The organism is Acinetobacter sp. SW-226 (assembly GCF_055632855.1).
The window spans coordinates 3,394,066-3,451,736 of the sequence record NZ_CM145752.1; the positions used below are offsets into that span (position 1 = coordinate 3,394,066).

The following is a 57,671-nucleotide window of genomic DNA, read 5'->3' on the forward strand; positions in this document are numbered from 1 at the left end:
TAAGGGTTTGGTCATGCCTTGTAATGCTGATTTTTCATAGCTCAAGTACACAGCCATCACATGAATATCAGTAATATCACGCGTGATATGACTGAGCGTAGCGCTGTAATTGATGGCTTTTACGTCCGCATTGAGGATTTTATCAAAAACTGCCCGGGTATCTTGAAGAGTCTGTGAAACACGGGTTTTCACCACAGGACCAATATGCATAGGGAACAGTACCGCATTCACCACGGCACTACATAACACTCCAACCGTAATTTCGATAAAGCGCCCAATCGCCATATCAAACATTGACGTAGTTTCAATGTTATAAATAATGTTGTAGCAAATAATGACTGTGGTATAACCAGCCAACATAAAAATATAGCTACGTGGCGTTCGATCCAATAAAGAAAAATATAAGCAAAATCCGACCCACGTCGCCAAAAACAAGGTGAATAGTTCAGGGGTATTAATCAGATTTGGGGTAACCGCAAGTGAAACAATAGCGCCCAACAGCGTTCCCAAAACACGATATACGCTCTTTGAAGCGGCCATTCCAGTATAAGGATTGGCAATCACGAAGACTGTGCCTATAGCCCAAATGGGATAAGCCAGATCTAAGGAAAATGCCACATACAGTGAGAGCATGCCTGCCAAAAAAGTTTTACTCGCAAAAATCCAATCCAATTTATTTGGACGAAATGCAATTAACTGTTTGGTCAGGAACATAAATCATCTCTAAATGCGCTGAATGACAACATCTACAGGATTCTTCAACGCAGTATTGCTCAAGCAAACAGCAACACTTCATCCTCACCAGAAGCGAAAACGAATCAAAAATAATTCCAATAAATGAAGTCTTTTACAGACATGGGCAAAGACAGCACCATGTGACAGGAAAGAAAATGCTCAAAAAAATAATGAAACATTATTCATTAAAAGACATTTCTATAGACAATTTTTCCAAAATTAATTGTTTTTGTCAATAAAAATATCTCCATATGATAATACAATCTTTTTTATCCGTGTTTTATCGCTTGTTTTTCAGACCAATTCTGCATATTAAAAGTTTCTCAAGCCTTCTGCGTAAACAGAAAACCATGTCAAAGTTATGTGTTTTTTGTTATATAGTCACTATTGCTCAGATAGATGATTTTTGACTCAGTAGGTTGTTATGGCACTTTCAAGTTTTGGTAAAATTCTCACTGTCTTAGGCCTCTTTTCTGTGTCACGCCCGATTATCAATGTCGATACTATCAGTGCCGAACTGGGGCTTTCACAACCTACAAGTTATCGCTACTTAAAAGAGTTGGTGTCCGCAGGACTTTTACAGCGTTTAAGCGGAACCAGCGGTGACTATACTTTGGGTTCTCAAATTGCTGTGTTGGACTACATCTCTCGAACCACAGATCCGTTATTACAAATCAGCATTCCTTTTATGCAAGACATCGTTGAGCGAACGGAATTTTGCTGTATCCTCACCCAGCTCAACGCAGAGCACTGTATTGACCTATATGGTGAAGTTTTTAAAGATCTTGAGTTATTTTCCTATGGGCGGGGTTGCCCACGTCCCGTGTATTTGGGTTCATCGCCGAAAGTGGTGATCTCACAGCTTAGCAAAGCCAAAATTATTGAATATTATCAAAAATTTGCTACTCAACTGGCTGAGGTCAATTTTGCCGCGAGCCAAGACGAATTTTTACAGAAAATGAAAGCCATTAAGAAACAGGGCTATTATTTTTCCAATGGCGAGTTTGACCCCAATCTTGCCAGTCTTTCCGTACCTGTCAAATTTTCACCCAAAGATACGCCGTTGGCACTGACCTTATTGGCTTCGAAGAACCGATTTGAATTTGTCGATCTGAAAAAAATGGTCGAAATATTAAGACATAGCGCACTACAAATCGAACAGAAATGCAACCTGCTACATAATATTGAGACCTAAATTTTATTTAGCCTTGCTGTGCGGGATAGAAATAGCGAAAGGTTAAATTCAGTCGTGGCTCAGTGATTTTACTGGATTTCATCAACGCATGTTTCCAGTAGCGCTGAGTCTGTCCACGCATCACGATCAATTGCCCACTGTGTAGCATAAGCTCAACTTTTTCCTGTTTAAACTTGTGCTTAAAGCAAAACTTACGGGTTGCACCAAAACTGAGTGAGGCAATCACCACATTGTCTTGCTGCGGCGAACGTAGTGAAGGTTCATCATCACTATGCCAGCCCACAGCTTGGCTACCATTTTCATATAAATTGGCTAAACATGAGTTAAATGGATGTCCCACCAGTTGCTCAATATGCTGTTTTAAACGAAACAAAGCAGGATGCCATAACAGTGCTTGCTTGGCACTCCCCGAATAGTGATATTGATACTCAGCATCGCCATACCACACCACTTTTCGTTCCGTGACATAACGCTTGCCATGTAACACGACCTCGTCAGGTTGCCATGCCAAATGCGCTAAAAAATAATCCAAATATTTTGCACTTTGCTCCGCAGTTAAAATCAAGCCCAAATCCTGCACCTGCCCATCACATGGGAGCACGTTTGCTTGCGGTTCAGGACTAAACAGATCTAAGGTCATGACTGTTCCTCCTCTGCAAACAGTTTAACTGAATTTAGAACGACACAAATCAAAACAAAGTCACAGCTTGTCGCCTAGCCTCCTTATGCATACACTCATCTGAACTTTCACAATAAAAAGAAGCATGTATGAACCTTTGGCAGTTGTTTCAAAAGCTTCGCCCCTTTGTCCACCCCTATCGGATATTGGTGATTGCGACCTTGATCCTGACGCTGATTGGTTCCTTCACCGCGCAGGTCAATGCCCTGACTTTGCAATATGCCGTCGACAGTATCAACCGTCTGGTCGAACAAGGCCAAGGACTGACCGAAGGCCTACACATTTTGATCACCATTTCTGTGATTTTACTCAGCAAAGAAATCATCAGTGCCTTGGTGCAGTTTGGTCAAAAATTTTATGGGGAAAAACTGCGCATTCTGGTATCACAAGACTTGGCGCAAAGTATTATTGAAAAATTCCTGAACTATCGTTTGACCTTTTTTAATGCCGATCAGAACCAAGCAGGTAAGCTACAAACGCGAATTGACCGTGGCATTGGTTCGCTCACCCGTCTCATACAAATCTTTTTTATTGATATTTTACCGCTCTTTAGCAGTGCGATTGTGGCACTGGGACTGATGTACTATGCCAATATTTATGTCGGTTTAGTAGCAACCAGTATTATTCCGATTTACTTTTGGCTGACCTTTCAACAGGCAAAAAAACTAGGAGGATGGCGGCGTAAACTGCGTGATGGTCGTGAAAAAAAGAGCCAAGGCATTCTGAGTATTATACAGTCGATTAGTGTGATTAAATCCTTTAACCGAGAGTCTATTGAGTCCACCAAACAACTGAAACTGCAAAAAGCACTGACCGAAAACCAGATGCAAACACGGCAGCTCAGTTTTTTATTTGATGGCTTAAAGACCTTTATTGAACAAATAGGGATTGTGCTGATTATCATCCTCACGGCGTACTTTGTACTCGATGGACAGATGAGCATCGGCATGATCATGTTTCATATTTTATTGTTCAATAATGTCTCCGCACCCATTCGTTCATTGCACCGTATTTATGATGAAGTGAATGATGCGATGATTTACGCGGAAAGCTTTTTTAAAATTTTAGAAGCCGATGATGAAATCGAGCAAAGTGGTACGCTCAAACCCACAATTCAAGGTAAGTTCACATTAAAGCATGTCGATTTTTTCTATCCCAATGGTCATCATGCATTAAAGCAAATCGACATGGAAATTCGACCGAATAAAATCACAGCGTTGGTCGGTTTATCGGGCGCAGGCAAATCCACTTTAATTAGCTTATTGGATAAGTTTTATCAGCCTGATGCAGGAAAAATTGAGCTCGATAGGATTGATCTACAAGACATAGACACCACTTATTTACGTGATCACATTGGTCTCGTCTTACAAAAAAATCACATTTTCCAAGGCAGTATTTTAGACAATATTCGTTATGGAAAAATCAATGCCACAGATGATGAAGTCTACGCTGCCGCAGAAAAAGCGTCCATTCACAAGCAAATTCTTCAATTGCCCGAAGCCTATCAATCCGATGCCCTGATGCTCTCAGGCGGGCAACAACAACGCATTGCGCTGGCACGCATGTTCCTCAAAAACCCACCGATTATTTTTCTTGATGAGCCAACCGCCAGCCTCGATGCAATTACTAGCGAGCAGATTAAACATAGCCTCGATCAGATCAAACAAGGGCGAACGGTGATTATTATTTCACACAGTTTGTCGCAAATTATTGATGCCGATTATACCTATGTGATGAAAGAAGGCTGTATTGCAGAACATGGGGAACATGAAGCACTGTACCGTCAGGAAGGCGTTTATAAAGAAATTTTTGATGCGATGGCCAAGAGCCTAAATATTGAAAAAATTGCCAAAACTTTTGAAGATGATACTGAGGAAGAAACGCACAGTTGACTTCTCTTCAATATAAAAAAAGCTCCCTCAGGAGCTTTTTGACATCTAAAAATCAAGGCTGTTTTAAATATGGCCAAGCTGCCTTGAGGTAAATAAACATCGACCACAAAGTCAAAATCACTGCGGTATACAACAGTGCATAAGCTAACATTTCAAGCGGTTGCCAATTCAGCAAGAACACCGTAATTGCAATCATTTGAAAAGCGGTTTTATATTTTCCAACCGTTGATACAGCTACATTGGTACGTGCACCCAACTCGGCCATCCACTCGCGTAAGGCAGATACTGTTATTTCGCGAGAAATAATCACAATCGCTGCAAATGCCATCGAAATTTCAGGTTTCCACTGCACCAATACAATCAGTGCAGCTGCCACCATCAGCTTATCCGCCACAGGGTCTAAGAAACGTCCAAATGCAGAAGTCTGATTTAAAGTCCGCGCCAAATAACCATCAAACCAATCTGTCACCGCAGCAACAACAAAAATAGACGTCAATAAAATATGACGAGACATATTGCCTGCGTGTTCAGCAATACCCATTACAGGAGGCCAATAAGCCACCAATAAGAAGACCGGAATTAGGGCAATACGCGCCAAGGTCAAGATGTTTGGAATATTCAGGATTCGACCTGCTGTCATAGACACCGCCAATTTTTCCCCTTCATGCGCGATGAAACCATCGATCTATTTTCGCATGCGACTCATCGTAATTAGGCCTCACTTTATACGAATTGAGGTACAGTGTCACTAGGCAAACACGGTTACTGTTTGCCGTGAGATGGCGATTAAACGGTTTTCTGCATCCCATAAATAAGCAGACTCCGTCGAATAGCCGTCTGCTGCATATTGCGTTTCAACTTGAAATTTCATCCAATCATGTAACTGATTTTTCAGTGGATGCATATAGGTCAAATGCCAGGTCAACGAACTTGCAGGTGCCATCGTTTTAAACATGGGCAAGACGCCCGGTGGCCAAATGTCCATCGACACCATCAAGTCTGCCACAGTCATGTCACGATTTTCATGCAAATTGGGGTTAAAACGATACCAGCCTGAAAAGTCAGGTTTTGGACTGGCTGTACACGGATACTGCCCTGTCACCCACACCATATCCAACTGCTTAAAGCACTCGGGTGCAAGTGGATGATGCGGTGCGGTTGTCAGACCTTCAACCGATGGAAACGTTGGCGCTACAGGTTCTTGATGCACATGAATACTCGATTCACGCTGAGTCCCGAAGCTTGCCACTAAAATACTTTGAACCGCATCATCCTGCCATAAGCGTACTTCCAAAGTAGTCACTGACTTGCCTTGACGTAGAATCTCGCTGGTTAAACGAACTTTGGCCTGCTGTACTGGCCCAACAAAAGTTACGCTACAACTGAGTAAATGTTTCGTATCATCAGCAACAGTCAACAATGCTTTTTGCATCATTAAGCCTGCAACCAATCCCCCATAAATGGTGCGTCCTTGCAACCAACCTGTGGGTATATCTATCCATTCTTGTTCTGCTAAAGCTTGATAACTGTGTTGAAGTGACATAGAGCATCCTTGTTTTAAATTCCCTCCATATCTTTACAACACAATTCAACTGATGTGAATGATCAGTGACCCATGCGTCAATGAGCACTTTTGCCAACCCAGTGACTGCTGTTCTATTCATGTAAAACTTTATAAATAGTGCGCGCCATTACTTCGCCCAAACCAGGCACCAAAGTTAAATCTTTTTCCGAGGCTTTCAACACCCCTTGGATTCCACCAAAGTGAGTCAATAAATCACGGCGCCGTTTCGGCCCCAAACCCGGGATCACTTCCAAAATGGATGAACCACGCTTTTTATCACGTTTAGCCCGGTGTTTAGTAATCGCAAAGCGATGCGCCTCATCACGCACCTGTTGTATCAAATGCAATGCTTTATGGTCTTCAGGCAACTGAATTTTTGTTCCATCAGTAAAGTGTAGGGTTTCAAGGCCCGGTTTACGTCCCTCGCCTTTTGACACCCCGACCATAAAGGCCTCTAAACCCAACTCTTGCATGACGTCCATCGCCATATGCAACTGTCCTTTACCACCATCAATCAAGAGTAAATCAGGCAACATGGCTTTTTTATAACGACGAGTCAGCGCTTGGCGCATTGCGGCATAGTCATCACCCGCGGTAATGTCTTGAATTGAAAACTGACGATAATCGCGCTTACGAATGCCACCGCTGTCGAACACGACACACGAAGCCACGGTTTCTTCGCCCATGGTATGTGAGATGTCAAAACATTCGATCCGATCAATCGGACGCCCCACCACTTGTTCAAGTTGATGGAAACGCTCATTCAGCTCAAAGTGATTGGCCAATTGTCCTTTGATCGCATGCTGCACATTCATCTGTGCCAATTCTAACCATTCTGCACGTGTCTCACGCAAGCTATGCTTAATCTGTACTTTCTTATCAAACTGTTGTTGTAGCGCCTGTTCCAGTTCTTTTCGATCGGGCAGTTCGACATTGACAATCAATTCGCTAGGCACTTCATCTGCCACTTGGAAATAGAAGTTCGCCATGAAGTCAGCCAGCATTTGCCCCAAATCATCTCCAAGCATATCTGGAAAATAACTTTTACCTCCCAACATTTTGCCGTTGCGCACATGCATGATCTGCACGCAGGTCACCCCTGCCTGATAAGCAATCGCTAAAATATCCGCTTCACCTTTGAGTTTATAAATGGCTTGTTGTGACTGGACATCCCGCAATAGCGCCATACGGTCACGATAAAACACCGCTTTCTCAAACTCTAAGGCTTCGGCCGCTTGCTCCATTTTCGCAATCAGTTCTTGATTCAGCTCTTTGGTGTCTCCTTGTAAAAAACGAATCGAGTTATCGACATCATTTTTATACTCTTCAGGGCTAATGAGTCCCACACACGGCGCTGAACAACGTTTAATTTGATATTGCAAACAAGGACGCTTACGCTGCAAAAAATAGCTATTTTCACACTGGCGAACATTAAACAGTTTTTGCAAAACCAACAAAGTATCCCGTGCATTATATGCACTCGGATACGGTCCAAAGAACTTCCCCACTTGGTGTTTGCCTTTGCCCCGACCCGATGCAATCCGTGGATACGGTTTGTCGGCAGAGACAAAGATATAGACATAGGACTTATCGTCCCTGAGCATGATGTTATACGGTGGACGATGTAGCTTAATCAGGTTTTGTTCAAGCAGCAGTGCTTCAGTTTCAGAACGAACGACTAAGGTTTCGATGTCATAAATCCGCGCCACCAAAGCCTGCGTCTTCGGGTGCTCAATGGTTTTGACAAAATAACTGGAAACACGATTTTTTAAATTTTTCGCTTTGCCCACATACAGCAGTTCACCGTCTTTACCGAGCATGCGGTAAACGCCCGGTAATGTGGTCATATTGGCTAAAATTTTTTCGATATGTTCTCGTGCGTTTTCGTTCACAATACGTTCAAACCTCGGAGCACTGATGGGCTGATATGGATAGATTTCTGACTTTTTAAGCAGGGAAATTATAGTCAGGACCGTTTACGACTTAATAACATCCACGACTTCTGCTGAAGCGTCTGGGGTTTCAGCTACGTTATACTCTTTCTGTACAACTAAAACTTGCCCATATAAATCAAGATGTTCATCTCCCCAGGCTTTAAGTGCCAATAAGATGGGGCGTAAACTACGCCCCAAAGGGGTTAAGCTATATTCTACCTTGGGTGGCACCTGCGGATATACTTCCCGATGAAGCATGCCATCTTCCTCGAGTTCCCGTAGCTGATTGGTCAGCATCCGTTGGGTCACATTCGGTATTCGTTTTCGAATCTCACCAAACCGTAAAGTGTCTTCAGTCAACAAATGCCATAAAATAATACTTTTCCATTTCCCATCCAAAATCCCAATTGCTGCCTCGACCGAACATCCTGGACTACAGTTAAAGCGTGAATGCTTTGCTTTACCCATTTCAACAGTATCCTTTTTTACACTATATGCAGAATTTAACCGTATATAGCACTTTTAAAACTACGATAACATTTTCAGCATAAACCCAATTTGAGATGAAAACTATGAAAGCTGTTGGATATTTACATGCTGGTTCTGCCGAACAATTACAAGATATGGAAGTCGATATACCCAGTCCTCAAAATAGAGAAGTCTTAGTGGCAATAAAAGCCATTTCTGTAAACCCCGTCGACTGTAAAATCAGAACCCGAGTCTCACCTGAACATGGACAGCCCAAGATTTTAGGATGGGATGCTGCAAGGTGAAGTCGTCGCTGTCGGTCCAGACGTGGAAAACTTTAAAGTAGGCGATCAAGTGTGGTATGCAGGTGATTTGACTAAAGCAGGCAGCAATGCTGAATTTCATGTGGTCGATGAGCGTATTATCAGTCTAAAACCGCATAACTTATCTTTTGCTGAAGCTGCTGCCATTCCGCTGACCGCGATTACTGCATGGGAAATGCTATTTGATCGACTTCAAGTACAACAACATGATGCTGCAAATGAGTCAATTCTAATTATTGGTGCTGCTGGTGGTGTAGGATCTATCGCCATTCAATTACTCAAAGCTAAAACCCAATTACAAGTCATCGCTACAGCCTCCCGTCCCGAGAGTCAAGCATGGGTTAAACAATTGGGGGCAGATATCGTGTTAGATCATCGCCAATCTCTAGTTGAGCAAATCCAAGCTCAGAATTTACCTGCTCCACGTTATGTTTTCTCAACGACACATACTGACCACTACTTAAGCCAAATTGCAGAGTTAATTGCACCGCAAGGTCAGTTGGGGCTCATTGATGACCCTGAGCAGCTCGATATTCGCTTACTGAAACGTAAATCTGTTGCGATACATTGGGAGTTTATGTTCACACGCTCCATGTTCCAAACCTCTGACATACAAGCGCAAGGACACTTATTACAACAAATTGCAACCTTAGTCGAAAGTCAAAAAATCCATAGCACACTCAAGCATATAATGGGACGTATTAATGCGGAGAATATGCGCCAAGCACATGCTGCCATCGAGTCTGAACACACTCAGGGAAAAATTGTATTGGCTGATTTCTAAGATCAAAAGAGCCCTCGTACATCATCGCATCGAGGGCTCTTAAATTGCGCTTGACCTAGCATCAAGCGCTTTGTTGTAGCGCCTGTATAAATTTCTGCTGATCTTTGGGTGAAACCAAAACAGATTTCACAGTTCCATCTTTTTGATAATCTACTTTGAGGCGATCTAAGGACAATGCTGGTGAAGAAACCGAGTTATTACTTGGGCTGACTTTTTGAATATCTGCCAAAGGAATAGTCCATTTCAAAAACATACTGGTAATCACCAAACAATTTTGCTCAATTCGATATTGAGTATTTACAACAGGCCACCATAACACGGCAATTGTGAGGACATAGGTCACCGTGTGAATTGGATACTGTGACATTGTAGCTTTGGCATACATTGTGAATAACAACTGTAGCAACAGACCTGTCATGGCAATAATAAATCCAATCACCCACCAGTCTTTTTTTGAACGAAATTTTTGCATATTTCCCCCTAATTTATGCTTATCTTACACAAAAATATCTCGCTTGTAAGATCATAAAATCAAAACCTTGGCCCATAAAAAAACGCCTCGAAAGACGTTTTTAAATTCCCCATATATCAAAAAATATAAGGGCGAACAAAAATCAGGAAAAAAATTCCAAGCATCAAGAACCATTTTAAAAAATAATACAGTTGGCGGTTGGTTTTTTTAAAGCTTTGGCTTTGATCCGCACTTGATAGACATAACCAAAAACTTTATTTAACCCACCTGTTTGATCGCCAGCTTCATTTGGAGAGCTGGCTGCGGTCATGACTTTTTTACCAAACCAATGGTTAAACTTTTGCATAAAGCGTGTTTTTAAAGGACGCTCGACATCAGCAAAGAAAATAATGCGATTCTGATCCGTAGTGTTTTCGGCATAGTGAATATAAGTTTCATCAAAGACTACACTTTCACCATCACGCCATGAATAGCGCTGACCATCCACATCAATAAAGCAGCGGTCATCGTTTGGTGTGAGCAAACCCAAGTGATAACGTAATGAACCTGCATAGGGGTCACGGTGACGAACTAAACGGCTGTCGGGAGCCAGTTCGGTAAACATCGCAGCTTTAATGGTCGGCAAGGTTTTCAATAACGCTGTGGTTTTTGGACACAGCTCCATAGCAGATGGGTGTGCCGAGTCATACCATTTTAGATAAAAGCGTTTCCAGCCTGTTTTAAAAAAGGAGTTAAAGCCTAAATCATCATAACTACTTGATGCTTTAATACCGCCTTTTTCATATAAAGCTTTCGCTTCATCTCGAATCATTTTCCAGTTTTCATCCAAAACTTTTAAATCTTGAAAATGCTGAGTCTCGATATACGGCTGATTCGGTACTTTTGAAAACATGTACATGAGGTAATTAATCGGTGCAAGAATCGTTGAGTGATCGAAAAATTGACGATAAAACGAGTGACGAACTTTCCCACGTTGCTGAATATAAAGGGCAGAAAGAATAAAGATCGCCAGAATGATCCACTTAATCATATAAAAACCTGAAAGCGAATAAAAAGACTAGAGTAGGAGAAGACCTAAAAGTGATCTGATATCTATTTTAACATAAGCCACAAAATACAGCCTATTTCATGTTTTTAGGAACAAGTTTTCAAGCTTTTCAATCAAACTAGATTTCTCAAAATTGACTGAATTGCCCAAAATAACAATAAAACATGAACGAAAATAAGAATAACTTCTGCATCTTATTTTCAAATACTTGTCATTAAAAACATGAAGTGAAACAAAAGCTTCATTATATTGAAGCACAATCAAGCAAAAGCACTGCACATAAACATAGAAAACAATTGAACAAAAATAGATGACCCTTGCGTCACGGCTTGATACAACTTGTTATGTTCTTTTTCGATATAGTTATCGTAAGATTGGCGGAGCATAGATGTACGTAGGAATGACGTACTCGCTTCACAACATCAACTTAGAAGTCCTCCAAAATAAAGGAGATCAGGCATGATCCACGCTGGCAATGCCATTACCGTCCAAATGCTTTCGGACGGAATTGCAGAATTCCGCTTTGACTTACAAGGTGAGTCGGTCAACAAATTTAACCGTGCAACGATTGAAGATTTCAAAGCCGCGATTGACGCTGTTAAAACAAACAGCGACATCAAAGGTTTAATCGTTACTTCGGCTAAATCTACATTTATCGTTGGCGCAGATATTACTGAATTTGGTGCAAACTTCGCTCAAGGCGAACAAGCGATTGTGGATTGGGCATTGCCTGTTCACGACATCTTCAACGCATTTGAAGATTTAGAGATTCCTAAAGTTGCTGCGATCAATGGTATGGCATTGGGCGGTGGCTTTGAAATGTGTCTCGTATGTGACTATCGTGTGATGTCAGAAGCGGCTCAAGTCGGTCTTCCTGAAATCAAACTAGGCATCTTCCCTGGTTTCGGTGGTACGGTTCGTTTAAGCCGTCTCATTGGTATCGACAATGCAGTTGAATGGATGGCCATGGCTAATCCTAAAAAACCAGCTGCTGCACTGAAAGATGGTGCTGTTGATGCAGTGGTTGCTGCGGATAAACTACAAGACGCTGCAATTGACTTGGTTAAACAAGCCCTTGCTGGCCGTGTAGACTGGAAAGCAAAACGCCAAGAAAAACTTGACCCAGTTAAATTGAACCCAATCGAACAAATGATGGCGTTCAACTCGGCGAAAGGTGCAGTACTTGCAAAAGCAAATCCTGCTCAATACCCTGCGCCTAAACTTCTTCTTGACTCATTACAAGCTGGTGCAAGCCTTCCACGTAATGAAGCACTGCAAGCTGAAGCAGCTGGTTTTGCAAAAGCAGCGATTACACCACAAGCAGGTGCATTAATTGGTCTATTCATCAATGACCAAGTGGTGAAGAAAACTTCGAAGAAATATGAAAAAGGTGCGCACCCTGTAAACCAAGCGGCTGTATTAGGCGCGGGTATCATGGGTGGCGGTATTGCTTACCAAGCGGCAAGCAAAGGCACACCAATCATCATGAAAGACATTGGTAATCCACAACTTGCTTTGGGTATGAAAGAAGCAAATGGCTTACTGACCAAACAAGTTGAACGTAAGAAGATGAAACCTGCTCAAATGGGTGAAACTCTTGCGCGCATCCGTCCAACTTTAAGCTATGACGAGTTTAAAGAAGTGGACATCGTGATTGAAGCGGTGACTGAAAATCCAAAAGTAAAAGGCATTGTACTTGCTGAAACTGAGAAGAATGTTCGTGACAACACGATCATTGCTTCAAATACTTCAACAATTTCAATCACACGTTTGGCTGAAAACCTACAACGTCCTGAAAACTTTGTCGGTATGCACTTCTTTAACCCAGTACACATGATGCCATTGGTAGAAGTGATCCGTGGTGAGAAGACTTCTGCTGAAGCGATTGCGACTACTGTAGTTCTTGCTCAGAAAATGGGTAAAACACCAATCGTTGTAAACGACTGCCCTGGTTTCCTTGTAAACCGCGTATTGTTCCCTTACTTCGGTGCATTTGACCTGCTATTGAAAGACGGTGCTGACTTCCAACAAGTCGACAAAGTCATGGAAAAATTCGGCTGGCCTATGGGTCCTGCTTACTTGATCGACGTGGTGGGTATCGACACGGGCGTTCACGGTGCAGAAGTCATGGCGGAAGGTTTCCCTGACCGTATGAAGCCAGACTTCAAAGGTTCAATCGAAATCATGTACGAAAACAAACGTTTGGGTCAAAAGAACGACGTTGGTTTCTACAAATACGAACTTGACCGTAAAGGCAAAAAAGCCAAAGTGGTTGATCCAACTGCGTATGAGCTTGTTGCTACTGTGGCAACTGCGGAAAAACGTGAGTTTGATGCTCAAGAAATCATTGACCGTATGATGCTGGCTTTCTGTAACGAAACTGTTCGTTGCCTAGAAGACAACATCGTAGCGACTGCTTCTGAAGCAGACATGGCGATGATTATGGGTGTAGGTTTCCCTCCATTCCGTGGTGGTCCATGCCGTTACATCGACCAAACAGGTGTTGCTGAATACGTTGCACTTTGCGACAAATACGCACACTTAGGTAAGGCTTATGAAGCGCCACAAATGTTGCGTGACATGGCTGCTAACAACAAAAAATTCTACGGTTAAGGAGCAACGTGAATGGCTACTTTAAATCCACGTGACGTTGTCATCGTTGATGGCGTACGTTCAGCAATGGGTAAAACCAAAAACGGTATGTTCCGCAATGTACGTGCTGACAGCTTATCGGCTGAATTGGTTCGTGCTTTAGTTGCTCGTAACCAGTTTGACACCAATGAAGTTGAAGACTTGATCTGGGGCTGTGTAAACCAGACTCTAGAGCAAGGTATGAACATTGGCCGTAACATTGGTTTATTGGCTGACCTTCCAAAAACTGTGGCAGGTCAAACGGTTAACCGTCTTTGTGGTTCATCTATGCAAGCGCTTCACACCGCTGCTGCACAGATTGCAACCAACCAAGGTGATATCTTCATCATTGGTGGTGTAGAGCACATGGGTCACGTAGGGATGATGCACGGCATCGACCTGAACCCAGAAGCGTCTAAGCACTATGCAAAAGCGTCTAACATGATGGGCTTAACGGCTGAAATGTTAGGTCGTATGAACGGCATTTCACGTGAAGAACAAGATGCGTTCGGTGTTGAATCTCACCGCCGCGCTTGGGCTGCAACACAAGAAGGTCGTTTCAAAAATGAAATCGTAGGTGTTGAAGGTCATGATGCCAATGGCTTCAAAATCCTGTGCGACATCGACGAAGTAATTCGTCCAGATGCAAACCTTGAAGCATTCAAAGGTTTACGTCCTGTATTTGACCCAAAAGGCGGTACAGTAACAGCTGCGACTTCTTCAGCTTTGTCTGATGGTGCTTCTGCAATGCTACTGATGTCTGCTGAACGTGCTCAAGCTTTAGGTCTTAAGCCACGTGCTGTGATTCGCTCTATGGCTGTTGCAGGCTGTGACGCTGCGATCATGGGTTATGGTCCTGTACCTGCAACTCAAAAAGCGCTTAAACGTGCTGGCTTAAGCATGGCAGATATCCAAACCATCGAGTTAAACGAAGCGTTTGCTGCTCAAGGCTTATCAGTCATGAAAGGCTTAGGCGTGTATGAGAAGCAAGACATCATTAACTTAAATGGTGGTGCGATTGCGTTGGGTCACCCATTGGGTTGTTCTGGTGCGCGTATTACAACGACGTTGTTGAATGTGATGGAACAACAAGATACGCAAATTGGTCTTGCGACGATGTGTATCGGCCTTGGTCAAGGTATTGCAACCATTATCGAACGTGTTTAATGTTTAATTAAATACTGAGATAAAAAAGAACCCCGCTTATTGCGGGGTTTCTTTTTTATTTAAGCTGTTTATTAACTTCTTTAAATATGTTTTCAAATCTTTCTAATGTCTCTTTAGATAATTGTTCACAATATTCTGTGGACATAGTAAAAGACTTAGCAGGTAAATAGTGATTAAATCTAGATTTATTGATAACTTTATTTATTTGAGACAAAATACCCTCAATATTTGAATCTAGATTTTTTTCATTTATTTCTGGATATTGCTCTTTAAAACTGAGGTTAAATAATTTCAGATATTCATCAATTGAGAATATATCCTCAATATCAGCTTTAACTCTATCCTCTAGAAATTCATGAAAAAATTTAATATTTTTATCAGCAATAATTTTTTCGCTAATCATTCTATCCAACTTAGATTTAGCTTTCTGGTCGGTAAAAGAATCAAGTAAACAAAAAATTGAAAGTTTAGAACCTCTTAAAAGAGAAATAAAGCTTGCTACTTTATCTAACCCCCCACTAGGAACAATTGTTATATCGTCATTCAAACCAATTCTATCAATTGACTTAAGGTATTCAGATATTTGCGTCAAATACATTAAATCTGAAACACCTTCTACTAGTAAATTTTTCTTAGAAATAAATAAATTTTGAGCAATATCATATCCTAATGCAGCTTGAAGAGGGAAAAGCGTATTTGGATCTTTTTGTTGAATACTATCTGTAACTATAGAAGTATCTGAGTCACTAAATACGGTTCTCACTCTATGCAAGCGATCAGCTTGAACCATGAAAGGAGAATGAGTTGTATATATAATTTGATAGCGATCCGTTAAATTTTCTAAAAAATTCAGTAGATCAGCTTGTGCTGTTGCATGTAAGTTAAGACCTGGTTCATCTAACAATAAAATATAGGTAGAATTATTGTCAGCCTGAATTTTATTAAACCATACTAAAAATGAAAAAAACCAGTTAAAACCTTTACTTCTATTTTGGAGTGGGAGTGAAACTCTTGTTTTAGAATTTTTAACACGTATATCTAACACATGTTCTGCAATTTGAATGTCATCAACTTCTTGACTATATCCATGAATAGATACATTTCTTTTAACCTTCCTCAATTTTTTATCAATTTTAAATTCAATATTTAAATTTTTATTTGCAGACCAAAATTCAAACAACGTATCGGAAATAGTAGCCTCTGTCGCTTCAAGTTCAGCTATATACTCTTCAAAATCATCAGCCGTTATTAATTCCTCTATATCAATTTCAGCTAACTCCAATAGAGCTTTCGCTGTTTTTAGCTCATCAGTTATCTCTTCTTCTTCTGATATCAAACTCTCTAATACAATACGAGAAGGTAACTGATAATATTCATCATAATAAATAAATTTTGGTAGATTTTTAAAAATTATCTTTCTATAAACATAGGCTTCTATAAAATTTTGCCATTGAGAACCTTTAGAAAAATATTTAGAAAAAATTTCTAAATTTTCACTACAGTCTGGATAACTCACTTTTAAAGCTTCAAACTCTTCTTCAGATTTCGTTTGCTTTAATCTAGTTATCAATTCATCCGCTAATCCAATAATATTTAGATGGGCAATAAATTTCTCAAAATCAATTTGTACGCCTCCTATTAGTTTATTGTCTGAATATCGCGAAGTAATTTCTATTTCTTTAGTTCCAATCCAACTGCCTTTCCCAACCTCTTCTTCAATTAAATTTATTAATTCATCTGAAAGCTCGTATACACAAATAATTGCTTTAGGATCTTCTCCCGATCTATCAATTGCTTTCTTTTCCTTTCTTGGATAATCTAAAGTTTGATTAAAGGTAAATTTTTCATCACTTTCAAAATAGTTCGTCTTTGCCAAACATTCTAGAACTGAGGTTTTACCAGACTCATTCATGCCTACCAAAACAGTTAGATCATTCTCAACTACAATTTTTTGAGGTGAAGTGAAGGATTTAAATTTTAAGATTTCAATGTTTTTAAGTTTGATCATAAGTATTTAAATTTTTTTGTAAATTTATAATAAATATACAACATATTCTAAAAATTATGCGTAACAACTTATAATTAATTAAGTAATTTCACTCACTTGAAAACACAGAAAAGATTTTTATTAAACTAATATTTTCCTCTGCGCTAACAACGTCGCAAAATGCTGCTTAATCCGATTACCCTGCGCATCAACCCGATGTAACTCACCTACATTTTCATTGTATTTCACAATGTTCCAACCATCGTACAAAGCGCTTAACTCCCCTGCTTTAAACGCAAATGAAAAGTCAGGCTGTGCAGGAATATCATCGGTATCCATCGCACACACGATCAAGTTAAACCCATTTATATTTGTGGCTTGTTGCATCTGCGCAATCAACGGTTTCACCGTTGGGGCTTCTAAAAACATCATCACCACCGTACAGCAAATAAAGTCATATGTGCCTGTAATGCTTGAGTCAGCATTGAGGTCACGCTGTTGTAGATGAATCTTTTGAATACCTTCAGCATCTATTATCTGCTGTAGTTTTTGCAAACTTTGCGGATTCACATCCCAAGCATCCACCTCAAAACCCTGCTGATTTAAATACAGCGAATTTCGCCCCTGCCCACAGCCGACATCCAAAGCCCAACCACAGTGTAAATACGGCATAGCCGTCAAAATTTCTGAATGCGTAGGTGAAAGCTGATATTTCTTATAAAAATAATCCTGCGGAGTACAGTAAAATTGTAGCTGACACTTTATATCATCACTGGTCGAAACAATCTTGTGCCATGCTTGAGGCTGAATAAATGGTGGCTGTTGCTCAGGGGTAAACAGATGTTCAGATTGCACTTGACCTGTCTCATCTAAAAAAGCAAAGCTTAGCTCTCCTTGATAAATCTGTAACTTGGCCCACGTGCCCGCTTTGGTATTGTGTTGATTTTTAAACCCTTGCGGAATGGTCTGCGCAGTCCACACAGGCAGTTCTTTATAACAAATCAAGTTTTGCATCAGCCGATTTCCCACCTTGTTATGACGTATTCGCTAGTCCATCGTTTTTATCGAACGCTTGTATGATCATAGCCAGTTCAGACTCAAATGAACATTCATTCAGTAACTAGAAACTACCAGTGGATAAGAAATAAAAGCGATCACCCCACTGCATTGAGCGACTTATAAAATTTACATTACTTCAATTTTTTGGCTTTGACGCCTTTTTACCCATTTTAATGATAGGCTTAAAGACAATAAAAATTCAGCTTAACTATATTTCAAATGATTTGGAGTCTAACGATGTTTGCATCACCTTTAAGAACCGTCATCTGTTTAGGCGTCATAGGAACATTATTCACAGGCTGTGCTACTAAAACCCTAATGACCAAAGACAATAAAACCTATACCCGTACCAACAAAGTAACCTTGATCGAAGACCAAGTGGTGGCTTTTGGCAAACCTGCTCAGCCTCTACCGAATTTACCTGCGCATAGTTTAGTGATTGCTGGGCAACAAAAAAGTTATGTATTGACCCAAGGTGGGCCTCAATTTGTCAGTTTGATTGGCAAATTGGACCCGAAAAATATTCAAGTCACCCGAGAACTAAACTTCTACTCAGAAAAGAATGATGGTCATTTTACAGGAACACTGCCATTGTCTTATGTGAAACTCAAAGAAGACATCAGCAAGAAAGATCTGGAATTTTTTATTGAAAATGGGGCAAAGGAATGTTCGAGTTCCAGTGATGAACGCATGTTGGCACAGCGTTTCTGTTTTGAGATCAAACTAGCAGGTGTCGTCTACCCTGCCGCGAATAATTTAGCCTCTTTAAAAGCTTTGAGTAAGCCTTATCAGGTGAGTATTTATACCCATCAAGAGGAAAGTTATAAATCCAAGTCAGGCATGAATCCTTTTGAAAAGTTAGTACTGTTGCCTTTTGCCGTGGCAATCGACGTGGTCAGCCTACCTTTCCAAGCTGCCGATAAAATCTTTGATTAATCCAATAAAGACACAGCGCTGAGAACGAATTAGGCGCTGTGTAGTTTTAGGATAGATTTAAATTAAAAGCTCGCCCATCAACCACGCCATATACTTTTCTTTGTCCATAAAGTCAGGGGCATTGCCTGTGTCTAAACTAAAGTACTGTTGATTGAATTGAATCACGATCTGTTCAGTATGGTGCCAGTCTTCGATCATTTCAAAATATTGGTTAAAGAAGAAACGATTCTTTCCCCAGTTGTTTAAGCTTTCTAATTTTGGATAGTTTTTATTTTCTACAAACTCACTATACACATGCTGAATATCAGCAAAAACGTGTATGGTTCTCATGACTCACCTGCCTACACTGAAAAGTCGTCATCTTTGTGATGCTTTTAATCTAGCAAGCTATTTTGAACAGCAGATGACAGTCTGCTTACAAAACTGTCATCTTTGTATTTGGTTATAACTTTTGTTCTACCTCTTTTTGGGTTTGTTTCTCTACCCGCTGCATTTGACCATTTAAGGCTAAAATCTCTTTATACAGCGCATTAAACTGTTGAAGTGGTATATCTTCATAAAACATAAAGGTGTTGTTTTTCTTTTCCCATTGATTGTTTTTGAGCACCAAGAAGATTTGATCTGCCTTGGCTAAATTCTGCTGTTCCAGCTTAAACAAACGCATCGCTTCTTGGCTCTTGTCACTGGCTTGCATACTGTCTGTTAACTGATGACGAAACCGAGAAGAGATCGGTAAATCCTTGGCTTGATCAATCGCCTGTTTCTGACGTTGCTCGACCTGCTGGGCATAGCTATCGACAACGGTATGTACGTCTTTCAGCATTTGTTCCGTTTCAGCATACTTGTTGTTTTTGTCTTTGCTTAATCGGTCAATATTTAAGAATTGATCCCAATTCAAGGCTTTTAAATCACGTAGATATTGATTACGCGCTTCGGCATTTTGCAACATATGACTCAGCACAAACTCAGCCATAATTTTGTAGTCGCCTGTCAGACGTGGGTCTTTTACATCGACTTGAATTGGTGTGGTCCAGTCTTGGGCTTGCTTGTAAATTTGTTCGGTCTTTTCATATAGTACCGTTTCATAGCTTTGTAGTTGCTGCTGTTCTTTTTGTTGTTGAGAATACTGATAATACATCCAACCGAAAATAGCACTGGTCGCAAGAACTAAAATCAACACGATACGTCGCATGTTCAGCTTCCTCTTCATTTCTTTTTATCATAGCAAATATCGAAGTATGATCAATATTTAAACATTTTATCAAACTTTTCAGAGCACATCGCTCATATCCTCCACGAGTTAAAAAGGAGTGTATGAGCGATCAATAAATGAAGAAGCCATTACTTGGCTGGGGTTATTCTCTGTTGCTGGATATTCTGTTGAATCCCTTGCATAAAGTTATGGTCAATTTGCCCAATCGAAATTTGCTCGCGGGCTGTTTGTACATTGGTTGCATTGCGGTCAATACCAAACGGCTGCAACATAATATATAAACCTTCAGTCGGGTTGGAGGACTGTAAACCTGCAGCAATATTCAAAACATGCTCACGTAATAGCGGAGGTACAGAGTTCAAATCTGCGGTAACTGCGGGTGGTAAAATATCCACATTTTGAGTGATGGTCGGATCGACCACAAAAGATTGTGCATCACCCTGTAATTGGATGATCCGATGCTGTAAAGCTTTACGAATATTTTCGTCTTGTTGGTACGGAATGACACCCGTTTCGGCACGAAGTTCTGATTCTGCCATAGTCTTAAAGGTAGGAAGGCTAACAATATCACCATTAGCTTTAGCCACAGTCGGCATAAAAATAAAAGCACAACAAACGATAGGAAGAGAATGTAAAAATTTCATAAAACAATCCCAAAAAATAAGAGATATAAAAAGGCAGATGTCATAGCATCACCAGCACCTCTATTGTATATTTTTCGTCCATTATGCAGCAGCGTTGTCAGATAAACGGTACAACTCAACATTGTCCTTATAATATAGCTGCGAACATCTGCTGGCTTTTTTCATGTGTTTTGCTTTAAATTTTAGAACTCACCCCCATCATTTTTTTAATTGCTTTTTACTATTTTGAGAAATTCCATGCGTGTAGATATTTGGTCAGATGTTGTTTGCCCCTTTTGCTATATTGGCAAAAAACGCTTAGAAGCTGCAGCTGAACAAGCAGGTGTTGAACTAGAAGTCCACTGGCATAGTTTTGAACTCGACCCTGAAGCGCCAACACGTCAAGAAATATCAAACTCAGAACGTCTTGCACAAAAATATGGTCGTACTGTTGCTGAAGTTGAAGAAATGCAGCGAAATATTGCAGCGATGGCTGCCGAAGAAGGAATTGAATTTAACTGGGAAAACGCTAACTCAGGCAATACCTTTAACGCCCACCGTATTATTCACTTGGCACAAAGTCGTGGCTTGGGCAATGAAGCAGAGGAAGCCTTTTTCTATAGTTATATGACACAAGGTCTCCCAATTGGCGAACGTGAAACCATTGAAGATGTCGCATCCCGAATTGGCTTAAGCCCTGTTGAAGTGGATGATGTGCTGGATTCTGACGAATATGCAGATTTCGTTAAATTTGACCAAGAAGTAGCACGTGAACAACTCAAGGTGACGGGCGTTCCGTTTTTTGTATTCGATCAACGTGTCGCTTTAGCGGGTGCTCAACCCCGTGAAGTATTCCTACAAGTCTTAGAAAAAGCGCAAGCACCTGCTGAACAACAAGAGCAAGCAGCACAGTGTACAGACGACTCGTGTGAAACACCCAAACCATAATTCAAGCCCTGTAGCGATGTTTTAAAAGCGCCTATAGTTAAAATCAAAAAATCCCCATACTTTGGGGATTTTTTATAGGTTAATGCGGTTCGCTGTGGCTTTAATCGACCAAGAAACTAATTTTAAGATTGACCCGATACTCTACAATTTTATTGTCCTTCACCACCACTTTCTGCTCATTAATCCAAGCACCCTGCACATTCTTTACCGTCTCAGTGACTTTAGCGATACCTGTCTGGATGGCATCTTCAAAACTCTTTACGCTGCTCGAATTGACTTCTACCACTTTTGCAATGGCCATGGGTTCATCCTCTGATTTTTTTGTTTTGGTTTTCCATCATAGGTGATTTTTTATACAAGATTGGATTGATTAAACATTCCACAGCAAAAACTTACGTAGTGCACACAATAGGCTTTCCACCTATTGATGATTATTTGATCAAACAATCATGTAGTTCAAGGGTCTTTCCGCTGTGATTTTGAGCAAAAAAGAGCATATCACGCATGCCCGTACTCAATTTGAAAATTTAGATTTTCACTTTTAATTTAAGTAGCTTAGCGATAGAGCAAAAACTCAAAAACCAACTAGAGCATTTATTCTAATTCATTGTTTTTTAATGATAAATGAACTCACCATTCATCTTTTTTCAAACTTTAGCTCCGCTAAAACTGTTCATTTTTTGATATTATTCATGCGAAATTTATCTTTTTTTAACCTCCCAGTCTCTTTCGAGACTTCCTTTTCCATCGAGGAAATATCATGAACGCTCTTAAGTATACTTTGGCTGTTGCTGTAATCGCTCTTTCTGCAACTGTATCTGCACAAGTAGTTTATACCCCAAGCTTTCCTGTAAAAAAACCAGTAAAAGCACAAACGGCAACTGCTCAGGCACCTGCCGAAGCACCCCATCAAGAAGCTTAATTCTTGTAAAATTAAATAAAAAATAGGCAATTTATATTGCCTATTTTTTTGCCTAAAAAGGTTAATAACTGACAAAAATTTTCAAATATTTAGCATCTAGATCAAAAATATTTAGAGTGATCTGTGTTTTAATCGAAGTTATTTACATTTTTTACAACATTTTTCTCGTATAGGATATGCAATAGTTTTTGCCTATTTAAGATTTTCTAATTATGATCAAAAAGAATACTAAACCGTAAAACCAAAACTAAATGCCTTCTTAGACCATATGCCTATGCAAAATTTACAAGCTTTAATTCAAGGTCGTATTTCTCCACAAACTATTGATCCAGATCAATTGATTGCTTTAGCAAAGCAGTACACACAACCAACTTCAGCCGAATATAAATTACTTGAACTTGCACTCAATATGATTTTAGCAAGTTATTTGGAACAAGCACAAAAACAACTTTAGAGCTCAGCACATGAAAGCAATCGAAAAAGCACTGCTGATCAAAGAACTGCATCAATTGATTGACGGTTTGGAACATCAGCATTTGTCTTTTTTGAAATTGCGCGCTCAAAAAAACGCATTCGTGAAATCTTTGCCCGTTGTGATGAGCCCATTTTCCACAAACAACTCGAAGCCTATAAAGCCCTCACTCAACCTCAAGCTACGGCCGAACACTGGTTACAGCAGAGCCCATATCGACATTTATATGTTGGTCTTTTTCAGTATGAATCTGCCCTTAGCAGTGCTTTAAAACAGCAACAACATTTTGCATGGGGCGTTTTATATAAATCGGGTTTAGGTTGGCAAATTAGCTTTCAAGATGCTTCAACTCATGTGTATAACAGCCCTTGGTTTTCAAAGTTTAAAGAGGTTTACCAATGGTTGATTGATCATTCATCAGTCGATCAGCAATTGAATATGATGGAGCCTGTTCCGACGACGCTGAGTACACACAGTACTGAAGTGCCGAAGAGTTTTATTTCGACCACAGAAGTTGCAGAAGTTGCAGAAGTTGCAGAAGTTGCAGAAGTTGCAGAAGTTGCAGAAGTTGCAGAAGTTGCAGAAGTTGCAGAAGTTGCAGAAGTTGCAGAAGTTGCAGAAGTTGCAGAAGTTGCAGAAGTTGCAGAAGTTGCAGAAGTTGCAGAAGTTGCAGAAGTTGCAGAAGTTGCAGAAGTTGCAGAAGTTGCAGAAGTTGCAGAAGTTGCAGAAGTTGCAGAAGTTGCAGAAGTTGCAGAAGTTGCAGAAGTTGCAGAAGTTGCAGAAGTTGCAGAAGTTGCAGAAGTTGCAGAAGTTGCAGAAGTTGCAGAAGTTGCAGAAGTTGCAGAAGTTGCAGAAGTTGCAGAAGTTGCAGAAGTTGCAGAAGTTGCAGAAGTTGCAGAAGTTGCAGAAGTTGCAGAAGTTGCAGAAGTTGCAGAAGTTGCAGAAGTTGCAGAAGTTGCAGAAGTTGCAGAAGCTAATCCCTTTATAACGCCCGTTGCAATAGCATCTAACAAAACAAATCATGTGGTAGATCTTGAACACGCAGCTATTTCTAAATCTTTTGTGTTTTCTGATATTGAGCTTTTAGATTCGTCAACAGTCGATATATCTGTAACACAGTCTCAGGAGCCAGAGAAACGACTCCCCGAATCTAATTTGGCATTTGACCTCACCTTAGCTGAAATAAAGTTAGAATCCGACGATAGACCATATACCAGTCAACTTGAAGCGGTGAATCCGCGCATAGCTGAGGAAAAAAATGCGGGGAAATTACAGCATTCTCAGGCCCCTCTGCAAAAGATCGAACAAGACAAGAAAGCTGCCCGCCCTATTGATACAGCTTTAAACTTGCCACTGGCACAAATAGCAAAAGCACATTCGGGTCTAGATCATTTGACCCTTAGCAATGATTCACAAGTTCAGCCTCAGAGCCCCTCTATTAAGCCCTTCGCTACATCAGCTCGACTCGATGTGCCAACTATTGTGCCTGAGCCAAATGCGGACTCATCTAAACGCCTTCTAAACTCTGAAATATCATCAACAGCATCGCCAGGTATACTGCCTACACAGATCCATCTTGGTCAGTATCAAGCGCAATTGCTTGAATTAGATCAGACCCACTTAGACCCAAAACTATATCGTCTAGACATTTCGGTGCAGACTGATATCAGCCAAAATGTCGACTTGCTCCTCTACTCTGACCAACTGGATCATTGGTCTGACTATCCGATTTATCTGGCTGAACAAACCAGTCTACAGGGACGTTTTATTAAGTATTTGGCGCTATTCGGTGCTGATAGTTCTGCTCAAGCCGTTCGCCTGAGCCAACAATTTGCACAAAGCAATCATCATCAATTGGCAGCCATCCGTGAAATTGAGTGGGAGAAATTACAGGGTCATGTACATGATGTATTTTCTATTTTTCAAGTGTATACCCAGCAAGCCAAACTGGTCTGGCATATCGAAAATTATCATCCCTTTATTTTGGCGGATCTGCTGAATAGTCGTAAATTTATTCAGTTTGAAGAAAGCTCTGCAGACCTCAATACCCCTATTTTAGTACTTAAAGAACGACAAAAAATTCGGGTCATTCATGGCCAAAGACGTGTCGAGCTCTCACGCACTGAGATCGCCTACCCTTGTTTAGTCTTAGACCGCCAGCACGGGGTCAGTTGGCAACTGATTCAAAATACAATTTCGACTTTAGCTGAGCCGATTACGGTATTTCAATTATTTGATTCTATTCAAAAACAACTCACCAACGAGTTGTAGAGTTTTGTATTTTCTACTTGTGTTCTTACGTGAAATTTACAACACTAAAACATCGAAGAACAATAAAGTATGAAAGCATGCAAAGAACTCGACATGTTAGTCCCATCTCTTTATTTTTCTGCCTAAGTTTAGGTACATGCGTCAACGTGGCTTGGGCGGAAAGCAATACAGATAGCACCCAACATTTCGTGCCACCTCATGATGTGGCTGAAATTGACCAAATTGCGTCTCCTCCCAAAGGGAGTGGACTTTTATATCAAATTCCACAGTGGATTGATTCACTTCCAACGCTCTTACCCGAAGAGTCTGACGAAGTAATTGTGCCCACCACCGACGTGACTGAAGAGCGAACTTGGGTTGACCGCCAACAAAAAGGCGTTCGGAATTGGGCAGATAAAACTGCAACCCAAATTGATGACTGGTTTGGAGACACGGATCCCAATAAACCAGCCACAGCAACTCTACGGATTTTGGTCGATAACCGCTGGAATAAACATGATGAATACGATGTAAAACCACGTATTCGAGGACGAATCAAACTTCCCACTTTAGAAAATAAACTGAGTGTGGTGTTTGGAGATGACTCTCTGGATAACGAACTGCAAAACAATGTGGCGATTACCAATGAAAACCCACCAAGTGCAGACAACGATAAATCCTTTGACCGTCGACAAACCCGTGATGCCAATAGCTCACTTGCTTTAAGGTGGTCTCAACTGTCAGATCGTTTGCCTTTTGACACTGATTTCGACTTAGGGGTACGTTCAGGCGATGATATTTATGCACGTATTGAACTCTCTAAGGAATGGAAACTGGACAATGATTTCCGTGCCTATGCAGAACAAATTTACCGCTATGGCATCGACAGTGAAAATTATTTAAGAACGAACTTAGAGTTGACACATGCCCGCCCGAATCAGGCTTTTTTATCCAACCAATTCAGCCTGACCTATGCAGATGAGCAGGATGATGACCTCACTTGGGACAACTATAGCTTTAGACAGCATCAATTCTTTCATGGTAATCGTTTTAACTACGGTCTCTACACAGGTGGATACTATAATGACGATGACTTAAGGTTGAATAGATGGGGGCCTTTTGTATCATGGCGCCAACCGTTCTTACGTGAATGGTTTTATATCCAAGGGGATTTAAACTACTTTAATGATAAACGTGAAGACCGAAGTCATTACCTCAGTGCCTTAGTTCGTTTTGAGGCACTTTTTTAGTCTAATGCTGAATCTTTAAACACAACTGTGGATAAGTCCAAACTTATCCACGGATACCCACACCATGTGATTTCCCACAGATTGAGTCGAGTTCAGAATGCCTTGAAGTCTCTATATTCGATTCATTGACATAAAAAAGCCTATCTTAGAGATAGGCTTTTTTTAAAACATGTCATGCTTTACTGAAGCAATAAACTGTTAATCCGTTTGATATATTCAGCAGGGTCATCTGGTAAGCCCCCTTCTGCAATCACGGCTTGATCAAAAATCACATTGGCTAAATCATCAAACTGTGTCGAGCCTTCCAACTTTTTCACTAGCGGGTGTTCAGGATTGATCTCTAAAATCGGTTTAGGCTCAGGTACAGCCTGTCCTGCTTGTTTCAACATACGAATCAGTTGTGGTGAAAGCTCCCCCTCACCAGTGACCAAACAAGCAGGTGAATCGACCAGACGTGTAGTCACACGTACTTCTTTGGTCTTGGTTTTCAATGAATCAGACAGTTTTTCAACCACAGGCTTGAATTGTTCTGCCGCTGCTTCAAGTGCTTTTTTCTCTTCAGCATCTTGTAAATCACCTAGGTCAACAGCGCCTTTCGCCACGTTTTGCAGTGGTGTACCATCAAACTCATGGACAAACTCCATTGCCCATTCATCGACACGGTCTGCCATAAGCAGAACTTCAATGCCTTTTTTCTTAAATAACTCTAGTTGTGGTGAGTTCTTCGCGGCATTAAGACTGTCTGCGGTCACATAGTAAATGGCTTTTTGCCCGTCTTGCATACGTGCTTTATAGTCCGCAAATGATGTGGTCACCGCATCATTGTTTGAAGTTGGGAAGCGGAGTAATTTTAAAATACGCTCACGGTTACCAAAGTCTTCGCCCAAGCCTTCTTTCAACACTGAACCAAATTCACTATAGAAAGTTTTAAACTTCTCTTGATCTTTTTCATCTTCCGATTTCGCTAAACCATCCAGCATAGTCAATACACGACGTGCATTGCCTTCTCGAATGGTTTTTACATCACGGCTTTCTTGCAACAGCTCACGACTCACATTCAGTGGTAAGTCCGCACTGTCCACCACACCTTGTACAAAGCGCAAATAGTTTGGAATTAGGTTATCCGCATCATCCATAATAAAGACACGTTTCACATAGAGCTTAATTCCTGCTTTGGCTTCACGAGTAAAAATATTGGCTGCTGCTTTGCTGGGTACATACAACAGTTGCGTATATTCAGTGCTACCTTCAACCCGATTATGCGCCCACGCTAACGGAGCTTCAAAGTCATGACTCAAGTTCTTATAAAAGTCGATGTACTGCTCTTCAGTGACTTCATTTTTATTGCGTGTCCAGAGTGCGCTAGCTGAGTTAATCGCTTCCCACTCATCCGTTTTCACATACTGACCCGGTTTTGCTTCTTCACCTTCGACAGCTTCTTCTTGCTGCCAAACCTCTTTTTGCATCTCAATCGGCAGACTAATGTGATCCGAGTATTTATTGATAATTTGTTTGACTTTATAAGACTGTAAATAATCCAACGCATCTTCACGCAGATGTAAAATAATGTCCGTACCACGGCTATCTTTGTGAATTTGCTCGACTTCAAACTCACCTGTACCTGCACTAACCCAACGTACAGCATGATCCGCATCCACACCCGCACGGCGTGATTCAACAGTAATTTTATCCGCCACAATAAAGCCTGAGTAGAAACCTACACCAAACTGACCAATCAGTTGTGCATCTGATTTCTGATCACCTGTAAGTTTCGACATAAAGTCTTTGGTTCCAGACTTGGCAATTGTACCTAGATTTTCAATCGCTTCTTGCTCCGTTAAACCGATCCCATTATCTGAAATGGTGAGAGTTTTATTGATTTCATCGAAGCTGACGCGTACATGCAAGTCAGGGTCATTTTCATAATATTCAGGGTGATTAATACCTTCAAAGCGCAATTTGTCGCAGGCATCGGACGCGTTTGAAATCAACTCACGCAGGAAAATTTCAGGATTGGAATATAGTGAATGCGTCACCAAATGTAAGAGCTGTGCTACTTCAGCTTGGAAACTATGTTTGTGCGCGTTTTGCTCGCTCATCAATCGCTCCTTAATATATTAAGTCTTATCGAGAATGCTTAATGAATTGGAGTGAGGAATGAGTTTTTCAATAGCGACCAGTATTTTTTTTCCAATTTTTTAAAATGGCCCCTGACGATAAATACGATCCAAAAGAAGATCGAGCTTTTGCTGACGCATTTTATAGACATCCATTAAACAACTTTGTGATGCGCCACAGCGGTCTCGTAGGCTCAACCATTTCATCTGCTCATCTTGAATCATGCCACGCGTCCCCATTGGAACCAAACGTTTTAAAATGTTATAGGTGGTTGCCATTTTGACATCCGCATCATTGACTGAACGATGTTCACAAATCGCATGCTCGGTTATCGTTTGTGCCTTATCGCAATTAAAACTGGCTGCCTGAATATTGATACTCCATGTCAAGCCACAGAGCACGGTTAGATACCGCATATATTTCATTTCTTATGACTCTCTTATTCTGCTTCAGTACATTTTATCTATGGTTTTATTTTAATACTGACTGATGGTGAGTTATTTACTCTTTCATCACTATTCAACTTTAGTCGTTGCATAAAAAAACCCCATCATAGATGAGGTTCTTAAAAAGCTACTTTTGATTATTAAAATTTGTAGCTATAACCAAGCGTATAAATCACTGGGTCGATATCTAACTTAAAGTTTTCAACCACAGTTTCTACTTTTGGGTTTAGGTCTGCATAACGAACATCGACAAACACCCCCCAGTTTTTCGCATCAGCAGGTTGATAGTTAAAGCCAACTTGCGCCGCATAACCATAATCTTCTTTAACTTTAACTTTAGTCCCTTCAAGTACACCTGATGTTTCCTCATCCCAAGGAATAAATGCCGTTGCACCTACACCAATATAAGGCGTGAAACCTGTTGAGTTCTTAAAGTTATACTTTGCTGTTACTGTTGGGGGTAAATGTTTGAGTTTTACTGCATTTGATCCATTCACTGTAACATCATGGCTAATCGGAGTTGCCAGTAATAGTTCTGCAGAAATATTGTCATTAAAGAAATATTCAACGGATGGTGTAAACGCCAATTCGCTATCTGCTTCAACAGTTAATGCACCATTGGCAATTTTTGTATCCTGTGTAGGCGCAATAGCAGAGCCACCGACTTTGACTTGCCATTGACCTGCCATTACAGCAGATGTAGAGAGACCCATTAATGTAATTAGAGCGATTTGCTTTAACATTTCAAACAACCTCTGTTTGTAAAATAATTAATATAAAAATAAACATTAATTAATCATAAACAAGAGTAAATTTAATATGCAATGACAATAATAATGTATTTTATATACATGTTTTAATATTTTGTTTTTATTATGTTTTTATTTTAAATAGACCATTTTGGTTGGTTTTAGAAGAACAATAAAAAATCAAAATATATTGATTTTAAATTCCGACTCATTTAATACGAATTAATATTATAAACCTGATTATTTTAATCTGATTTAATAATAAAAAAGGCGATTCATTAAAATCGCCCTTTAAAATAATCTGGGTTTAAATTACAACACCATGGCAGCAATCCAACCAAAAATCAGCAATGGAATATTAAAGTGAATAAAGGTCGGCACGACTGTATCCCAAATATGATCATGTTGACCATCCACCCCTAGACCCGCAGTCGGCCCCAAAGTGGAGTCTGAGGCTGGAGAACCAGCATCACCGAGTGCTGCTGCGGTACCAATCAGCGCCACAGTCGCTAAAGGAGAAAAACCAAACTGGACACACAGCGGTACATAAATCACGGCCAAGACAGGAACACTGGAAAACGATGAACCAATCCCGATGGTTACAAATAAGCCAATGAACAGCATGAGGAATGCAGCCAAAGCATGGTTATCCCCAATCACGTGTACTACGCCATTAACCAGTTGGTTAATATCACCCGTATGAGTCATCACTGAGGCAAAACCTGCCGCAGAAATCATGATGAAGCCAACCAAGGCCATCATGCGCATGCCTTGTACAAAGACATCATCCGCTTCTTGCCATTTAAAAATACCCGCCCCAGACAACACCGCAAAACCAACCAAGCCACCTAAAATCATAGAGCCTGAATACAACTGCGCAATGAGGGTTAGAACAATCGCTAGAAGCGCCATGAAGATGGTTTTCTTTGCAATCACGGGTACATTTTCGGCTTCACGTTTGAGCTCTTCAGCATCTTGAGCCAGATTCACTTCACCTGCACGGATCGGTTTATCCAAATCAATCGTGGTCACACGTACCACTTCACGGTCGATATAATGACGCGGTTTACGATAGCTAACGAATACCGCCACTAGAGTACCAATCACCATCCCCAATACAGGAATGGCCATTCCTACAGGCATCATCCAACGTTCAACATGCAAATTATATGCAGCACCAATCTTGTTGATATTGCCCATCAAAATTTGTTCAAGGAAAATCGCACCAAAACCAACGGGCAGGAAAATATAGGTTCCGACCAAGCCTAAAGTCAGTACACAGGCTGCCGCACGACGGTCTAAGTTCAAGTGATTCATCACTTTTAACAGTGGTGGAACCAATACTGGAATAAATGCGATATGGACTGGAATTAAGTTTTGTGAACAAATGGCCGCAACAAGTAAAATCGTCAACAGTAAGTATTTCACCTTACGCGCACGTTGATGTGAAACTTCGACTCCTAACAAACCAATCAATTTATGCGCCAATAAATCAGGTAAGCCTGATTTAGACAGCGCCAAAGCAAATGCTCCAAGCACCGCATAGGCTAAAGCCACTTCAGCACCATCACCTAAACCTGCATTAAATGCGCTTACAGTATCGGATAAACTGAGCCCCGCAACCAATCCACCAATAATTGCTGAAATGACCAAAGTCAAAACAACAGAAACTCGTGCCAGTGACAAAATAAACATCACGGCAATCGCAATTACTACTGCATTCATGGAAAACTTAAGATGATAAAAAAAACGGTATTTTAGCAGATTCAATTGGTCGAAACTGTAATTTGCTCAGCTTTATCCAAAGCTATTATATAACCCCAAGGTCTGATTTTTCACTTCGATAGGCTTGTTATCAGTCAGTTTTAGTCCTATAACAAGCCCATGGTAAATTTATGCTTTACCCACAAATTTGCTAATCAGGCCAGCAATCGTTTCAGGCTGACTCAAGATTGCCCAATGGTTAGCATTCACATTCACCCGTTGGAAATTCTCAGCCCACTTCGGCATTTCATCAATTAAAGCAGGGCTCACAAACTGATCTTGTTCCAACACAATCGCCTGTACGGGGCAAATGGCAAAGCGTTCTCGTGGTTTGGTCAGACGTGGAATGAAGTTAGCTCGATAAAGTGCAACCCCATGTTTACCATCTGCCACAATGTGATGATTCAGTGGTAAGTCTGAACGCCCTTCTAAACGTGATAAAACTTTACCCCAATGCTCAGGGCTAAAAAACTGCCAAACAGTCGGTGCCAAAAAAGGCAACTGAAAAGCCGCAATGTACCATGACTTACTCAACTGCTTCAAAAACTGAGGCTTGTGCTGTTTAAACTGTTCCCGCATCCAAAATGCAGCATGATCTAAGCATGGGCCTGAAATGGTAGTAAATGACAGCATACGCTCTCTAAATTTTGGCTCAGTCGCAGACTCCCATGACTGAATCGAACCCCAGTCATGCGCCACCAAATGAAAACTACGTTCTGGAATGACACTATTCACCACACGTTCTAAGTCCAATGACAGCTGAGGCAATGCATAAGCACGTGTATGACGGGGAACACTTGACATCCCCGCCCCACGAACGTCATAAGTGACAATATAAAAATTTTCCACCAGATGCTCAATCACAGGCTCCCAAACCTCTTGATTGTCTGGATAACCATGCACCAAGACCAAGGCAGGATTCTGCGCATTGCCCCATGTTTTCACATAAAGTCTCTGCTGGTCTGTGGTCTGTACCCAGTAACTTTGCAGCTCCATATTTAGCTCCTTATTGTTATTGACTGTTTTTTATCCTTCACTGGCAAAACGATCAATGCCAATTGTTTCCATCTTCTCTAGTATGGATAGAAGTTCATCAGATACCATTGACCGAAATGAGCATTTTAAAAAAATTGGTGACAACACCTATTGTCACAAAATACGTTCTTAACCATTTTGCCCCCTTTAAAGGTGCAGGTATTCAAATTGAGAAGTTTGACCCTAAAAACTACCTCATCCGAGTCAAAATGCCGCTCACTCGTCAAAACCGCAATATTGTCGGCGTACATTTTGGTGGGAGTTTATATGCGATGGTCGATCCTTTTTATATGACTTTACTGATGTATCATCTTGGGACTAAATATATTGTTTGGGACAAATCAGCCACTATCCAATTTCTCAGCCCAGGGCGTAGTACCGTCTACGCAGACTTTCGTCTCGATGCCCAAGAAATTGAAACGATCAAACAACTGGCTGAAAATTATGCCCCTGTCCACCGTATTTATACGCTGAATATTTATGATGATGCGGGTATCCGAATTGCACAAGTGGAGAAAACCTTATATATCCGTCGTAAAAAACCAAAACCAGCTCAGCAATAAAAAAGCACTTCCCAATGAAGTGCCTTTATATTGCTGAGCTGAAAAGATTATTTACGCTCCTCAATTGCAGCGCCTGCACCACCACCAATCGCGCCACCAATCGCAGCCCCTGTATTGCCACCGATTACGCTTTTACCTACAGCAGAACCAATCGCACCACCAACACCACTGTAGGTTGCATTACGGTTTGAGCCACCTTGGGTTTTACTTCCCACCGCTGCGCCTGCACCACCACCAATCGCAGCACCGACTCCACCACCAAGACTATTACCCGCAGCACCACCCACGGCACCGCCTAAAGCAGCTGTACCAATACGCTGCTCAGAAGGACTCATATTTTCACAGCCTGTGAACATCAGTGTTGATAAAACCAAAGTCGAGACTACACCCATTATTTTTTTCATATTCAAAACTCCTTTACACTATGATCAAAGCATAGTCTTATTTTCTACACAAAATGATCAAATTATGTAATTGCACCCCGTGCATTATTTTCTTTTTGTAATAATGCAAACCAACTAAAAAGACCATTTGATCTATGAAATATCACTTTGTTCATTTGAGATCACCCCGAGTAAATAACTTAAATCTTTTAATTCAAGAAATTGTAGAAAGAATCCTTAACTCATTTTAACCTTTGAATTTAAAGGAAAAAAGAATGAAAATACTTGTTACTTCAATATTCCTGTTACTCTGCCTCAATCCTTCTTCACGTGCAGATGTACTCAATAATCAAAGCTCATCTACAGTAAAATCACTCAAAAATGTTGCTTATGGCCATCATGCTAAGCAAATGATGGATGTTTATTTTCCATCTAAGCCTTTAGCAGATCAAAAAAACGCACCATTAATGGTTATGGTCCATGGCGGTGCTTGGAGCATAGGTGATAAAAATAATACTGCGGTGATCAAAAATAAAGTGGATTATTGGGGACAACGAGGTTGGATATTTATTTCAATCAATTATCGCTTAGTTCCTGAGGCGACAGTACAACAACAAATCCAAGATGTCGCAACAGCATTAATTTATATTCAAAACCATGCCTCTGATTGGCATGCTGACCCCACACAACTTGTGCTGATGGGACACTCGGCTGGCGCTCATTTAGTGAGCCTACTGAGCACACGTCCCTCTTGGTTAATAGCACAACCTCAAGTTTGGCGAACCACCATTGCTTTAGATAGTGCCGCTTACAATATCGAAAAGATCATGCAAACTCGGCATGCTCGATTTTATGATCAAGCCTTTGGCACTCAACCCTCAAATTGGAAAGCGCTTTCTCCTGTCTTACAAATTCATCAAAGCTTACCTGCATTTCTTGCTGTTTGTTCAACAATTCGTCCAGACCAACCCTGTATTCAAGCACAGCAATTCATTCAACAAGCACAAAGCGTTGGTACTCAGGCACAATTACTCGCTATTCCGCTTTCACATACTGAAATCAATAACTCTTTAGGAAAAAATTATAAATATACCGAAGCGGTGAATCAATTTATACAAACTCATTAACTGAATGTGATTAATGTAACTCGCTTACTTCAAAAAATGAGCATAGCATTGCTGTTTAGCACGCATAAAAAAGCCACCCGAAGGTGGCTTTTTATTCATTTAAAGGGCTAATTACAGACCGTTAAACTCATCGCTAAATGCTTGGCTTAATGCTTGATCCACATCAGAGAAGTCGTTTACAAGCTCATGCTCTGCAGCTTCAGCTTCTTGACGACGACGCTCTAAGTGATACGCAAGACCCGTACCTGCAGGAATCAAACGACCTACAACCACGTTCTCTTTCAAGCCACGTAAATCATCTTCTTTACCTGTTACAGCCGCTTCAGTTAACACGCGAGTGGTTTCCTGGAACGATGCAGCAGAGATAAATGAGTCAGTAGAAAGCGACGCTTTAGTAATACCCATCAATTGACGTTCAAACTTCGCAGGGAACTTGTTTTGCGCAAGAACAGCTTGGTTCTCTTGCATCACGCGGATGTAATCCACTTGTTCGCCTTTGATGAAGCTTGTATCACCGCCATCAGTGATATCAACTTTACGCAACATTTGACGTACGATGACTTCAATGTGCTTGTCGTTGATTTTTACACCTTGCAGACGGTAAACGTCTTGAACTTCGTTCACGATGTAGTTGGTTAATGCAACTTCACCTTTCAAACGCAAGATGTCATGCGGGTTTTGTGGACCATCAGAAATGGTTTCACCGCGGTTGACATGCTCACCCTCGAACACGTTAATAGTACGCCATTTAGGAATCAGTTCTTCATAGATCTCAGAACCATCATCCGGAGTAATCACTAAACGGTTCTTACCTTTAGTCTCTTTACCGAAGCTTACAACACCTGAAATTTCAGCAAGAATTGCATGCTCTTTCGGTTTACGCGCTTCGAACAAGTCAGCTACACGCGGTAGACCACCGGTAATGTCACGCGCATGTGAAGTTTCTTGTGGTACACGACCAATAACGTCACCCACACCAATTGTTTCGCCATCACGGACAGAAAGAATCGTGTTTTGTGGTAGGAAGTAGAACTGCTCACCACCATCCGTCGTATCAAGAACAACAGCAGGACGTAAATCTTTACCAGATGCAGGACGTGCAGTCACAGGTAAGATTTCAATCGTCGTCATACCTGTTGCATCATCAGTTTTAGAGGTAACAGTGACGCCATCAGCGATTTGGCTGAAACGTACTTTACCTGCAACTTCTGTTACAAGTGGGTGAGTGTGCGGATCCCAAGTTGCGACGATACCGCCTGCTTCTACAGCTTCGCCATCTTTCAACAAGATAGACGCACCATATGGCAGTTTATAACGCTCACGCTCACGGCCTAAATCATCTGCAATACCAATTTCGCCTGAACGAGAAGTCGATACCAAGTGACCTTTAGCATGTTGTACTGTTTTCACATTGTGGAAACGTACGGTACCTTTGTTACGAACTTGTACGCTGTTTGCAGCAGACGTTCGGCTTGCAGCACCACCTACGTGGAAGGTACGCATTGTTAACTGTGTACCCGGCTCACCAATCGACTGCGCAGCCATAACACCCACAGACTCACCAGGGTTCACCTGATGACCACGTGCAAGGTCACGACCATAACATTTCGCACATACGCCGAATGTAGATTCACACGCAACCACTGAACGTACTTTAACTTCATCGACACCTTGCTCTTCCAAGAAGTTTGCAAGTTTCTCATCAATCAAAGTGTTACGTGGCAGAATAACGTCGTCAGAACCTGCTTTCTTCACATCTTCAGCAACAACACGGCCCAGTACTCGAGTACCTAAGTTCTCAATCACGTCACCGCCTTGAATGAACGGAGTCATGACAAGACCGCCCAAAGTACCACAGTCAGGCTCAGTAATAACCAAGTCTTGCGCTACGTCTACAAGACGACGTGTCAAGTAACCAGAGTTTGCTGTTTTCAGTGCTGTATCGGCCAAACCCTTACGCGCACCGTGTGTTGAAATGAAGTACTGAAGTACGGTCAAACCTTCACGGAAGTTCGCTTTAATTGGAGTTTCAATGATCGAACCATCTGGTTTCGCCATCAAACCACGCATACCCGCTAACTGACGAATCTGAGCTGCCGAACCACGGGCACCTGAGTCAGACATCATATAGATCGAGTTGAATGATTTTTGCTTCTCATCTTCACCCTGTTTGTTTTTAACAGTGGTAAAAGACAAGTTGTCCATCATCGCTTTCGCTACTTGGTCGTTGGTACGTGCCCAAATATCGACCACTTTGTTGTAACGTTCGCCCGCAGTTACGAAACCTTGTTCGAACTGTTGCTCAATTTCACGAACTTCAACTTCCGCTTTTTCAATAATTGAGTACTTCGCAGGTGGAATCACCATGTCTTCCATACCGACCGATACGCCTGAACGTGTCGCTTGACGGAAACCTAAGTACATCAATTGGTCCGCAAAGATCACTGTATCTTTAAGACCTAATTTACGGTAGCAAGAGTTAATCAATTTAGAGATGTTTTTCTTGGTCATCTCAACGTTGATTTGTTGGAAATCCATACCTTCTGGCACAACTTCCCAAAGTAAGCAGCGACCAGGTGTGGTATCCACAACAATGGTTTGCTGTTCACGGTTACCATTTTCATCAATCACAGTCTGGTGTACACGTGCTTTTACGCGAGCGTGTAAATTGACCTGACCTGTTGCAAGTGCACGGTTCACTTCATGAGTATCTGCAAACACCATGCCTTCACCTTTGGCATTGATCGCATCACGCGTGATGTAATACAAGCCTAAGACAACGTCCTGAGACGGTACGATGATTGGCTCACCGTTCGCAGGAGACAAGATGTTGTTGGTCGACATCATTAACGCACGCGCTTCTAACTGCGCTTCAAGTGTTAATGGTACGTGTACCGCCATTTGGTCACCGTCGAAGTCGGCGTTAAACGCAGCACAAACGAGCGGGTGAAGACGAATCGCTTTACCTTCAATCAGGATCGGTTCAAATGCTTGAAGACCCAAACGGTGAAGTGTAGGCGCACGGTTCAACATCACAGGGTGTTGACGAATCACGTGAGCAAGAACGTCCCAAACTTCTGGCGTTTCGCGCTCAACCATTTTCTTCGCAGCTTTAATGGTGGTTGCTTGGCCAGATGCTTGTAGTTTCGCGAAAATGAATGGCTTGAAGAGTTCAAGTGCCATTTTCTTCGGAAGACCACATTGGTGCAAACGTAAAGTAGGACCTACGGTAATGACCGAACGACCTGAATAGTCTACACGCTTACCAAGTAAGTTTTGACGGAAACGACCTTGCTTACCTTTGATCATGTCAGCCAAAGATTTAAGCGGACGTTTGTTCGAACCTGTGATTGCACGACCACGACGACCGTTGTCTAACAATGCATCGACAGACTCTTGTAACATACGTTTTTCGTTACGTACGATAATGTCTGGCGCTGCAAGGTCAAGAAGACGCTTCAAACGGTTGTTACGGTTGATCACACGACGGTAAAGGTCATTCAAATCAGAAGTCGCGAAACGACCACCTTCCAGTGGTACTAACGGACGAAGATCTGGTGGAAGTACTGGAAGTACATTCATCACCATCCATTCTGGCTTGTTGTTTGACTCTTTAAACGCTTCCATCAACTTCAAACGCTTAGACGCTTTTTTCAGCTTCGTCTCAGACGTTGTGTTTGGAATTTCTTCACGTAAACGTGAAATTTCGTTTTCAAGATCAATGTCTTTTAACAAGTCTTGAACAGCTTCTGCACCCATTTTCGCAGTGAATTCATCACCGTGTTCTTCTAAAGCATTGAAGTATTCTTCATCGTTTAAAAGTTGGTATTTCTCAAATGGAGTCATACCTGGGTCAGTAACCACGTAAGATTCGAAATACAATACACGTTCAATATCACGTAAAGTCATGTCTAATAATAGACCGATACGACTTGGAAGTGATTTTAAGAACCAAATGTGTGCAACTGGAGACGCCAGCTCGATGTGACCCATACGCTCACGACGAACTTTCGCAGTTGTTACTTCAACGCCACATTTTTCACAAATGACGCCTTTGTATTTCATACGCTTGTATTTACCACACAAGCATTCGTAATCTTTGACTGGACCAAAAATTTTGGCACAGAATAAACCATCACGTTCTGGTTTGAACGTACGATAGTTAATGGTTTCAGGCTTTTTAACTTCACCATGAGACCATGACTTAATCATTTCTGGTGACGCAAGACCAATACGGATGCGATCAAACTCAACTGGAGCATGACCGTCTGAATCCGTCTTTTTGCGCATGATATCGAGCAAGTCTTTCAATTTTTTTCTCCGTGTGTTGGGGAGCTACGCTCTCCCAACTGGGTCACAAATATTGTTTTTACTGAAATTTGGGAATATCTAATCCCCCTAAATCCCCCTTTATAAAGGGGGACTTTCTCCCCTCTTTAATAAAGAGGGGCTGGGGGGAGATTTCTTAGTCACCATTTTTCAGTTCAATGTTGATACCTAAAGAACGGATCTCTTTGGTCAATACGTTGAACGATTCAGGCATACCTGGGTCCATATAATGGTTACCATCTACAATGTTCTTATAGATACGGGTACGACCTTCAACGTCATCCGACTTAACAGTAAGCATTTCTTGAAGCGTGTAAGCTGCGCCATATGCTTCAAGCGCCCAGACTTCCATCTCACCGAAACGCTGACCACCGAATTGTGCTTTACCACCAAGCGGCTGTTGAGTAACTAATGAGTAAGAACCAGTAGAACGCGCGTGCATCTTGTCGTCTACCAAGTGGTTCAGTTTCAGCATGTACATGTAACCTACAGTTACAGGACGGTCAAACTGTTCACCTGTACGACCATCATATAATACTGTTTGACCAGTACGTGAAATGTTCGCAAGCTCTAATAAGTCTTTAATTTGTGATTCTTCAGCACCATCAAATACAGGCGTTGCAAGTGGAACACCCTTACGAAGGTTACCAGAAAGAACCAAGATCTCATCATCAGTTAAGCTATCAAGATCTTCTTGCTCGCCACCAACTTTGTTATAAATCTTGTCTAAGAATCCACGAAGCTCAAGTACAGTACGTTGCGCTTTTAACATCTTGTCGATTTCTTCGCCAAGACCTTTCGCTGCCATACCTAAGTGAGTCTCTAGAATCTGACCCACGTTCATACGTGACGGTACACCCAGCGGGTTCAATACGATATCGACTGGAACACCATTGGCATCGTGCGGCATATCTTCAACTGGCAAGATGTTAGAAACAACACCCTTGTTACCGTGACGACCCGCCATCTTATCACCCGGTTGGATGCGACGTTTAACAGCCAAGTAAACCTTAACAACTTTCAATACACCTGTTGTTAATTCATCACCTGTAGAAAGTTTGCGTTTTTTCTCTGCAAACTTCTCATCAATTTCAAAGCTCTTTTCTTTCAAGAACACTTGAATTTGTGTTAAACGTTCAGCAATCGCTTCATCACTTGGTTGGATTTCAAGTAAATCAACCAACTCTAAACCAGACAACACATCTTCAGAAAGCTTGTCGCCACGTTTAGTTGTACCACCACCGTTCGACTCTTGACCTGTCAACAAACGAACAATACGTTCACGTGCTGCTTCTTCAAAGATTTTGTATTCTTCTTTCAAGTCTTTACGGTATGCATCAAGTTGCGCTTTTTCAATTGCTTGAGCACGTTCATCTTTTTCAAGACCATCACGTGTAAACACTTGAACGTCAATCACGGTACCTTTAGTACCCGATGGAACGCGTAATGATGAATCTTTCACATCAGCAGCTTTTTCACCGAAGATTGCACGAAGCAATTTTTCTTCAGGTGTTAACTGTGTTTCACCTTTAGGGGTTACTTTACCCACAAGGATATCACCAGCAGTTACTTCAGCACCGATATAAACAATACCAGACTCATCCAACTTAGACAGTGCAGCTTCACCAACGTTAGGAATATCGGCAGTAATTTCTTCTGCACCTAACTTAGTATCACGTGCTACACATGACAATTCTTGGATGTGAATCGAGGTTAAACGGTCTTCTTGAAGTACACGCTCAGATAACAAGATCGAGTCTTCATAGTTGTAACCATTCCACGTCATGAACGCAACGCGCATGTTTTGACCCAGTGCAAGCTCACCGCCATCAGTCGAAGGACCATCGGCAAGAACATCACCACGAGCCACTTTATCACCTAAACGTACAACAACGTTTTGGTTGATACATGTATTTTGGTTCGAACGGGTATATTTGATCAGGTTGTAAATATCTACACCTGCTTCACCAGCAACCATCTCGTCTTCATTGACACGAATGACTACACGAGATGCATCAACAAACTCAATCACACCACCACGGTTTGCGATCACGCACACACCTGAGTCACGTGCTACGTTTGCTTCCATACCTGTACCAACAAGCGGCTTGTCAGCAAGCAATGTCGGAACAGCCTGACGTTGCATGTTTGAACCCATCAATGCACGGTTGGCGTCATCGTGTTCAAGGAATGGAATAAGCGATGCTGCAACAGAAACAACCTGTTGTGCAGATACGTCCATATGCGTTACTTTTTCAGGTGACATACGAACGAAGTCACCTTGGTGACGTACAGAAACCATTTCTTCAGTTAACGTACCATCTTTATCAACTGCAGAATCGGCCTGTGCAATGACAGTACCCACTTCTTCAATTGCAGATAAGTATTCAACTTCATCAGTTACACGACCATCAACGACTTTACGGTATGGTGTTTCCAAGAAACCGAAGTTATTACACTTCGCATAAACTGAAAGCGAGTTGATCAAACCAATGTTTGGACCCTCAGGCGTTTCAATTGGACATACACGACCATAGTGAGTTTGGTGTACGTCACGTACCTCAAAGCCTGCACGCTCACGTGTCAAACCGCCCGGACCAAGTGCAGATACACGACGCTTGTGCGTAATCTCAGACAATGGATTGTTTTGGTCCATGAACTGAGACAATTGGCTTGAACCAAAGAATTCTTTGATTGCAGCGGCAACTGGCTTCGCATTGATTAAATCTTGCGGAGACAAGTTATCTGTTTCAGCTTGGCTTAAACGTTCTTTAACTGCACGCTCTACACGAACTAAACCAACACGGAATTGGTTTTCAGTCATTTCACCAACGGAACGTACGCGACGGTTACCTAAGTGGTCGATATCGTCGACTTCACCTTTACCGTTACGGATTTCAACCAATGTTTTGAGTACATCAGTGATATCTTCGTTCGACAAAATGCCTTCAACTTCACGCGACTTCTGATCTGTACCCACTTCGTAAGGACGGCCCAAACGACGGTTAAACTTCATACGACCGACTGGAGAGAGGTCATAACGTTCAGAAGAGAAGAACAAGTTATTGAATAGATTTTCAGCCGCTTCTTTCGTCGGTGGCTCGCCTGGACGCATCACTTTGTAGATTTCAACCAGTGCTTCTTCACGGCCTGTCGTTGTATCTGCGCGTAAAGTATCTGCAACGAATGAACCACGGTCAATGTCATTGGTGAATAGAATGTTAAATTGTTTAACACCACCTTCAGCCAACTTCACCATCACTTCATGGCTAAGCAAAGTATTTGCTGCAATCACATCACCATCTTTTAAAGTGATGTCTTCAGCAGTAATACGCTCGTACAAGTACTCATCAGGTACTGAAAGTTTTTCAAGACCTGCAGCTTCCATTTGACGCACGTGACGTGCGTTAATACGTTTACCTTGCTCAACAATCGTTTTGCCATCGTTATCTACGATGTCAAACTGTGCCATTTCACCGCGTAAACGCTCAGGTACGAGGTCAATCTGGTAACTACCCATGTCTAGGTATACAGGCACTTTTTCATAGAATAGATCTAAGATTTGCGTGTTGTCATAGCCGAGTGCACGTAGAACCACAGTCGCAAGTAATTTACGACGGCGGTCAATACGTACATAAACAAGGTCTTTGGCATCAAATTCGAAATCTAACCATGAACCACGGTAAGGAATAATACGTGCAGAATAAAGTACTTTACCACTTGAGTGGGTTTTGCCTTTATCGTGATCGAAGAACACGCCTGGAGAGCGGTGTAATTGAGATACGATTACACGCTCAGTACCATTGATCACAAAAGTACCGTTATCCGTCATGAGTGGCATTTCACCCATGTACACTTCTTGCTCACGCACGTCTTTAATAGACTTCGTTTCACGATCCTTTAAGATCAAACGAATTTTTACGCGCATTGGTGCTGCATAAGTTGAGCCACGAAGAATACATTCGCGTACATCAAACTCAGGCTTACCAAGACTATACTCAACAAATTCTAAAGCAGCATTGCCAGAATAACTTTCTATAGGAAAAACTGAACGAAACGCGGCTTGCAGACCGATATCTTCGCGGTTTTTTGGTGATTTGCCATCTTGTAAAAATGTTCTGTACGAGTCGACTTGAATCGCGAGCAAGTACGGAGCATCCATAACACTAGGCAATTTACCAAAATTCTTACGGATCCGTTTCTTTTCGGTATATGAGTATGCCATCTGGAGTCCTCGGAAAGTAAACCGAGCCCGCCTGCAGAACGGGCTCAGAAGGAATTACGCAGGCCGATATGGCCACCACTTTTTACAAATGCTGCAATTTTCAGTGGTATTGAAACGCTTACCAATATTTTTAAATTTGAAAAATATTGGTAAGCGTTTGATTTTTATCTTTATTTTAATTTGATGGATTTTCCACCAAGCAAACAAAAATCGAGCCGATTATTGTAACGCAAAAAGGCTGATGACCCAAGAGCCATCAGCCAATTTTTGGGGAGAAAATAATATTCTCCCCCTGGTAACATTACTTAATAGTAATAGTAGCACCAGTCTCTTCAAGTTTCTTCTTAAGTTCTTCAGCTTCTTCTTTAGAAACAGCTTCTTTAAGAACTGAAGGAGCACCTTCAACCATGTCTTTAGCTTCTTTCAAGCCAAGACCAGTGATTTCACGAACTGCTTTAATTACAGCTACTTTGTTCGCGCCGAAAGAAGTCAACTCAACGTTGAATTCTGATTGCTCTTCAGCAGCAGCAGCAGCAGGACCTGCAGCTACAGCTACAGCAGCAGCTGATACATTGAATTTTTCTTCGAAAGCAGAAATAAGTTCAACAAGTTCAAGAACAGTTTTTTCAGCAACTGCGTTTAAGATTTCTTCGTTTGTTAAAGCCATGAGAGTAACTCCAAATGGGTATTGAATGATGTGTGTTTAAGTTTGAGCTTATGCAGCTTCTGACTCGTTTTTCTCTTGAAGCGCTGTAAGTAAGCGACCCAATTTCGAAATAGGAGCTTGAAGAACGCTTGCAAGCATAGTAAGCGCTTTCTCTTGGTTTGGAAGATTCGCGATAACGCTAACTTCTTCGCCTTGATAAAGTTTGCCTTCAAATGCAGCAGCTTTAAGTTCAAATGCTTTATTAGTTTTCGCAAATTCTTCGAATAAGCGTGCCGCAGCACCCATATCATCTGCAGAAGTTGAGAAAGCTAAAATTGTTGGGCCAACAAGGTTGTCGTTCAAGATATTGAATTGCGTATCTTGAAGAGCACGTTTAGCCAAAGTATTACGTACAACACGTGTAGCAACACCTAACTTACGAGCTTCAACACGAAGAGCAGTTAATTGCTCAACAGTTAAACCTTGGTAGTCAGCAACAACAGCAGCAAACGCAGTAGAAGCAACTTCAGTTACTTCAGCAACGATCTGTTTTTTGCCTTCGATAAGAAGAGCCATTGTAAAACCTCCTAACGGTGATTTATGTACTTACGCGAAGTACACTCCCAATTCGCAAGTTCATCACTGAACTTACACGCGGAGGATGAACAAATCACACCACCGCGTCTACGCAGGCTGGAAGATTAAGAAAGTAATCGAAATTACTCTCGCCTGAGGTCTTTGACGCTGACAAATTTACATTTATCAATTCAAAGTTTGCCTAAGTTTGCAAAATACGACAGAGCGTTTCTTGCGTAAAAATCAAAGCAGCGCTTTGATTTTTACTCAGGGCTTTAAAATTCTGTCTAAGTTAAACTTAGTTAGAAACGTTCTGTACATCAACAGTAAGACCAGGACCCATAGTTGAGCTTAAAGTGATCTTTTTGATGTAAACACCCTTAGAAGTTGCAGGTTTTGCTTTCTTAAGGTCAGCGATTAACGCTTCAACGTTTTGACGAACAGCTTCAGCAGTAAAACCTACTTGACCGATCGCAGCATGGATAATACCTGCTTTGTCTACACGGTAACGTGCTTGACCAGCTTTTGCATTTTTAACTGCAGTAGCTACGTCAGGAGTTACAGTACCCACTTTAGGGTTTGGCATTAAGCCACGTGGACCAAGAATCGTACCTAATTTACCTACAACGCGCATTGCATCAGGAGCAGCAATCACAACGTCGAAGTCAAGGTTACCTGCTTGGATGCTTTCAGCAAGGTCATCAAAACCAACAATGTCCGCGCCTTCAGCTTTAGCAGCTTCAGCAGCAGCGCCTTGAGCAAACACAGCTACACGTACAGTTTTACCAGTACCTGCAGGAAGTGTAGTTGCACCACGAACAACTTGGTCAGATTTACGAGGGTCAACACCTAGGTTTACCGCAACATCCAAAGATTCTTTGAATTTCGCAGCAGGAAGACCAGCAAGAACAGCAACTGCTTCTTCTAAAGTGTAAACTTTGTTTGCTTCAATAGCAGCAGCAATGGCTTTTTGACGTTTAGTTAACTTTGCCATGTCTTATAGCTCCACTTCCAAGCCCATAGAACGTGCAGAACCAGCGATGGTACGAACACGTGCGTCTAAATCAGCACCAGTCAAATCTGGTTCCTTAGTAGTCGCGATTTCTTCTAATTGAGCACGAGTCAACTTACCAACTTTAGTTTTGTTTGGTACAGATGAACCCTTTTGAATGCCCGCAGCTTTCTTAAGAAGAATAGATGCAGGAGGAGTTTTCATGATGAATGTGAACGACTTGTCGTTGTACACAGTGATCACAACAGGAATTGGTAAACCAACTTCAACTTTTTGTGTTGCAGCATTGAATTCTTTACAGAATGCCATGATGTTAACACCACGTTGACCTAGTGCAGGACCAATCGGTGGAGATGGATTCGCTTTACCAGCTGGAACTTGCAGCTTGATATAGCCGTCAATCTTCTTAGCCATTTCAAATTACCTCTGGGTACAAACGCCGGTGAAGGCTCCCCAATTTATAAGTAACGATATCGTTACAACAACAATGCCCGACCTATAAATAAGTCAGGCGTTTTCAAACAACATCTATTAAACTGATTTTTCGACTTGGCGAAATTCCAGTTCAACCTGAGTTGGTCGATTAAATACATTAATAGTCAACGTTAAACGTGACTTTTCGTATAGAACCTCTTCCACCACACCTTTAAAGTCTGTGAATGGACCGTCAATTACGAGTAATTCTTCGCCTGGTTCAAACATCGTCTTCGGACGTGGTGCTTCACCAGTATTGCGTACACGAGCAAGAATCGCATCTGCTTCACGTTGGGTAATTGGTGCAGGTTTCTCAGCCGTACCCCCAATAAAACCTAAAACTTTTGGACATTCTTTAACAATGTGCCAAGTTTCATCATTCATTTCCATTTCGACCAATACATAGCCTGGAAAGAACTTACGTTCAGATTTACGCTTCTTACCGTCCTTCATTTCTACCACTTCTTCGGTAGGAACAAGGACTTCACCAAAGCTATCGGCTACAGCGCTACGCTGGATTCGATCATTAAGTGAACGCATCACTTGTTTTTCATAACCTGAATAGGCATGAATAATGTACCAACGTTTCATAGCTCTCTTACCCGATAATAAACTTCATTAACCAGCCTAAAATGTAGTCAAAACACCATAATAAAATGGATGCAACAACAACTACTGCAAGCACCTGCCAAGATGTGGTCACGGTTTCTTGCTTTGTTGGCCAAGTCACTCGACGTAGCTCAATTCGCGAGTCTTTCAACAAACGAGCAAAGCCTTTGCCTTGATGGGTGGCGTATAATAAACCGAATGCCACGATGATACAAGCCAAAATTACCCCAACGCGCACCCAGATATCGTTGGCTGGTGCCCAATATGCTGGTAGATGTTGATTCACCATGGTTGCACCAATTAATAAAATCAATGCAATAATCCATAAGACCACGTCTAAAGGAGAACCCGATTTAACTACTTCAGCAGAATTATTTCTTTGAGGGATTGCCGCGTCGCTTTGTGCGTCACGTAATTTTTCATTCGACATTTTTGTACTCGTCGTAGGTTTCGCGACTTATTATATGACCAGTTTTGCCGACATCAAGATCTTTTATAAAAAAGTTGGCAGGCCAGGAGGGACTCGAACCCCCAACATTCGGTTTTGGAGACCGACGCTCTACCAATTGAACTACTAGCCTGCAAAACAAATTGGAGCCTAAACCCCAATTTGCATTTTTATTTTATGATTATGCAGTTACTTTAGCAACTACACCAGCACCAACTGTACGACCACCTTCACGGATCGCAAAACGTAGACCTGGGTCCATTGCGATTGGGTGGATTAATTCTACTGACATTTCTACGTTGTCACCAGGCATTACCATTTCTACGCCATCTTGTAGTTTGATCGCGCCAGTTACGTCAGTTGTACGGAAGTAGAACTGTGGACGGTAACCGTTAAGGAATGGAGTGTGACGACCACCTTCTTCTTTAGAAAGTACGTATACTTCTGCATCGAATTTAGTGTGCGGCTTGATTGTACCTGGTTTAGCAAGTACTTGACCACGTTGTACGTCTTCACGCTTAGTACCACGTAGAAGAACACCACAGTTCTCGCCCGCACGGCCTTCGTCTAGAAGTTTACGGAACATTTCTACGCCAGTAACTGTTGTTACTTGTGTATCACGGATACCAACGATTTCAACTGATTCGCCTACTTTCACAATACCAGTTTCTACACGACCAGTTACTACTGTACCACGACCAGAAATTGAGAATACGTCTTCGATTGGCATTAAGAATGCTTGGTCGATTGCACGTACTGGCTCTGGAATGTAAGTGTCAAGCGCATCAACAAGCGCAACAACTGCTTCTTCGCCATACTGACCAGCGTCACCATTAAGTGCAAGAAGCGCTGAACCACGGATAACTGGAGTGTCATCACCTGGGAAGTCATAAGTAGAAAGAAGTTCACGAACTTCCATTTCTACTAATTCAAGAAGTTCTTCATCATCAACAAGGTCACACTTGTTAAGGAATACAAGAATGTAAGGTACACCAACCTGACGAGAAAGAAGGATGTGTTCACGAGTCTGTGGCATTGGACCATCAGTCGCAGCACATACAAGGATCGCGCCGTCCATCTGAGCAGCACCAGTAATCATGTTTTTAACATAATCGGCGTGGCCCGGGCAGTCTACGTGTGCGTAGTGACGAGTTGGTGAATCGTATTCTACGTGTGAAGTATTAATTGTAATACCACGTGCTTTTTCTTCTGGTGCAGAGTCAATTGCAGCGTAGTCTTTCGCTTCACCACCGAATTTCTTCGCACATACAGTTGCAATTGCAGCTGTTAAAGTTGTTTTACCATGGTCAACGTGACCGATTGTGCCCACGTTAACGTGTGGCTTATTACGTTCAAACTTAGCCTTAGCCATGTTCATCTTCCTCGTTTACGTCGAACACAGGTATAAACAACTCAGTATCGACACATCGCCTAAAAAAATCAGACACCAAATACTTGAAAAGCAGACTAATAAGCCTGCTTTCTTAAAACTTGTAGATAATCTACTAAACTGTAATCTGGAGCTCTTATCGAGATTTGAACTCGAGACCTCTCCCTTACCAAGGGAGTGCTCTACCACTGAGCTATAAGAGCAAATATAAAACTTCAAATGGAGCGGGAGACGAGGGTCGAACTCGCGACATGTAGCTTGGAAGGCTACCGCTCTACCAACTGAGCTACTCCCGCACGATGTTGGTACAAAGACCACTTTTTGAAGTCTTAAAATTGGTGGTGAGGGAAGGATTCGAACCTTCGAAACTTTCGTAGCGGAGTTACAGTCCGCCCCCTTTGACCGCTCGGGAACCTCACCATTTTACACTTACTTCAGTGTCGCTCTTTACTTAACTTACTCAACTCTCTAAGATGGTGCCGGCACACGGATTCGAACTGTGGACCTACTGATTACAAGTCAGTTGCTCTACCAACTGAGCTATGCCGGCGTTTCTTAGTGTTTCGCACGTTTCGTATCGGAACGGTGTGCAGTTTAGCAAAACTCAAAATCCTTGCAAGTGTTTTTTTCAAAAAAAACGTCAAAAACTCACAAAATCAATCCGTTTGATGATAATTCAACCGCTTTGATCACTGCGCGAGCTTTTATTTGGGTTTCATTCCACTCAGATTCAGGATTTGAGTCATAAACAAGCCCTGCTCCTGCTTGTACATAGACCTTATTTTCACGAATCACGCAGGTACGAATCGCAATCGACATGTCCATTTCACCATGCCAGCCCAAATAACCAACAGCACCACCAAAAATTCCACGTTTTACGGGCTCAACTTGGTCAATAATTTCCATTGCTCGAATTTTAGGTGCACCTGAAAGAGTGCCTGCAGGGAAAGTTGCTTTAAAAACATCCAATGCATCCACATCATCACGGACTTCGCCTTGAACATTGGACACAATATGCATGACATGTGAATAACGTTCGATCACCATTTGATCTGTCACTTGCACTTTTCCAATTTTTGAGACGCGACCGACATCATTTCGCCCCAAGTCAATCAACATCAAATGTTCTGCAATCTCTTTTTCATCCGATAATAAGTCTTGCTCAAGAGCTAAGTCTTCTTCTTTGGTTTTACCACGTGGGCGTGTTCCTGCCAGCGGACGTACCGTTGCAATGCCATTTTCAAGACGCGATAAAATTTCAGGGGACGAGCCGACAATATGAAAAGGCTGATTATTTTCCAAAGTTTGCCCTTGCACCAAGAACAAGTAAGGCGATGGATTCAAATGACGTAGTGCGCGATATACTTGCAGAGGTTCTCCATCAAAGTCAGAAACCATGCGATGCCCTGGTACGACCTGCATCACATCACCCGCACGAATATACTCTTTCACCGTCTCAATGGATTCTAAGAATTTCTGTTTTCCAGTGAGTGACTCAAAATGTGGTGCAGTATGTGGAGTCGCTTTAAGACTAATTGGCGTTGCCAACAAATCCTCTAGAACATCTAGTTGCTGCTGTGCTTGCTGATAAGCCTCCGCATTATTGACATCAGCATGCACGATCAGGAATAAAGTATCTTTTAAATTATCAAACACAATTACTGTTTTAGACAGCATCATCCAAATATCTGGTAAGCCTACAGGATCCGCTTCTGGCACGTTATTTAAACGTGGTTCAATATAACGTACTGCATCATAACCAAAGTAACCCACCAAGCCCCCTGTAAAGCTTGGTAAAGCAGGTAAATCTGCTTGGGTTGGAACTTTATATTGAGCTTGAAAATCACGAATATATTGAAAAGGATCTACGCAAGGCTGCTTTTCTATCGCTCCATCGGCTTGTTGAATGGTGAGCTCACCTGCGTTGCACGAGAAAACTGTCGATTCACCTAAACCAATAATCGAGTAGCGCGCCCAGTTTTCACCACCCTCCACGGATTCAAACAAATAGGCTTGCTTATGCTCTTTTAGGCGAGCAAAAACAGATAATGGCGTCTCGGTATCAGCTAAACGCTGACGATAGACAGGAATTAGGTTATAACCTGAGTTTTTGAGTTGATTGAATTGAGCTTGTGTTGTCATGAGTGTTTCTCTATTTTTTCAATATGGCGATATCAGTTTTTAAAATTAGCAGGTTGAGTTTCGCCATCGAAAAGCCATATGTTTACTCATGTTCATTCCTTCGTTTACAAAGTTACCCAATCAGCTCACACAGATTATCCACCACTTGTTGTGGCTGACAGTCTAAAATATTTTCACCATGATTATAGCCATAGCTGACCACAACACAATCAATACCCGCACGGCGTGCAGCCTCAACGTCATTGGATGAGTCCCCAATCATTAAGACCTGGTCTTTGTTTTGCGCATATTGTTCAACACAGTGTAACAACTGACGCGGATGAGGTTTGCGCTCTTCAAAACGATCTCCACCGATGACATCAGCAAAATAATGACTCATCCCCAAATGATCGACAATGGCGCGTGCAGGTTGTTCAGGCTTATTGGTCACACAAATCATGGTTTTCTTTTGCGCCAAGCCCCATTCCAAAAATGGCACAATGCCATCAAAAGGTAGCGTTTCCACACATGGGTCAGCATTATAAATCTTTAAAAACGTATCCAATAATTGTTGTTGCTGGGCTGGATCAACTTCACCAGTCAAATGCTGCAAGGTACTTTGACAAAACAGTGCCGTTCCTTTTCCTATCCAGATCCGCACCTGTTCTTCCGTCACGGTTGGTAGTTGCATGGCGTTGAGACTCATGTTCATGGCACGATGTAAATCTGTTGCAGAATCCACCAAGGTTCCGTCTAAATCAAAAAGTAAAACTTCTCGTTGCGCCAAGTTAGCAATATTCATTCACCCTCACCCATTTTTATCATGTGCTGCCCAAAAACAATCAAGGCATGCTGTTGCATGCCTTGATTGTAGTGTGATCTGAATCTTATTTGAACATCAGCCACGCAATAATGGCTAAAATAATCAAGACAATGATCGAGATCAGCCCAACAGAGGCATTCTTTTGCGTCTCAGCCGCTTGAGCAACGGGTATTGAAACTTCACTAACCTCAGCTGGGGACTCATTTGAAGCAGTAACATCTACACCTTCAGGAATAGGCGCAGGTTTAGGAATACCAACATTTTGTGGCATACCATCACGTGTTAGGCTCACATTAGCATCACGCTCTTTCAGCTCTGGCATTCCCTGATCATTCATTTGCTGTGCTACTGTTTTGGGTTGCTCAGGTTCTGCTTGTGCTGTTTCCGAAGTAGCAACAGCTTCCGATGGCTGGGCAATCGTCTCTTCTACCACAGCCGCACCCAACGTCGCATCATCTACTGACTCAACCACCTGCTCAAGTGGCTTTGCAGGCTCAAGTACTGAAAACTTTAAGCTGGCAAACTGGACAATATCACCCTGCTTTAACAAGGTCTCCACAGCAATTTGCACATCATTGACAAACGTGCCATTTGACGAACCGAGATCTTGTAACCAGAGTGCTTGCTCTTTCAGTAAAAAGGCTGCGTGCTTACGCGAAATTTCAGATTGTTGTAATAATATATCTGCCGTCTGATGACGACCCACCAACATATCACGATCAATATTAATTTCTTGACCAGTTAACTCACCAGAAATTGCTTGTATTTTCCAAGTCATGACTTATCTCTCTATGTGCTGATTTATCATAACACAGTGAATATTCTTTACCATTTTGCCTTTTATGCAGATGAAGTAAAATCATCTATGCTGTATTCGACTGTAAATCCTCAGATTTTAAAGTAAGTTGTCGAGACCGACTTTTGTGTCATCTGCCCAAGCATGGCACCTTGCATCCGATCAACACTTAAATTCTTCCATACAGACTCAGGTTGCTGCACTTGTGGCAACTGACTTGACGGGGTCTTCTGAGGCACTTTAGCAACGGGTTGTTTTTGAATCACAGGTTCAATCGCAACAGGTGTTGTTTCTACCTTAGGTTGAGTTGCTGTCGGGCTGCTCGGTACACGCTGATAAGATTGTGGCAAGCTTGGTTTCGTTGAGCTAACAGGCAAACGTTGTTGGAAGACATCATCGACATTTTCTGGTAATTTTGAAAAACTACCATCTTTATCCATAGCCAACTGCAAACTGTATAACTGACTATAGCGCTGTTGGGAAAGGCGACGTGCTGACTCAGCATCACCAACAATCGTTGGATGAATGAAAACCAACAAATTGCGTTTCTGATCCGTCTTACCATCTGAACGAAATAAGCGCCCCAAACCAGGAATTGCACCTAGACCAGGAATTGACTGGCGTGAATAGGCTGTATTATCAGAAATCAAACCACCTAGAACAATGGTATTACCATGTTCTGCCAAGACTGAAGTCTTGATCGCACGCTTACTGGTAACCAAATCTTGCGCTTCACCCTTATTGGTTTTGACATCTGAGACTTCTTGTTCAATCTCTAAACGGATCGTTCCGCCTTCCCCAATATGTGGCACCACCTTAAGCGTTACACCCACATCTTTACGTTCAATCGTTGTATAGGGATTGGCTGTGCCTGAAGATGTGGTAGAAACCGAACCCGTCACAAACGGTACATTCTCCCCCACAACGATATAGGCTTCTTCATTATCCATAGTCACAATAGACGGTGTGGAAAGCAGATTCGACTTGGTTTTACTCTTTAAAGCCTGAATCATGGCACCATATAACTGGCGAGAACCATCACTGCCTTCTTTGTAATCACCCAAAATGAGTGAAGCACCAGCTCCAATTGCACTGGCTGCCCCTGCACCACCACTGGCTAAATAACCCGCCGCAATACTTTGTAAACTTGAACCAATATTGTCAAAGTTAATAATTCCCACACCACTGCTTAAATCACCCATCGCCCATTGTACGCCCAGTTGATCTGCATCATTCCCTTCCACTTCAAGAATAGTTGCCTCAATCAGGACCTGCTGACGACGAGTATCCAATTGCTGAATAGCAGACTCAATTTCACGCATGAGCTGTGGATCGGCTTTAACAACCAACGCATTTTGTGAGCTATCAGCAATAATACTCACTCCATTACTATTAAAACTGGTGATGTTGTTTTGATTGCGATTAGACTGGCTATTTAAGTTAATACTGGGTGTAGAAATCTGTGAAGACGAACCCTCACTGTTATTATTTTGACTAAAGGCCGCATTAGTGTTGCCACTATTATCAGCAGACTCGTTACTATTGACTGCTTGTCCCGAAACTAAGCCTTGTAAAATCTCAGATAAGTTTTTGGCGCTGGCATATTTTAAACGAAAAACCTTCAAGCCACCCAGACGTTCCGCAGCAGGCACATCGAGCATCTCGATCATTTGGCGAATACGTTTACGTGTAGCGGTATCCCCTTTTAAAATAATCCGATTGGTGCGGTTATCTGCAATAATACGTATTCTTGAGCCTTTTAAGTCCTTGATGGAACCTGTGCCGCTCATACTCTCCAGCAACCCGATCATCTCTTCAGCTTGACTCGACTGTAACGACACCGCTTCAATGTCATTTTGTCCCGTACCATCCAAATTACGGATAATGGTTTCAAGCTGATAAATATTGCTAGCACGATCGGAAACAATCAGTGCATTGGTTCCATTCACTGCCGATAAATGTGCAAATTGTGGCATCAGCGGGCGTAATGCTGGAATTAAATCATTGGCATTGGTATTTTCCAGCCAAATCACCCGCGTCACAATCTGATCACCTGTGGCGCGGTGACGTGCGTCATAGGGAATGCCTGAGCTTTTTACATTGCTATCAGGCACAATTTTAATGGTTCTTCCAGATGGGATTGCCACTACACCATTCACATTCAGCACCCCTAAGAACAAATCATAAACTTCTTCTTTGTTAAGTGCTTTGTTTGAAATGACCGTAACATTGCCACGAACCCTTGGATCCACCGCAAAATTTTTCCCAGTGATATCTGCAACTTCATTAATAAATGCGGTTAAATCTGCATCGCGTAGATTAATTTTCCATGTTTGCGCATAACTGGCTGTGCTCACCGTGGCAAGCAAAGGTGCTGCAATTGTTAGTGCCCATGCTGAGCGGTGATTCAATAAAGCCATAAATCCAAATCATTCCTAACTGATACTGGTGATGCTTGATCACTGAAAATTTTGTTGTACCGTAATGATACGATCACCACGTTTCACTTCTATTTTTACTTGTCCTTCACGACGCGCACGCTCCAATAACTGCGCATCATTTTGCCCCTGTCCGATCGCTTGACCGTTTAAAGACATAATCTGATCTCCCGCCTGCAAGCCTAAACGACTACGTAGTGCAGCAGGGGTTTGTTCCGTCACTTGATAACCTTGGCCAGTATTATTGTTGGTACCGACACCCAAATCCTTTAAATATTGCTCGCGCTCTTGTTGTAAGCCCTGTACTGCTTGGCCTAATGCTTGCTGCTCTTGACTCACAGGAGGAACTGCAACAGGTGCAGTCGTCGGAGCCACAATTTGCTGATCTAGATTATCAATTCCTTGGAACAACAATTCTCGGGTTTGCCCACTGTTATTTTTGAGAATCGCGCGGTCCCAATAGACCTCAGCCAAATAATATGAACTGCCTTCTATGCTTTCCCCCACCCGATAACGATCTGCTACATTATTTGACTTAATCACAGCAGATGAAAACTGACTAGGTTGCCCAACCACCACACCTTGTAGCTGTAGATTGAGCTGATCATCTGCAGGATTCTTACTTTGCTCTGCAAATAACGCAAAATTGGTAATATTCGGGACTTGGGGTTGCTGTGAACCCAATTCAACACGTGGCATTTGCATAACTTGTGGTGGCGCTACCCAGAGCCAAAATAAGCCAGCCAACTTCCAGCATAGTGCTAAGATCAAAAGCATTAAACACAGTGGTGCTAGGCGCTCAAACTGTTTAAGGTTCAGCTCTGGTAATTTCTGTAGATCAAAACCCATTAAAAGCCCCCATTCAGCAGAGGCTGACGCGAACTCACCACATAACTATCTAGACCTGCTTTACCTTGATAAGATGGCACATTTAACATTAAACGTTGGGTTAATTGCACATCCAGCATCAAGTCTGGATCAACCGTTAAATTCATGAGTTTTTGTTGACGTTGATCCTGCAAATTAATCATGAGTTTATTTTGATCTTGCGATAACTTTCCTGCCAACGATGGAATTTGCATTTGCTGTGGACGTTGCGCAAAGATATACATCAATTCCCCTCCAGCCCACTGCATGCCACCACCTACCTGACTAAAACCTTGCTCTTTTTTATAATTAAAATCAATTTCTTGCAACTGGATTGCATTGCTAGGCCATTGCCAATTGGCGATCGACTTTAAAGTTTCTGGAGCAATTTGTCCGTTCAAATCCCGCACGATGACTTTTTTCCCGAAACCATAGGCCAACACACCATCCAGTTTGGTATTGGCACTATAAATCTCAACATTGGCGCCTGCACGCAGTAACAGTAAATCTAAAGGTCGGGTTGTCCAAACAACGGTTCCACGTAATTTTCCAGTTTGCCAATCGGCCTGTCCATGCCAAAGATTACCGCTGACATTCTGCAAAATCTGATTGTTTTTATAAAATTTTGCAATGAGCCATGCTGCCGGTATTTGCAGCAAAACGAAGATTAAAAATACTACAACTGTAAACATCCACCACGTGACGTATTTAGGTTTTGTGATTCTCCCACCACGAACTTTCAATTATTCTTCCTTGCTTCATTTTTTGTCTTTCTTTGATAGACATTATGCATAATTTTACAACAACACCAAACGTTAACTACAAAAAAAACCAAGCATATAATGCTTGGTTTTCGCAGTGTATGTCACATCTGTGACAAGGCGATGACTTAGATTAGGAAATCTTCTAGCTTCGCACCTTTTTCCAACTGAGCCACTAACCAGCGTGGTTGCTTACCACGACCTGTCCATGTTTCAGCAGCATTGCTTTTGTTACGGTAACGTGGCTCGACAGACTTACGCGTGCCTTTCTTACGCTTCGTTGCACCAAACTCTAAAATTTGTTCGATGCTTAAACCTACATTTTCTGCAATTGCAATAATTTGGGTATATGCATCTTCAACTGCTTGATCTTTTTTAGATGCAATTAAAGCTTCCGCTTCGATTTGTAGACGCTTTAACTCTTCTACGGATAAATTACTAATATCTGGCATACATTAACTCCATTAACCAACATTTTATTTACTGAGCCTATTTAATAATATTTTGATTAGACCAAAGACTCAACTCATCCATGACTTAAACAACAATACTTAGACAGTATTTATATAGTCTAGCGACTTTTAAAATAAATAAAAAGACATTTATATTTTATGTCCGATGGTTAACTCGAATTCTTTGAGTTTATGACGCGTCAGTTCAGGGATTAATGTTTTCTGCATATTCACCTTATCGACACAAACAATAACCGCTTCCGCTTCTGCAACGATAGATTGTTGTTGCTCGCTCCAGAGTAAATAATGCATACGAAATGCACTATTTCTAAGTTCTTCAATCCGTGCACCGATGCTTAATTGATCTGGATAAAATACAGGTTTTAAATACTTGCACTGATTTGATGCGACCACAGTCAGTATGTCCGAAGATAAAATACCTGTCCGCTCAATATAGGCCAAACGAGCACTTTCCACATAACGGTAATACATGACGTTATTAACATGACCAAAGGCATCCATATCTCCCCAAGCCACCTGTTGGGTATAAATCAATGGGTAATCTAACAGGCTCCGCATTATCCACCTATATTTTCATTTCGACAAAATTTGCATTATTTTCAAAAATTAAATTTAACTGTTTAATTAAATCCTCATCCCCGTTTAAGGTCGACTTGATTCTTAAATAGTTCATTAATACATTATCTGGATATAAATTTAATAACTCATCGGCTTGGTCTTTGTTCCCTAAAGCAGTATAAATATGCCATTTTGCAAAACTCAAAACAGGCACACTCATATACTTCGCTTCCCATGCTTCGATATGCTGTTGTAAATCGACATAATCAGGTAGCTGTTTCAAAAGTTGCTGTTGAAACCACAAATAAAATACTTCTGCATTAAACTGTTGATTGAGCAAATGAATCGACAGAATTTCATGTTGTGCACTCAAATCAGGCATGCGCGC

50 protein-coding genes, 5 tRNA genes and 2 pseudogenes (2 of these 57 only partly in view) are annotated in these 57,671 nt (G+C 41.6%); 14 read left to right on the forward strand and 43 right to left on the reverse strand.

Translation table 11 applies throughout. The features are described from left to right. Window positions 1-714 carry the beginning of an FUSC family protein gene (locus tag ACZ8ZH_RS16095; protein ID WP_470247781.1) on the reverse strand. Its footprint begins 1,368 nt before the window's first position, so the window shows 714 of its 2,082 coding nt (coding positions 1-714); it begins with the start codon at window positions 712-714; the stop codon falls past the left edge of the window. A gap of 445 nt (window positions 715-1,159) precedes the next feature. Here ACZ8ZH_RS16095 and ACZ8ZH_RS16100 point away from each other — a divergent pair, with 445 nt between their 5' ends. Then, on the forward strand, window positions 1,160-1,930 hold the full coding sequence (locus ACZ8ZH_RS16100) for an IclR family transcriptional regulator (RefSeq protein ID WP_086209707.1): 771 nt from the start codon (window positions 1,160-1,162) through the stop codon (window positions 1,928-1,930). 7 nt (window positions 1,931-1,937) lie between these two features. Here ACZ8ZH_RS16100 and ACZ8ZH_RS16105 read toward each other — a convergent pair whose 3' ends face one another. Beyond that, window positions 1,938-2,570: an alpha-ketoglutarate-dependent dioxygenase AlkB family protein gene (locus ACZ8ZH_RS16105; protein WP_119064168.1), complete on the reverse strand. Its 633-nt coding sequence runs from the start codon at window positions 2,568-2,570 to the stop codon at window positions 1,938-1,940. Between the two features lie 128 nt (window positions 2,571-2,698). Here ACZ8ZH_RS16105 and ACZ8ZH_RS16110 point away from each other — a divergent pair, with 128 nt between their 5' ends. Beyond that, window positions 2,699-4,501: an ABC transporter ATP-binding protein gene (locus ACZ8ZH_RS16110; protein ID WP_119064170.1), complete on the forward strand. Its 1,803-nt coding sequence runs from the start codon at window positions 2,699-2,701 to the stop codon at window positions 4,499-4,501. Window positions 4,502-4,553: 52 nt separating this feature from the next. Here the strand turns inward: ACZ8ZH_RS16110 and pgsA are convergent, their stop codons facing one another. From pgsA to ACZ8ZH_RS16130, 4 genes are all read right to left on the reverse strand, one after another. Next, a complete protein-coding gene (gene pgsA / locus ACZ8ZH_RS16115; protein ID WP_086209710.1) occupies window positions 4,554-5,141 on the reverse strand; it encodes a CDP-diacylglycerol--glycerol-3-phosphate 3-phosphatidyltransferase in 588 nt (195 codons plus the stop codon). 108 nt (window positions 5,142-5,249) lie between these two features. Further along, on the reverse strand, window positions 5,250-6,044 hold the full coding sequence (locus ACZ8ZH_RS16120; RefSeq protein ID WP_119064172.1) for a thioesterase family protein: 795 nt from the start codon (window positions 6,042-6,044) through the stop codon (window positions 5,250-5,252). Window positions 6,045-6,157: 113 nt separating this feature from the next. After that, window positions 6,158-7,957, reverse strand: a complete 1,800-nt coding sequence (uvrC, locus tag ACZ8ZH_RS16125; RefSeq protein ID WP_119064174.1) for an excinuclease ABC subunit UvrC — start codon at window positions 7,955-7,957, stop codon at window positions 6,158-6,160. An 84-nt stretch (window positions 7,958-8,041) separates the two neighbouring features. Beyond that, window positions 8,042-8,467 (reverse strand): winged helix-turn-helix transcriptional regulator, encoded by a 426-nt coding sequence (locus tag ACZ8ZH_RS16130; protein WP_119064176.1) that lies wholly within the window; start codon window positions 8,465-8,467, stop codon window positions 8,042-8,044. 104 nt (window positions 8,468-8,571) lie between these two features. Between ACZ8ZH_RS16130 and ACZ8ZH_RS16135 the strand changes: the two are divergent. Beyond that, window positions 8,572-9,574: pseudogene (locus ACZ8ZH_RS16135) on the forward strand (zinc-binding alcohol dehydrogenase family protein). A gap of 61 nt (window positions 9,575-9,635) precedes the next feature. Here the strand turns inward: ACZ8ZH_RS16135 and ACZ8ZH_RS16140 are convergent. After that, window positions 9,636-10,046, reverse strand: a complete 411-nt coding sequence (locus tag ACZ8ZH_RS16140) for a PH domain-containing protein (protein ID WP_119064180.1) — start codon at window positions 10,044-10,046, stop codon at window positions 9,636-9,638. 116 nt (window positions 10,047-10,162) lie between these two features. Continuing rightward, window positions 10,163-11,076 (reverse strand): annotated as a pseudogene (gene lpxO, locus ACZ8ZH_RS16145) (lipid A hydroxylase LpxO). Between the two features lie 477 nt (window positions 11,077-11,553). Between lpxO and fadB the strand changes: the two are divergent. Together fadB and fadA are read left to right on the forward strand one after the other, a co-directional pair. Beyond that, the gene (gene fadB / locus ACZ8ZH_RS16150; protein ID WP_119064184.1) at window positions 11,554-13,707 is read left to right on the forward strand and encodes a fatty acid oxidation complex subunit alpha FadB; all 2,154 of its coding nucleotides are present in this window, start codon (window positions 11,554-11,556) and stop codon (window positions 13,705-13,707) included. Window positions 13,708-13,719: 12 nt separating this feature from the next. Beyond that, complete coding sequence (gene fadA / locus ACZ8ZH_RS16155; protein ID WP_004978712.1) at window positions 13,720-14,892, forward strand: acetyl-CoA C-acyltransferase FadA; 1,173 nt, start codon at window positions 13,720-13,722, stop codon at window positions 14,890-14,892. Window positions 14,893-14,947: 55 nt separating this feature from the next. Here the strand turns inward: fadA and ACZ8ZH_RS16160 are convergent, their stop codons facing one another. Beyond that, on the reverse strand, window positions 14,948-16,900 hold the full coding sequence (locus ACZ8ZH_RS16160) for an AAA family ATPase (protein WP_119064186.1): 1,953 nt from the start codon (window positions 16,898-16,900) through the stop codon (window positions 14,948-14,950). A 120-nt stretch (window positions 16,901-17,020) separates the two neighbouring features. After that, the gene (tehB, locus tag ACZ8ZH_RS16165; protein ID WP_119064188.1) at window positions 17,021-17,893 is read right to left on the reverse strand and encodes an SAM-dependent methyltransferase TehB; all 873 of its coding nucleotides are present in this window, start codon (window positions 17,891-17,893) and stop codon (window positions 17,021-17,023) included. A gap of 282 nt (window positions 17,894-18,175) precedes the next feature. Between tehB and ACZ8ZH_RS16170 the strand changes: the two genes are divergently transcribed. Further along, complete coding sequence (locus ACZ8ZH_RS16170) at window positions 18,176-18,874, forward strand: YidX family protein (RefSeq protein ID WP_119064190.1); 699 nt, start codon at window positions 18,176-18,178, stop codon at window positions 18,872-18,874. A gap of 57 nt (window positions 18,875-18,931) precedes the next feature. Here ACZ8ZH_RS16170 and ACZ8ZH_RS16175 read toward each other — a convergent pair whose 3' ends face one another. The 3 genes from ACZ8ZH_RS16175 to ACZ8ZH_RS16185 form a co-directional block, all read right to left on the reverse strand. Beyond that, window positions 18,932-19,204: a hypothetical protein gene (locus tag ACZ8ZH_RS16175; protein WP_119064191.1), complete on the reverse strand. Its 273-nt coding sequence runs from the start codon at window positions 19,202-19,204 to the stop codon at window positions 18,932-18,934. 112 nt (window positions 19,205-19,316) lie between these two features. Continuing rightward, complete coding sequence (locus tag ACZ8ZH_RS16180) at window positions 19,317-20,066, reverse strand: hypothetical protein (RefSeq protein ID WP_119064193.1); 750 nt, start codon at window positions 20,064-20,066, stop codon at window positions 19,317-19,319. A gap of 149 nt (window positions 20,067-20,215) precedes the next feature. Then, window positions 20,216-20,731, reverse strand: coding sequence for a hypothetical protein (locus ACZ8ZH_RS16185; RefSeq protein ID WP_086209724.1), 516 nt, complete (start codon window positions 20,729-20,731; stop codon window positions 20,216-20,218). 237 nt (window positions 20,732-20,968) lie between these two features. On the opposite strand from ACZ8ZH_RS16185, the gene ACZ8ZH_RS16190 reads away from it, so the two are divergent. Then, window positions 20,969-21,658: a DsbA family oxidoreductase gene (locus ACZ8ZH_RS16190; protein WP_086209725.1), complete on the forward strand. Its 690-nt coding sequence runs from the start codon at window positions 20,969-20,971 to the stop codon at window positions 21,656-21,658. 100 nt (window positions 21,659-21,758) lie between these two features. Here the strand turns inward: ACZ8ZH_RS16190 and ACZ8ZH_RS16195 are convergent, their stop codons facing one another. Next, entirely contained in the window at window positions 21,759-21,959 is a 201-nt protein-coding gene (locus ACZ8ZH_RS16195) for a dodecin family protein (RefSeq protein WP_086209726.1), read from the reverse strand. Between the two features lie 459 nt (window positions 21,960-22,418). On the opposite strand from ACZ8ZH_RS16195, the gene ACZ8ZH_RS16200 reads away from it, so the two are divergent. From ACZ8ZH_RS16200 to ACZ8ZH_RS16220, 5 genes are all read left to right on the forward strand, one after another. Further along, complete coding sequence (locus ACZ8ZH_RS16200; protein WP_162900292.1) at window positions 22,419-22,580, forward strand: hypothetical protein; 162 nt, start codon at window positions 22,419-22,421, stop codon at window positions 22,578-22,580. Between the two features lie 274 nt (window positions 22,581-22,854). Beyond that, window positions 22,855-23,034 carry a hypothetical protein gene (locus ACZ8ZH_RS16205; RefSeq protein ID WP_162900293.1) on the forward strand — a complete coding sequence of 60 codons (180 nt, stop codon included), beginning with the start codon at window positions 22,855-22,857 and terminating at the stop codon, window positions 23,032-23,034. A gap of 10 nt (window positions 23,035-23,044) precedes the next feature. After that, window positions 23,045-23,323, forward strand: coding sequence for a hypothetical protein (locus tag ACZ8ZH_RS16210; protein ID WP_470247782.1), 279 nt, complete (start codon window positions 23,045-23,047; stop codon window positions 23,321-23,323). Window positions 23,324-23,406: 83 nt separating this feature from the next. Then, complete coding sequence (locus tag ACZ8ZH_RS16215) at window positions 23,407-25,323, forward strand: hypothetical protein (protein WP_470247783.1); 1,917 nt, start codon at window positions 23,407-23,409, stop codon at window positions 25,321-25,323. A 77-nt stretch (window positions 25,324-25,400) separates the two neighbouring features. Continuing rightward, the gene (locus ACZ8ZH_RS16220; RefSeq protein WP_119064195.1) at window positions 25,401-26,552 is read left to right on the forward strand and encodes a hypothetical protein; all 1,152 of its coding nucleotides are present in this window, start codon (window positions 25,401-25,403) and stop codon (window positions 26,550-26,552) included. Window positions 26,553-26,731: 179 nt separating this feature from the next. Here ACZ8ZH_RS16220 and htpG read toward each other — a convergent pair whose 3' ends face one another. The 5 genes from htpG to ACZ8ZH_RS16245 form a co-directional block, all read right to left on the reverse strand. Further along, complete coding sequence (gene htpG, locus ACZ8ZH_RS16225) at window positions 26,732-28,651, reverse strand: molecular chaperone HtpG (RefSeq protein ID WP_470247784.1); 1,920 nt, start codon at window positions 28,649-28,651, stop codon at window positions 26,732-26,734. A 99-nt stretch (window positions 28,652-28,750) separates the two neighbouring features. After that, window positions 28,751-29,095: a lysozyme inhibitor LprI family protein gene (locus tag ACZ8ZH_RS16230; protein ID WP_119064199.1), complete on the reverse strand. Its 345-nt coding sequence runs from the start codon at window positions 29,093-29,095 to the stop codon at window positions 28,751-28,753. A gap of 161 nt (window positions 29,096-29,256) precedes the next feature. After that, complete coding sequence (locus tag ACZ8ZH_RS16235) at window positions 29,257-29,859, reverse strand: OmpW/AlkL family protein (protein WP_086209732.1); 603 nt, start codon at window positions 29,857-29,859, stop codon at window positions 29,257-29,259. Window positions 29,860-30,177: 318 nt separating this feature from the next. After that, window positions 30,178-31,590 carry a Na+/H+ antiporter family protein gene (locus ACZ8ZH_RS16240; protein WP_086209733.1) on the reverse strand — a complete coding sequence of 471 codons (1,413 nt, stop codon included), beginning with the start codon at window positions 31,588-31,590 and terminating at the stop codon, window positions 30,178-30,180. A 168-nt stretch (window positions 31,591-31,758) separates the two neighbouring features. Beyond that, window positions 31,759-32,625: an alpha/beta fold hydrolase gene (locus ACZ8ZH_RS16245; protein ID WP_470247785.1), complete on the reverse strand. Its 867-nt coding sequence runs from the start codon at window positions 32,623-32,625 to the stop codon at window positions 31,759-31,761. Window positions 32,626-32,741: 116 nt separating this feature from the next. Here ACZ8ZH_RS16245 and ACZ8ZH_RS16250 point away from each other — a divergent pair, with 116 nt between their 5' ends. Beyond that, window positions 32,742-33,227 carry a DUF4442 domain-containing protein gene (locus ACZ8ZH_RS16250; RefSeq protein WP_119064203.1) on the forward strand — a complete coding sequence of 162 codons (486 nt, stop codon included), beginning with the start codon at window positions 32,742-32,744 and terminating at the stop codon, window positions 33,225-33,227. Window positions 33,228-33,274: 47 nt separating this feature from the next. Here ACZ8ZH_RS16250 and ACZ8ZH_RS16255 read toward each other — a convergent pair whose 3' ends face one another. Beyond that, window positions 33,275-33,631 (reverse strand): DNA transfer protein p32, encoded by a 357-nt coding sequence (locus tag ACZ8ZH_RS16255; protein ID WP_086209736.1) that lies wholly within the window; start codon window positions 33,629-33,631, stop codon window positions 33,275-33,277. A 254-nt stretch (window positions 33,632-33,885) separates the two neighbouring features. On the opposite strand from ACZ8ZH_RS16255, the gene ACZ8ZH_RS16260 reads away from it, so the two are divergent. Beyond that, complete coding sequence (locus ACZ8ZH_RS16260) at window positions 33,886-34,737, forward strand: alpha/beta hydrolase (RefSeq protein WP_119064205.1); 852 nt, start codon at window positions 33,886-33,888, stop codon at window positions 34,735-34,737. Window positions 34,738-34,848: 111 nt separating this feature from the next. On the opposite strand, the gene rpoC is transcribed toward ACZ8ZH_RS16260, so the two are convergent. From rpoC to ACZ8ZH_RS16375, 23 genes are all read right to left on the reverse strand, one after another. Further along, a complete protein-coding gene (gene rpoC / locus ACZ8ZH_RS16265) occupies window positions 34,849-39,048 on the reverse strand; it encodes a DNA-directed RNA polymerase subunit beta' (protein WP_470247786.1) in 4,200 nt (1,399 codons plus the stop codon). A 154-nt stretch (window positions 39,049-39,202) separates the two neighbouring features. After that, on the reverse strand, window positions 39,203-43,291 hold the full coding sequence (gene rpoB, locus ACZ8ZH_RS16270; RefSeq protein ID WP_086209739.1) for a DNA-directed RNA polymerase subunit beta: 4,089 nt from the start codon (window positions 43,289-43,291) through the stop codon (window positions 39,203-39,205). A 301-nt stretch (window positions 43,292-43,592) separates the two neighbouring features. Further along, window positions 43,593-43,958 (reverse strand): 50S ribosomal protein L7/L12, encoded by a 366-nt coding sequence (gene rplL, locus ACZ8ZH_RS16275; protein ID WP_004692767.1) that lies wholly within the window; start codon window positions 43,956-43,958, stop codon window positions 43,593-43,595. A gap of 48 nt (window positions 43,959-44,006) precedes the next feature. Continuing rightward, window positions 44,007-44,513 carry a 50S ribosomal protein L10 gene (rplJ, locus tag ACZ8ZH_RS16280; RefSeq protein WP_086209740.1) on the reverse strand — a complete coding sequence of 169 codons (507 nt, stop codon included), beginning with the start codon at window positions 44,511-44,513 and terminating at the stop codon, window positions 44,007-44,009. A 298-nt stretch (window positions 44,514-44,811) separates the two neighbouring features. After that, a complete protein-coding gene (rplA, locus tag ACZ8ZH_RS16285; protein ID WP_086209741.1) occupies window positions 44,812-45,507 on the reverse strand; it encodes a 50S ribosomal protein L1 in 696 nt (231 codons plus the stop codon). A 3-nt stretch (window positions 45,508-45,510) separates the two neighbouring features. After that, window positions 45,511-45,939, reverse strand: a complete 429-nt coding sequence (gene rplK / locus ACZ8ZH_RS16290) for a 50S ribosomal protein L11 (RefSeq protein WP_086209742.1) — start codon at window positions 45,937-45,939, stop codon at window positions 45,511-45,513. Window positions 45,940-46,056: 117 nt separating this feature from the next. After that, a complete protein-coding gene (gene nusG / locus ACZ8ZH_RS16295; RefSeq protein WP_004692772.1) occupies window positions 46,057-46,590 on the reverse strand; it encodes a transcription termination/antitermination protein NusG in 534 nt (177 codons plus the stop codon). Window positions 46,591-46,597: 7 nt separating this feature from the next. Further along, window positions 46,598-47,038 (reverse strand): preprotein translocase subunit SecE, encoded by a 441-nt coding sequence (gene secE, locus ACZ8ZH_RS16300; RefSeq protein WP_086209743.1) that lies wholly within the window; start codon window positions 47,036-47,038, stop codon window positions 46,598-46,600. Window positions 47,039-47,113: 75 nt separating this feature from the next. Continuing rightward, window positions 47,114-47,189: transfer RNA gene (locus tag ACZ8ZH_RS16305), tRNA-Trp, on the reverse strand. 48 nt (window positions 47,190-47,237) lie between these two features. Then, entirely contained in the window at window positions 47,238-48,428 is a 1,191-nt protein-coding gene (tuf, locus tag ACZ8ZH_RS16310; protein ID WP_004694925.1) for an elongation factor Tu, read from the reverse strand. Between the two features lie 146 nt (window positions 48,429-48,574). Continuing rightward, window positions 48,575-48,649: transfer RNA gene (locus ACZ8ZH_RS16315), tRNA-Thr, on the reverse strand. Window positions 48,650-48,666: 17 nt separating this feature from the next. Continuing rightward, window positions 48,667-48,742: transfer RNA gene (locus tag ACZ8ZH_RS16320), tRNA-Gly, on the reverse strand. Between the two features lie 40 nt (window positions 48,743-48,782). Next, window positions 48,783-48,866 (reverse strand) — tRNA-Tyr (locus ACZ8ZH_RS16325). A 54-nt stretch (window positions 48,867-48,920) separates the two neighbouring features. Then, a tRNA-Thr gene (locus tag ACZ8ZH_RS16330) sits at window positions 48,921-48,996 on the reverse strand. 98 nt (window positions 48,997-49,094) lie between these two features. Beyond that, a complete protein-coding gene (trpE, locus tag ACZ8ZH_RS16335; protein WP_086209744.1) occupies window positions 49,095-50,588 on the reverse strand; it encodes an anthranilate synthase component I in 1,494 nt (497 codons plus the stop codon). A 112-nt stretch (window positions 50,589-50,700) separates the two neighbouring features. Next, entirely contained in the window at window positions 50,701-51,369 is a 669-nt protein-coding gene (gene gph / locus ACZ8ZH_RS16340; RefSeq protein ID WP_086209745.1) for a phosphoglycolate phosphatase, read from the reverse strand. Between the two features lie 85 nt (window positions 51,370-51,454). Then, a complete protein-coding gene (locus ACZ8ZH_RS16345) occupies window positions 51,455-52,168 on the reverse strand; it encodes an FHA domain-containing protein (protein WP_086209746.1) in 714 nt (237 codons plus the stop codon). A gap of 110 nt (window positions 52,169-52,278) precedes the next feature. Continuing rightward, window positions 52,279-54,606, reverse strand: coding sequence for a type II secretion system secretin GspD (gene gspD, locus ACZ8ZH_RS16350; protein WP_119064888.1), 2,328 nt, complete (start codon window positions 54,604-54,606; stop codon window positions 52,279-52,281). A gap of 39 nt (window positions 54,607-54,645) precedes the next feature. Further along, window positions 54,646-55,473 carry a type II secretion system protein N gene (locus tag ACZ8ZH_RS16355; RefSeq protein ID WP_119064886.1) on the reverse strand — a complete coding sequence of 276 codons (828 nt, stop codon included), beginning with the start codon at window positions 55,471-55,473 and terminating at the stop codon, window positions 54,646-54,648. Beyond that, window positions 55,473-56,183, reverse strand: coding sequence for a type II secretion system protein N (gene gspN, locus ACZ8ZH_RS16360; RefSeq protein WP_119064884.1), 711 nt, complete (start codon window positions 56,181-56,183; stop codon window positions 55,473-55,475). The genes ACZ8ZH_RS16355 and gspN overlap by 1 nt, the downstream gene beginning before the upstream one ends. Window positions 56,184-56,380: 197 nt before the next feature. After that, window positions 56,381-56,704: an H-NS histone family protein gene (locus ACZ8ZH_RS16365; RefSeq protein WP_086209750.1), complete on the reverse strand. Its 324-nt coding sequence runs from the start codon at window positions 56,702-56,704 to the stop codon at window positions 56,381-56,383. Between the two features lie 150 nt (window positions 56,705-56,854). After that, the gene (locus tag ACZ8ZH_RS16370; RefSeq protein WP_119064882.1) at window positions 56,855-57,283 is read right to left on the reverse strand and encodes an acyl-CoA thioesterase; all 429 of its coding nucleotides are present in this window, start codon (window positions 57,281-57,283) and stop codon (window positions 56,855-56,857) included. Between the two features lie 7 nt (window positions 57,284-57,290). Further along, on the reverse strand, window positions 57,291-57,671 hold the 3' end of the coding sequence (locus ACZ8ZH_RS16375; protein ID WP_086209752.1) for a hypothetical protein. Its footprint extends 813 nt past the window's final position; 381 of the gene's 1,194 nt are visible here — the last part of the coding sequence; the start codon falls outside the window, past its right edge; the stop codon is at window positions 57,291-57,293.

Excerpts from the sequence above, each read along its gene's own strand:
- ACZ8ZH_RS16100 (WP_086209707.1), top strand. The coding sequence starts at position 1,160 with ATGGCACTTTCAAGTTTTGGTAAAATTCTCACTGTCTTAGGCCTCTTT.
- ACZ8ZH_RS16105 (WP_119064168.1), bottom strand. The coding sequence starts at position 2,570 with ATGACCTTAGATCTGTTTAGTCCTGAACCGCAAGCAAACGTGCTCCCA.
- ACZ8ZH_RS16110 (WP_119064170.1), top strand. The coding sequence starts at position 2,699 with ATGAACCTTTGGCAGTTGTTTCAAAAGCTTCGCCCCTTTGTCCACCCC.
- pgsA (WP_086209710.1), bottom strand. The coding sequence starts at position 5,141 with ATGACAGCAGGTCGAATCCTGAATATTCCAAACATCTTGACCTTGGCG.
- ACZ8ZH_RS16120 (WP_119064172.1), bottom strand. The coding sequence starts at position 6,044 with ATGTCACTTCAACACAGTTATCAAGCTTTAGCAGAACAAGAATGGATA.
- ACZ8ZH_RS16130 (WP_119064176.1), bottom strand. The coding sequence starts at position 8,467 with ATGGGTAAAGCAAAGCATTCACGCTTTAACTGTAGTCCAGGATGTTCG.
- ACZ8ZH_RS16140 (WP_119064180.1), bottom strand. The coding sequence starts at position 10,046 with ATGCAAAAATTTCGTTCAAAAAAAGACTGGTGGGTGATTGGATTTATT.
- fadB (WP_119064184.1), top strand. The coding sequence starts at position 11,554 with ATGATCCACGCTGGCAATGCCATTACCGTCCAAATGCTTTCGGACGGA.
- fadA (WP_004978712.1), top strand. The coding sequence starts at position 13,720 with ATGGCTACTTTAAATCCACGTGACGTTGTCATCGTTGATGGCGTACGT.
- ACZ8ZH_RS16160 (WP_119064186.1), bottom strand. The coding sequence starts at position 16,900 with ATGATCAAACTTAAAAACATTGAAATCTTAAAATTTAAATCCTTCACT.
- tehB (WP_119064188.1), bottom strand. The coding sequence starts at position 17,893 with ATGCAAAACTTGATTTGTTATAAAGAACTGCCTGTGTGGACTGCGCAG.
- ACZ8ZH_RS16170 (WP_119064190.1), top strand. The coding sequence starts at position 18,176 with ATGTTTGCATCACCTTTAAGAACCGTCATCTGTTTAGGCGTCATAGGA.
- ACZ8ZH_RS16175 (WP_119064191.1), bottom strand. The coding sequence starts at position 19,204 with ATGAGAACCATACACGTTTTTGCTGATATTCAGCATGTGTATAGTGAG.
- ACZ8ZH_RS16180 (WP_119064193.1), bottom strand. The coding sequence starts at position 20,066 with ATGCGACGTATCGTGTTGATTTTAGTTCTTGCGACCAGTGCTATTTTC.
- ACZ8ZH_RS16185 (WP_086209724.1), bottom strand. The coding sequence starts at position 20,731 with ATGAAATTTTTACATTCTCTTCCTATCGTTTGTTGTGCTTTTATTTTT.
- ACZ8ZH_RS16190 (WP_086209725.1), top strand. The coding sequence starts at position 20,969 with ATGCGTGTAGATATTTGGTCAGATGTTGTTTGCCCCTTTTGCTATATT.
- ACZ8ZH_RS16195 (WP_086209726.1), bottom strand. The coding sequence starts at position 21,959 with ATGGCCATTGCAAAAGTGGTAGAAGTCAATTCGAGCAGCGTAAAGAGT.
- ACZ8ZH_RS16200 (WP_162900292.1), top strand. The coding sequence starts at position 22,419 with ATGAACGCTCTTAAGTATACTTTGGCTGTTGCTGTAATCGCTCTTTCT.
- ACZ8ZH_RS16205 (WP_162900293.1), top strand. The coding sequence starts at position 22,855 with ATGCAAAATTTACAAGCTTTAATTCAAGGTCGTATTTCTCCACAAACT.
- ACZ8ZH_RS16210 (WP_470247782.1), top strand. The coding sequence starts at position 23,045 with ATGAAAGCAATCGAAAAAGCACTGCTGATCAAAGAACTGCATCAATTG.
- ACZ8ZH_RS16220 (WP_119064195.1), top strand. The coding sequence starts at position 25,401 with ATGCAAAGAACTCGACATGTTAGTCCCATCTCTTTATTTTTCTGCCTA.
- htpG (WP_470247784.1), bottom strand. The coding sequence starts at position 28,651 with ATGAGCGAGCAAAACGCGCACAAACATAGTTTCCAAGCTGAAGTAGCA.
- ACZ8ZH_RS16230 (WP_119064199.1), bottom strand. The coding sequence starts at position 29,095 with ATGAAATATATGCGGTATCTAACCGTGCTCTGTGGCTTGACATGGAGT.
- ACZ8ZH_RS16235 (WP_086209732.1), bottom strand. The coding sequence starts at position 29,859 with ATGTTAAAGCAAATCGCTCTAATTACATTAATGGGTCTCTCTACATCT.
- ACZ8ZH_RS16240 (WP_086209733.1), bottom strand. The coding sequence starts at position 31,590 with ATGAATGCAGTAGTAATTGCGATTGCCGTGATGTTTATTTTGTCACTG.
- ACZ8ZH_RS16245 (WP_470247785.1), bottom strand. The coding sequence starts at position 32,625 with ATGGAGCTGCAAAGTTACTGGGTACAGACCACAGACCAGCAGAGACTT.
- ACZ8ZH_RS16250 (WP_119064203.1), top strand. The coding sequence starts at position 32,742 with ATGAGCATTTTAAAAAAATTGGTGACAACACCTATTGTCACAAAATAC.
- ACZ8ZH_RS16255 (WP_086209736.1), bottom strand. The coding sequence starts at position 33,631 with ATGAAAAAAATAATGGGTGTAGTCTCGACTTTGGTTTTATCAACACTG.
- ACZ8ZH_RS16260 (WP_119064205.1), top strand. The coding sequence starts at position 33,886 with ATGAAAATACTTGTTACTTCAATATTCCTGTTACTCTGCCTCAATCCT.
- rpoB (WP_086209739.1), bottom strand. The coding sequence starts at position 43,291 with ATGGCATACTCATATACCGAAAAGAAACGGATCCGTAAGAATTTTGGT.
- rplL (WP_004692767.1), bottom strand. The coding sequence starts at position 43,958 with ATGGCTTTAACAAACGAAGAAATCTTAAACGCAGTTGCTGAAAAAACT.
- rplJ (WP_086209740.1), bottom strand. The coding sequence starts at position 44,513 with ATGGCTCTTCTTATCGAAGGCAAAAAACAGATCGTTGCTGAAGTAACT.
- rplA (WP_086209741.1), bottom strand. The coding sequence starts at position 45,507 with ATGGCAAAGTTAACTAAACGTCAAAAAGCCATTGCTGCTGCTATTGAA.
- rplK (WP_086209742.1), bottom strand. The coding sequence starts at position 45,939 with ATGGCTAAGAAGATTGACGGCTATATCAAGCTGCAAGTTCCAGCTGGT.
- nusG (WP_004692772.1), bottom strand. The coding sequence starts at position 46,590 with ATGAAACGTTGGTACATTATTCATGCCTATTCAGGTTATGAAAAACAA.
- secE (WP_086209743.1), bottom strand. The coding sequence starts at position 47,038 with ATGTCGAATGAAAAATTACGTGACGCACAAAGCGACGCGGCAATCCCT.
- tuf (WP_004694925.1), bottom strand. The coding sequence starts at position 48,428 with ATGGCTAAGGCTAAGTTTGAACGTAATAAGCCACACGTTAACGTGGGC.
- trpE (WP_086209744.1), bottom strand. The coding sequence starts at position 50,588 with ATGACAACACAAGCTCAATTCAATCAACTCAAAAACTCAGGTTATAAC.
- gph (WP_086209745.1), bottom strand. The coding sequence starts at position 51,369 with ATGAATATTGCTAACTTGGCGCAACGAGAAGTTTTACTTTTTGATTTA.
- ACZ8ZH_RS16345 (WP_086209746.1), bottom strand. The coding sequence starts at position 52,168 with ATGACTTGGAAAATACAAGCAATTTCTGGTGAGTTAACTGGTCAAGAA.
- gspD (WP_119064888.1), bottom strand. The coding sequence starts at position 54,606 with ATGGCTTTATTGAATCACCGCTCAGCATGGGCACTAACAATTGCAGCA.
- ACZ8ZH_RS16355 (WP_119064886.1), bottom strand. The coding sequence starts at position 55,473 with ATGGGTTTTGATCTACAGAAATTACCAGAGCTGAACCTTAAACAGTTT.
- gspN (WP_119064884.1), bottom strand. The coding sequence starts at position 56,183 with ATGTTTACAGTTGTAGTATTTTTAATCTTCGTTTTGCTGCAAATACCG.
- ACZ8ZH_RS16365 (WP_086209750.1), bottom strand. The coding sequence starts at position 56,704 with ATGCCAGATATTAGTAATTTATCCGTAGAAGAGTTAAAGCGTCTACAA.
- ACZ8ZH_RS16370 (WP_119064882.1), bottom strand. The coding sequence starts at position 57,283 with ATGCGGAGCCTGTTAGATTACCCATTGATTTATACCCAACAGGTGGCT.